This window comes from Streptomyces sp. NPDC018263, assembly GCF_055562575.1.
Genome location: NZ_JBVHFA010000007.1, coordinates 445091 through 500947 on the forward strand (window position 1 = coordinate 445091; position 55857 = coordinate 500947).

Sequence of the window (55857 nt, forward strand, 5' to 3'; positions counted from 1 at the left end):
GGTCCCCGGCGGCCCGGAAGGCGAGGCGGCCCTCGCTCAGCGCGGAGAGGTCCGGCATCGTGGGGCCGGGGGTGTCCTCGTGCATCGGGCACAGGATGGGGGAGACCACGAGCAGCGGCGTGTCGGGGTGCCCCTCGCGGACGGTGTCCAGGAATCCGTGCACGGCGGGCCCGAACGCGCGCAGCCGCATCAGGTCGGTGTTGACCAGGTTGATGCCCAGCTTCACGCTGATCACATCGGCCGGGGTGTCCCGCAGCGCACGGGCGGTGAACGGGTCGAGCAGGGCGCTGCCGCCGAGGCCCAGGTTGACCAGTTCGACCCCGCCGAGCGAGGCGGCGACGGCGGGCCAGACACCGGTCGGGCTCGCGGCGTCCGAGCCGTGGCTGATGGAGCTGCCGTGGTGCAGCCACACCGGGCGGTCCGGCGCGGGTACGGGCTCCACGGGCGCGTCGGTGCGCAGGGCGACCAGCACGGTGGTCTCGTTGTGCGGCAGCCAGATCTCGACGGTCTTGTCCTCGGCGGACAGCCCGCCGAAGCGCGCGGTGCCGACCGGGCCGGGGGTCAGCTCGGCGGACCCGGTGGCCATGTCGATGGTCAGCGTGTCGCCGCCCAGGACCGAGGTGCTGCCCGCCGGGCGTCCGTCCACCAGCAGGTCGTAGACGCCGTCCGGGCGGGGCGGGAGGCCGGGGTAGGCCCGCTTGGTGGGCACGGTGTCCAGCTCGATCGCGGTGGCACGGGTGCGGAAGACCAGCCGTACACCGGAGGGCTGGGACTCCACCATGTGCAGTTGCGGGTCGGCCGACTGGGCGCGGGCCCGCGCGGGCAGCCGGTGCGGGAGGAGGCCGCGCTCGGTGCGCTCCAGCTCCAGGGCGCCCCGGACGAGGCCGGGGGTGAGAGGGGTGGTGGTCCAGTCGGTGGTCATCGGGGGTCCGTCGGCAGTAGGGGCGGGGGAGTTCAGGAGGCGGGCCAGTTGCGCAGGAGGGCGTCGAGCGCGTCGAGGACGCGGTCCCAGGACTCCTGCGAACCGGGTGCGCTGTGGTCGAAGCCGCCCGCCGACTCCAGGCCGACGTAGCCGCTGAACACGCTGCCCAGCAGGCGTACGGCATGGGTCTGGTCGGGTTCGGCGAGGTCGTAGCCGCGCAGGATCGCGCGGGTCATCGCCGCGTGCCGGACGCCCGCGCTCGCGGCGGCCGTCTCCGGGTCCAGCCGGTACCGGGCCGCCTCGAAACGGCCGGGGTGCGCGCGGGCGTAGTCGCGGTAGGCGTTGGCGAACGCGACCAGGGCGTCCTTCCCGGCCCGGCCGGCGAGGGCCTCGGCGGCGCGGTCGGCCAGCTCCTCCAGCGCGAGCAGCGCGATCCGGGTCCGCAGGTCGTGGGAGTTGCGCAGATGCGAGTACAGGCTCGCGGTCTTCACGTCGAACCGCCGGGCCAGCGCCGACACCGTGACCTGCTCGAACCCGGCCTCGTCGGCCAGCTCGGCCCCGGCCCGGACCAGCCGCTCCGTACTCAGCCCCGCACGCACCATGAACCCGCCTTCCGTAGAACCTGACCGATTATGTATTTGCCTAAAGGTTTTAGGCAAATGGAGGTCAGGCGTAGGCATAGGCCAGGCATGGGCGGAAACGCGGACGGCCGCCGACCGGAGTGCGGCCGTCGTGGCCTGGGCACGGGTGATCGGCGCTTGTCGGGTGGGGCAGAGCGCCGGTCGAGCGGCGACTGGCATGGGGGCGAGCAGACGGTGATGGTGACCAGCCGAGCTCCGGTCGCTGCTGGTGGTGCTCACCAGCAGCGCCGGTTCGATGGAGGTGCGGCAGTGGTCGCATCTGGGAACATCCGTCTCCGCTCCGCCCGGATCGCCGCCGGGTATCCCTCGCCGCAGGAACTTGCCGACGCGTTCGGCGTCGGGGTCCGGCACGTACGCCGGTGGGAGTCCGCCACCCCACCCTGGCCGCATCCGGATCAGGCCCAGGCCCTGACCCGCGTCCTCGGGAAGGATCTGGAGGCGCTGGGGTTCACCCCGCCAGGCGGGGTGAACCCCGCCCGCCGCACGGTGCTGGCAGCCACGGCGACGGCGGGTGGTCTGGCCGCGATGCCGTCCCAGGCCGTCGCCATGCAGCCCGCCACCCCCGCCGACGACTACGAGGCCGTCACCCGCTCGCACCGGCGGCTGTACTGGTCGGTCGCCCCGGCTACCCTGCATCCGGCCGCCCCGCGCACGCCACGATGGGCTGCGCGCTGCTGCCGGAGACGCGCGGGCAGACACGGGCGCGGGTCGCGGCCGCGCTGGCGGAGACCCTGCTACTGGCGGGCGGCGTCGAGTTCTTCGACATGCGCGAGCCCGACCGCGCCGCGCATACCCTGCTCCGAGCGCTCCAGGCCGCCGACGAAGCCGACGACGTCCTTCTCGGCGCTGCCATCCTGGCGCACACCGCGTTCATCCCGGCCTGGACGGGCGAGCGGGAAGCGGCCGTTGAGCGGATGACGGCTGCCCGGACCTACGCCCGCAGGGGGCCCGGCGTCGGCCGAACTGCTGGCGTGGCTGGACGCCGTCGAGGCCGAGTGCGAGACCCGCTGCGGGCACACGCGGACCGCGCTGCACCTGATCGGGCATGCGGAGGACGTCCAAGCGCGCGGCGGCGAACACCCGAGCCCGGAGTGGCTGGACTGGTTCAGCCCCGTCCGGCTCGCGGCGTTCAAGGGCAACGTCCAGCTCAAGGCCGGGCATCTGCCGCAGGCCCGGACGAAGCTCCTCGAAGCCCTCGAAGCCCTCGAAGCCCTCGAAGCCCTCGAGGCGCTCGATCCGAGCGAGGAGAAGCAGACCACGGTCGTCCTCGGCGACTTGGCCGCCGTTGAGGCTACGGCCGGCGAGCCTGAGGCCGCGTGCGAGTACCCGGTCCGCGCCTTGGAGCAGTTGGAGCGCACCTGGTACGCGACGGGTATGGAGCGGGTGCGAGACGTGAGGCGGGCGCTCGTCCCGCAACAGCACGAACGCTGCGTCCGGGAGTTGGACGACCGGCTGTATGGCTGGTCGACGACCGTCAGCGCTCTCGCTCGTTGAAGTCGCGGATCAGCGGCGGTAGTTCGAGGAGGCTCTCCACCCGGAAGGTGGGGAGCTTCTCCGCTTCCTGGGTGTTCCACTGGATCGTCGCCCACGGGCCACGCCGTACGAGCGCGGTGTGCATGCCGGCCGCGCGGGCGGGCGCGATGTCATTGTCGACGCGGTCGCCGACGTACAGCATCTCGCCGGGCTCGGCCGGAACGACCTGGGCAACGCGGTCGAAGAACACACGGTCGGGCTTCGAGGCGCCCCAGTCGTCGCTCGTGCCGATGAGGTCGACGTTCGGCGTGAACAGTTCGCGAAGGATGCCGCCGGCGCGCACGGTCTGGTTCCCGGCGATGCCGAGCCACAGGCCGTCCGCGCGGAGGGCTGCGAGCGCGTCGCGGACGTCGGGGTAGAGGTCGTCCTCGTCGAAGTGCTCCGGCTTGCCCGCCGCCGCGCGCTTCTCGCGCTCCTTGTAGAGGTCGAAGCCGGGCTGGAACTCCTGGAAGACCTCGCGGTAGTCCCGACCCTGGGCGATGACGGCGCCGAACGTGGCGGCGAAGGTGTGGCGGGGGACGCCGAGCCAGTCGGCCCAGGTGCCGTACTCGGTGGTCTCGTCCACCAGACACTCGCCAACGTCGAAGATCACAGCGCGAATCATGGGGCGAGGCTAACTGCATCTCAGGGTGCCCAAAAAGAGGCCCCCGTGACTCCGTGACAGGTCGCGGGGGCCTGACTGACGGTTGCGGTAGGCGACGCGGGCGGACCGTAACTTGCCACGCGCTTCCACGCCTCCCTCCCCGCGACGGTCGCTTCTGACACGTTCAGGTGAGAGTTCCACTCCCGACTTGAGCATTACCTTTAGTGCCCGCTTGCATACCTTCCGTGATCAGGCCGGTTGGGCGGTCACACCCACGGAAGGAAGTCATGATCAAGACCATTGAGACGCGTCAGGGGCTCATCGGGACTGCTGCGGCGCTGGCGCTCCTGGCCGCAGGGGCGGCCGGGGTATGGCGATGGCGGACGATGCGGCCGTCAAGGCCAAGGCTCCGTATGCCCAGGCGTCCGCCCAGATCAATGCGGACGGCACGCGAGCCCAGTCCAAGGGAATCAAGTCGTCCACCAGGATTGCCACGGGCATCTACTGCGTGACGTTCGACGACGCCACCAGGATCGAGGTGAGCCGCAGCACCCCGGTCGCCACCCTCATCACGACCGGCGGCCCGCAGTACGCGATCAATCTGCGCACCAGCCCGTCGCCCGAGTGCGGCAATGCGGCAGAGACGGTGACCGTCTACACCGGCGAACGCAACCTTCAGGCCGACGCGCCGTTCATGCTGCTCGTCCCCTGACCCACCCGCCTTGAGGCCGCGAGGCGGGACCACCCGCTCGCCGGCACAACCCGGTCGCCCCGGTACACAGGTGAGGCGGCCGAGAAGAAGGAAGCCCTCATGTCTCACAGCATCACCGGGCGCGCTCGCGCCATCGCCCTGTCCCTCGCCGCCCTGGTGTGGGTCCCCGCCCTGGCCAGTACGGCAGTGGCGGCACCCGCCGAGCTGTACGCCCCCTACGCCCGCGCCGCCGCCCAGGTCGACGCCGCCGGCACCCTCACCGCCGCCAAGAACGTCTCCTCATCCCGCAGGATCGGGCAGGCGGCCTACTGCGTTGTGGTCTCCGACCCGGACATCACCCTCAAGGACGCCGTCGTGGTCGGCAACGTCAACGCCGGGGTGGGCACCTACAACCTCGACATCCGCAACTACCCCACCGCGACCTGCGGCAACGCCGCCGACACCATCACCGTCTACACCGCCTACAGCACCACCTCCAACCCCGTGGCGTTCACCGTCGCGGTCCTGTAACCCCGCGCCGTCCGATGCGTCGCCCGGACCCCCTACCGGGTGGCGCACCCTCGTGCGTTGTCCGCTGGTGGTCGGCAGGGTGCTCGGGTACGCACTGATCTTGTCCCGAACGACCTGTGGGAGCGGGTGGCCCCGCTGCTGCCGCTCCCTCCCGAACGACGCCGCCGCCATCCTGGGCGGCTTCGCGTTCCGGACCAGGTGGCCCTCGCCGGAATCATGTACGTCCTGCGGACCGGCGTCTCTTGGCGCGACATCCCGGCCGAGACCGTGGGCTGCTCCGTCACGGCCTGGCGGCGATTGCGGGACTGGACCGAGGCCGGCGTCTGCACCTGTCGACCGTGCTCGTCCCAGCTCCAAGCACCACCTGATCGTCGACCGCCACGGGACCCCGCTTGCCGTCACACTCACCGCTCTCCCGGAGGAGGGTGGGGCCGATCGGGCGTCGCTGAGCCTCTTGTCGTCGCCTCCCGCTCCGGCGTGGGAATGCCGGAGCGGGAGACGCGGCGTCCAGTAAGCGGGGCGAACCTGCGCAGCGCGGCTAGCGGGTCTCTCAGACCTCCGGTGCCGGGTACGTCGGGTACTCCACGCCCGAGACGTGCTGGACGACGCGGACCACCTGGCAGGAGTAGCCGAACTCGTTGTCGTACCAGAGGTAGAGGATCGCGTTGTCGCCGTCGACCTTCAGGGCGCCGCCGTCGACGATGGAGGCGTGGCGGGAGCCGATGAAGTCGCTGGAGACCGCGTCGGGCGCCGTGGTGAAGTCGATCTGGCGCTTGAGCGGGGAGGTCAGTGACACCTCGCGCAGGTAGTCGTGGACCTCCTCGCGGGTGGTCTCGCGGCCGAGGCGCAGGTTCAGGATGGCGATCGACACGTCCGGCACCGGCACCCGGATCGAGCTGCCGGTGATCGGCGCCTTCAGCTCCGGCAGCGCCTTCGACACGGCGGACGCGGCGCCGGTCTCGGTGATCACCATGTTGAGCGGCGCGGACCGGCCCCGGCGCTCGGCCTTGTGGTAATTGTCCAGCAGGTTCTGGTCGTTGGTGAACGAGTGGACCGTCTCGACGTGGCCGCGCAGCACCCCGTACTCGTCGTCCATGGCCTTCAGCGGCGGGACGATGGCGTTGGTGGTGCAGGAGGCGCAGGACAGGATCTGCTCGTCCGGCTTGATCGTGTCGTGGTTGACGCCGTGCACGATGTTCGGCACGTCACCCTTGCCGGGCGCGGTCAGCACGACCTTGTCGATGCCGGGCCGCAGGTGCTTCGACAGGCCCGCGCGGTCACGCCAGTTGCCGGTGTTGTCGATCAGGATGGCGTCGTGGATGCCGTACTCGGTGTAGTCCACGGACGACGGGTCGTCGGCGTAGATCACCTTGATCTCGTTGCCGTTGGCGATGATCGTGCTGGCGTCCTCGTCCACCGTGATGGTGCCCTGGAACTGGCCGTGGATCGAGTCGCGGCGCAGCAGCGAGGCCCGCTTGACCAGGTCGCCGGCGGCCTTGGCGCCACCGCCCCGGACCACGACGGCCCGCAGGCGCAGGCCGTTGCCCGAACCGGCCTTCTCGATCAGCAGGCGCGCGACCAGCCGGCCGATCCGGCCGAAGCCGTACAGCACGACGTCGCGCGGCGCCCGGCGCTCGATCTTCTCGGCGCCGGTGGCCCCGGCGACCGCGTCGGCGGTGAACTCCGCCACGCTCAGTCCCCGGTCGTCGGCCTTGTACGTCGCGGCCAGCATGCCGAGGTCGATCTGGGAGGGGCCGAGGTCGAGGGCGGCCAGCGCCTGGAGGAACGGCATCGTCTCGGTGACCGACAGCTCCGCACCCGCGATCTGCCGGGCGAAGCGGTGGGTCTTGAGGATGCTGACCACCGACTTGTTCACCAGGGAGCGGCTGTGCAGCAGGACGGTCACGTCCCGCTCGCGGTGCAGCTTCCCGATGATCGGGATCATCGACTCCGCGATCTCCTCGCGGTGCTTCCAGTTCGTGAACGAGTCGTCGTTGACAGTCACAGATCTATCTTTCGAGCTAGGCGGCGCTCATATGGTAGACACACCCTACTTTGATCACCAGAGCCGCCTGTCAGGGGGGTCGCCCGGGGCGGCGTTCCTGAATCAGGGTGGAAGAAGGCGCGACACCCTGGCACCGCGTTGCACCGCCCGTACCCCGTGACCATGGTCGGAGCGTGATCACGTCTTCCGCACCCCGGCCCGGAGCGGCCACCGCCCCCGGCCCGCCGCGCCGCCGCGCACTACCCCGGATCGTCCGCCACCGCGCACCGCACGGCGCCCTCCTCGCCCTCGCGCTGTTCGCCGCGGTCCGCGCGGCGGGCATCGCCGCCGTGATCGCCACCAACGCGCTGACCGACCGCCCGCTGGTGCACAACCTCGCCCACTCCTGGGACTCGCGCTGGTACCTCAACATCGCCGCCCACGGCTACGGCCGGCTCATCTGGATCACCCCCACCGGGGGAGTGCAGAGCGACTGGGCGTTCTTCCCGCTCTATCCGGCGCTGGTCCGGGCCGCCGACACCGTCCTCCCGCTCACCCCGGCCGCCGCGGCCCTCCTCGTCTCCTGGACCGCCGCCGGCGTCGCCGCGTACGGCGTCTACCTCATCGGCCACCATCTGTACGGCCGCGCCACCGCCACCGCCCTCGTCGCCCTGTGGGCCGCGCTGCCGCACGCGGTGGAGCTGACCATCGCCTACACCGAGTCCCTCTTCGCCGCCCTGGCCGCCTGGTCCCTGTACTGCGTGCTCAGGGACCGCTGGCTCTGGGCGGGCACTCTCGCCCTCCTGGCAGGCCTCGCCCGGCCCACCGGCTTCGCCGTGGCGGCCGCCGTCATCGCCGCCGCCGCACAGCACCTCTGGCTGCGGCGCGGACAGGGCGCCCCCGGCGTTTGGGCGGCCTGTCTGCTCGCCCCGCTCGGCTGGCTCGGCTACGTCCTCTGGGTGGGGTGGTGCACCGGCGACCTGACGGGCGGCTACTTCACCGTGCAGGGCGCCTGGGGCTCCCGTGTCGACTTCGGCGCCGGGGCCGCCCGTTTCGTCGGCGCGCTCCTCGCCCACGGCGGCCGGGTCATCTACCCCGTCGCCCTCGCGCTCGTCCTGATCAGCCTGGTGCTGTTCGCGCTGCTCTGCCTGGAACGCGCCCCGCTGGCCCTGGTGGCCTTCGCCGGCGTCCTGGTACTGCTGGTGGTCCTCGGCTCCGGCTCCTTCTCCTCCAAGCCGCGCTTCCTGCTGCCGGCCTTCCCGCTGCTCATCCCGGCCGCCCTCGCCCTCACCCGCACTTGGCGCACCCGCCCCGCCGCGGCCCTCGTGGTCGGCGGCGCCCTGGCCGTCGTCTCCGTGCTGTACGGCGCCTACGTCACGGTGCTCGTCCATTCACCCCTGTGATCCACGCCGGTGCGAACGTGCGGAAAGCGGGTAGACGGGGGCTTCGAGGAAAGGACGACCATGACGACCTACGTGATCACCGTGCCCGGCACCTTCACCGCGGACATCGAGGCCGACACCCGCGTGCGGCTCGGCCGCGCCCTGCGTCCCGCCGACCCGCACGGCACCGACCTGGGCAGCGCCGAGGACCTCGACACCGTCAACGTGAACGAGGACGGCACCTTCACCCTCCACCTCACCGTCGAGGCCGACAACAACAAGCACGCCGAGCAGGAGGCCCGCCGCCTGGCGGACGAGGCCCTGCGGACGGTCGGGCTGGACGAGAACACCGCGCCGCTCGGGCCCGCCGTGATCACCGGCATCGACTCCCAGGTGCACTGACGGACCCTGGCGGGCCGCCCCGGACGCCGAAAGCGCCCATATGGGTAAAATCCAGACAACGGCCCGCCAGGATCACCGCCCACCGGAAGTGAACGATGTTCCGCAAGCGCCCCACGGACGAAGGCGACGAGCTGCTGGCCAGACTCGGCTCGCTCACCGCCCAGGCACGTGAGCGCGCGGAACAGCAGCGCAGCCAGGTCGAGCTGGCCATCGCCCTCCAGCGCGGCATGCTCCCGCGCGACCTGCCCAGCCGCCCCGGCCTCCACCTCGCGGTGCGCTACGCCCCGGCCAACCAGGGCCTCAACGTGGGCGGCGACTGGTACGACGCCTTCGCCATGCCGGACGGCAAGATCGGCCTCACCATCGGCGACGTCCAGGGCCACAACATCGAGGCCGCCGCCTTCATGGGCCAGGTCCGGGCCGCCCTGCGCGCGCTCGCCTCCGTCACCAGCGGACCGGGCGAACTCCTCGCCCGCACCAACGACCTGCTGCTCACCCTCGGCAGCGACCTCTTCGCCACCTGCACCTTCCTCCGGCTCGACCCCGTCACGGGCGTCCTGGAGAGCGCGCGGGCCGGGCACATCCCCTTCGTCTGGGCCACCGCCGACGGCAAGTCCGGCGTCGTCCACGACATGGGCGGGCCCCCGCTCGGCATCCAGCCCGGCATGGACTACCGCGTCACCCGCCACCGGCTCTCCACCGGCGGCGTCTTCGTCCTGCTCACCGACGGCGTGGTGGAAGGGCCCTCGCTGCACGTCGAGGACGGCCTCGCCCAGGTCGTCCGCCTCGCAGGCATCGCCGCCGTCGCCGGCCTGAAGGTGCACGCGCTCGCCGCCGCCGTGATCAAGGGCGCCGACAACGTGGGCCACGACGACGACGCGGCCGTACTCGTCGTCGGCCACGACGGTCCGAACACCCCGCCACCGCCCGCGCAGCCCCGCGTCGTTAGGCCATAGGCGCCGTTCGCCTCGCCGCTCCCGCCCGAGGGGTGTGAGAGTTGCCGGGTGGCGGCATTCCCTGAAGCGCGTCGGCCGGGCGGCCATGTCGCCCTGGTCGTGGCCGTCGCGGTCTGCTACTTCGCGGCCGGGCGCCTCGGCCTGCTCTGCAAGCTCACCGTGGACGGGGCCGTCGTCACGCCCATCTGGCCGCCGACCGGTGTCGCCGTCGCCGCCCTGCTCAGCCTCGGCGTGCGGTACTGGCCCGGCGTCACGATCGGCGCGTACCTGATCGTGCTGTCGCTGGACACGCCGGTGCTGTACTCGCTCGGCTATCTCGTCGGCAACACCCTGGCCCCGGTGGTGGCGGTGCTGCTGCTGCGCCGGGCCGGGTTCCGTACCGACCTCAGGCGGCTGCGGGACGGGCTGGCGCTGGTGTTCTTCGGCGCGCTGGGCGCCATGCTGATCAGCTCGACCCTGGGTGTCGCCCTGCTCGTGGCGACCGACCGGATGCCCGCGCACACCTTCTGGACGGTGTGGCTCGCCTGGTGGGTCGGTGACGCCATGGGCGTCCTGCTGGTCACCCCGCTGCTGCTCCTGCTCGGCCACGCCCAGGGGCTGCGGCCGACGCCCCGCCGCTGGGAGGCCGCCGCGCTGGCCGTGGCCGCCGTCTGTGTCGTACCGCCCGCCGTCTACAGCCACCTCAGCCTGCTGTTCCTGGTGTATCCGCTGATCATCTGGGGGGCGCTGCGCTTCGAGCTGGTCGGCAGCATGCTCTGCGCGCTGGCCACCTCGGTGCTGGCCGCCGTCGCCGCCACCGAGGGGGCGGGTGCCTTCGGGGCACTGAGCCGTGTCGAGGTCATGGTCAAGCTGCAGGGATTCAACGGCACCATGGCGCTGACCGCGCTGCTGCTGTCCGCGGTCATCACCGAGCAGCGGCACACCCGGCGCTCCGTGGAGCGGGCGTGCGAGGAACTGGTCGAGGTGCTGGAACACCTGACCGCGGGGGAGGCCCCGCCGCCCCGCCCGGCCCCGGAGGACGCCGACCCCCTGCTCCGCCCCGGCGACGACGCCCGGCCGCCGCCCGGCCGTTAGGCCAGTGCGACCGACGCGGTGACCCGCTTGCCGCGGCCCAGCAAAGTGACCTCCAGGGCGCCGCAGAGCAGGCTCACCAGACGCAGCCCGTGCCCGCCCACCCGCTCCGGGTCCGGCGGGCGGTGCCGGGGCGGTTGGGGCGAGGAGTCCGTGACACTGATCCGCAGCGCCGCCGGGTCCGGTACCACTTCCATGTGCAGCGTGAACGGCCCCGGCGCGTGCTTGAGCGCGTTGGTCACCAGCTCGCTGGCGACGAGCTGCGCGTCCTGCACGGCACGTGCCGAGGGCGTGGGGCGGACCCGGGCGAGCAGGCCGGCGACCGCGTCCCTGGCCTCCGGGAGGGACGCGGTGCCCGCGTCCCAGCGGCGGCTGTAGCGCGGCAGGTCCGGCGTGGTCCGCGTCATGGTGTCTGCCGTGAGGGGGAGGTCCATGCGGAATCGCCCTTCTCCCGTGGTGGCCCGTCGGGGCCCCGTCGTGCGATCGCGGAGGATCGTCCCTTCTCCACCCGGCTACCCCATGCTCGGCCGATCAAGGGGCGTGAGGGAAGGAATCGCCCGGACGCATGAGAACGGCCCCGTGAAACACAGGAAACAAAGCGGCGGGCCCGGAAATCCGCGAAAGGGATTTCCGGGCCCGCCCCGGTACGGCATCGCACCGACTCAGTGTTTGAACGTGTCCTTCGCCTTCTCCTTGGCCTGACGGGCATCGCCCTTGGCGCCTTCGGCGCGGCCCTCGGCCTCCATGCGCTCGTTCCCGACGGCCTTGCCCATGGTCTCCTTGACCTTGCCCTTGAGCTGCTCCGCCTTGGCCTTGCCCTTCTGGTCACCAGCCATGGGGTATTCACATCCCAACGTTTTCGGTGCGTGGTCGACATCCGGCTATCCCCACCTCGGCGGGCCAAACCAGAAATGCCGAAATTCATGGACCGGCGTCCCTCCGGCGGGCCCGGCGACGCCGCACGAGATGCCGGACGGCCAGCGCCGCCACCAGCAATCCGGCCGCGATGAGCACGTAACGCTGATAGCGGACGATCTCGTCGTACACGGCCGTGATGTGGCTGCCCGCCAGGTACGCCAGCGAGGACCACAGGCCCACCCAGAGGGCCGCCCCGAGCGCGTTGAAGGCGAGGAAGCGGGGCCAGGGCATCCCGGTGGTGCCCGCGATGATCCCGTTGGCCTGGCGCAGACCCTCCACGAACCGGGCCACCGTGACGATCTTGCCGCCGTGCCGCCGGAAGAACCCCTCCGCCGCCTCGAAGCGCTTCGGCGTCAGCAGGATGTACTTGCCCCAGCGCTCCACGAACGCCCGGCCGCCGGTACGGCCGATCACGTAACCCACGTTGTCGCCGAGCACGGCGGCCGCGAAGGCGATGGCCGCCACGGCGACGATGTTCAGCTCGCCCGCGCCGGCATAGACCCCGGCGGCCAGCAGGATCGTCTCGCCCGGCGCCGGTACCCCGAAGTCCTCCAGGAAGACGACCGCGCCGACGGCCCAGTAGCCGTAGTGACCGAGCAGCGGTGCCAGTGGCGCCAGGGGGCCGGGGAGGGGAGGCGGCATGGCATCACCGTACGCCGCGCCGCGCCGCCGCCCCCTCGTGACCTGGGGGTCACATCATGCCGTTGTTCAGCCGCCGAGGTTGCCCTGCCGGGCGTCGGCCCACAGGTCGACCCCGCCGTCCGTGGCGTACTTGTCGATCTCGGCCAGCTCCTCGGCGCCGAACTCCAGGTTCTGAAGCGCCGCCACGTTCTGCTCGAGCTGCTCGGTGCGCGAGGCGCCGATGACCAGCGAGGTCACCCGCTCGTCGCGCAGCGCCCAGGCCAGCGCCATCTGGGCCAGGGTCTGGCCGCGCCGGGCCGCGATGTCGTTCAGGGCGCGCAGCCGGCCGCGCATGTCCTCGGTCAGCCAGGACGGGTCGAAGGACTTGCCCGCCGCCGCCCGCGAGTCCTCGGGCACGCCGTCCAGGTAGCGGCCGGTCAGCAGGCCCTGCGCCAGCGCCGTGAAGCCGATGACACCGAAGCCCTCCTCCTCGGCCACGTCCAGCAGACCCTCGGTCTCGATCCAGCGGTTGAGCATGTTGTACGACGGCTGGTGGATCAGCATCGGCGTGCCCAGCTCGCGCAGGATCGCCGCGGCCTGCCGGGTGCGCTCGGCGTCGTAGGAGGAGATGCCGACGTACAGCGCCTTGCCCTGGCGGACGGCGGTGTCGAGCGCGCCCATCGTCTCCTCCAGCGGCGTGCTCGCGTCCAGCCGGTGGGAGTAGAAGATGTCCACATAGTCCAGGCCCATACGCTTCAGCGACTGGTCCAGTGAGGCCAGCACATACTTGCGCGAGCCACCGCCCTGACCGTAGGGGCCCGGCCACATGTCCCAGCCCGCCTTGGTGGAGACCACCAGCTCGTCCCGGTACGGCGCGAGGTCCTGCTTCATCAGCCGGCCGAAGTTGATCTCCGCCGAGCCGTAGGGCGGACCGTAGTTGTTCGCCAGGTCGTGGTGGGTGATCCCCAGGTCGAAGGCGCGCAGCGCGATCTCGCGCTGGGTCTCGAAGGGCCGGTCGTCACCGAAGTTGTGCCAGTAGCCCAGCGACAGCAGGGGCAGGTCGAGCCCCGAGCGGCCGGTGCGCCGGTAGCGCATCGTGCCGTCGTAGCGAGCGGGGTCCGCGACATGGTTCATCGGGTGATCTCCGGGTGGTGCCGTAGGGGGTGCCCCCGGGAAGCGGGGCTGATACACCCTGCGCCCTCAAAAGCCCGAAGTCCAACCGCCGTACCTCATGGGATTGAGCTGCCTTGTTTCTTAATCAACACAGCCCTGACCTCGGCATTCGCCCATGTGCACGTGGCCGGTGTGACGTGTGTGGCGTTGGGCAGCAGGATGGGACACGGGGCTGATGCCCGGTGCGGCCGGAGAAAGCGCATCCGGTGACACCGACGGCGAAAGGAGCGGCAGTGAGTGATGCCCTGTCCGACGGAGAGCGGCCCTCAGGCATAAAGAGGAAGACCTCCAAGGCCGTGACGGACCTCCCCCACCAGGTCCGCGAGGAGCTGACCCAGAGACTGCGGCGCAATCGGGGCGCCTTCCGCAAGGACGACGTCCAGGTCGTCGAACCCCCTCTGCTCAAGCGAGCCGTCGGTGCCTCGGCGCTCGGCAACTGCATGGAGTGGTTCGACTTCGGGGTCTACAGCTACCTCGCCGCCACGCTCGGCAAGGTGTTCTTCCCCGGCGCCTCCCCGGGCGCCCAGGTGATCTCCTCCTTCGCCACCTTCGCCGCCGCCTTCGTGGTGCGTCCCCTCGGCGGGCTGGTCTTCGGACCGCTCGGCGACCGGCTCGGCCGGCAGAAGGTGCTGGCCACCACCATGATCATGATGGCCATCGGCACCTTCGCCATCGGTGTGATCCCCGGCTACTCCACCATCGGCATCGCGGCACCCATCCTGCTGCTGGTCGCCCGCATGGTGCAGGGCTTCTCCACCGGCGGCGAGTACGGCGGTGCGACCACCTTCGTCGCGGAGTACTCACCCGACCGGCGGCGCGGCTTCCTCTCGAGCTGGCTCGACTTCGGCACCTTCGTCGGCTACGCGCTCGGCTCCGCCCTGGTCACCGTGCTGAACCTGCTGCTGTCGGACGCCGAGATGCTCTCCTGGGGCTGGCGCATCCCGTTCCTGGTCGCCGGTCCGCTCGGCGTGATCGGCCTCTACATGCGGCTGAAGCTGGAGGAGTCCCCGGCGTTCCAGCAGCAGCTCGACGAGCACGAGAAGAGCCTCGCCCAGGAGTCGGCGGGCAGCGAGTTCAAGGACATCATCAAGAGGCACTGGGCCGCGCTGCTCATCTGCATGGGCCTGGTGCTGCTGTACAACGTCACCAACTACATGGTCACGGGGTATCTGCCGACGTACCAGACCGAGACCCTCGGCCGGTCCAGCAGTTCGGCCGACGTGCTGGTGCTCATCGGCATGGTGTGGATCGTCATCCTGATCACCTTCCTCGGCCGGCTCAGCGACCGGATCGGCAGGCGCCCGCTGTACGGCTGGGCCGCCGTCGCCATGATCATCCTGGCGGTCCCGGCCTTCCTGCTGATCAAGGCGGAGGGCACCTGGGCGCCGATCCTCGGCGTGCTGATCCTGTCCACCCTGCTGGCCTGCTTCGCCGCGCCGAGCGCCGCCACGCTGCCGGCCCTCTTCCCGACGGCCGTCCGGTACGCGGCGATGGGCATCGGCTTCAACTTCGCGGTCGCGGCCTTCGGCGGGACGACCCCGCTGGTGACCGCCGCGCTGGTGGACGCCACCGGCGACGACCTGATGCCCGCGTACTACCTGATGCTGGCCGGCGCCATCGGTCTGATCACGGTCAAGTTCCTCCCCGAGAGCGCCCAGGTCCCCCTGCGCGGCTCGCAGCCCATGGTCGGCTCGAACGAGGAACGCCGGGAACTGATCACGACGTCCAAGGAGCTGTACGCCCTGGCGAAGGACAGCCCGGCGGCGGACCGGGGCTAGCCCCCGAGACCCCGAGAAGACCCCTCGTCGCCCTCGCGGTGACGGGGGGTCTTCGTATGTCCGGTTGGCGCCTGTGCCGACGGTGCGTACTGGGGCGCGCCCGCTCCGTGACACACCGCGCACTCGCAGGTCAGGACGTCAACTGCCGCTCCTCCGCCGTGACTTAAGGGGAGGTTAATCGAGGATTAAACATCGCCGGGTGCGGCTGTCGTTTGTTCGGATACCCGTTGCTCATGGGCGATTTGAGAGGTCGTCGGGGCGGTTGGAGCCGGTGGGGCCGAGGCGTATGGTCGGGGCCTGCCGGTGGTGCTCGCCGTATCCGTGAGAGCGCTCTCAGACCTCCGGGTCCGGTGTGTGCGGCGTGCCCTTCCGGCGCTCGTCCCGTCCCCCACGGTCGAGGACGTGCCCCGTACGTCCCCCCCACAGAGAACAGGGTGTGTTCTGGTCATGGCTGGTCATCGTTTACGCCGCTGGTCCTACCGCGGACTGATCTGCGGAAGCGCCGCCGCGCTCGCCGCCGGTGTGCTGCTCAACACCACGGGCCCCGGCGCCCACCGCGCCGACGCCGCTCCGGCGGCCGCGCTGAGCTGGTCCGACGACTTCGACGGCGCCGCGGGCAGCGCGCCGGACAGCTCCCGCTGGACCCTGGAGACGGGCGGCAGCGGCAACGGCAACCACGAGCTGCAGTACTACACGAACAGCACCGACAACGCCGCCCTCGACGGCAACGGCAACCTGGTCATCACCGCCCGCAAGAACACCGACCCGAACCTGAACTGCTGGAACGGGCCCTGTCAGTTCACCTCCGCGCGGCTGAACACGGCGCGGACCTTCACGCAGAAGTACGGCCACTTCGAGGCCCGCATCAAGATCCCGCGCGGCCAGGGCATCTGGCCGGCCTTCTGGATGCTGGGCGACGACCTCGGCAGCGCGGGCTGGCCCAGCAGCGGCGAGATCGACATCATGGAGAACGTCGGCAAGGAGCCCGCCACGGTCCACGGCACCCTCCACGGCCCCGGCTACTCCGGCGCGGGCGGGATCGGCGCCGCGTACAACCTGCCCGACGGCAAGCCGTTCGCCGACGACTTCCACACCTTCGCGGTGGACTGGAGTCCGTCCGGCATCACCTGGTCCGTCGACGGCCAGAACTACCAGACCCGCACCCCGGCCGACGTGAACGGCAACAAGTGGGTCTACGACCACCCCTTCTTCGTCATCCTCAACCTCGCGGTCGGCGGTGACTGGCCCGGCAGCCCCGACGCCGGTACGTCCTTCCCGCAGACGATGACCGTGGACTACGTCCACGTCTCCGCCCAGAACTGAGGTCCCAGGGCCGGGAGTCGGCGGGTTTTCGACCCCGGCCCCCCTGACCGTCCCCGTGTTGTCCCGGCCCCGGCCGGGTGCGTCCCCCACTGCAAGGAGTTCCCCGCATGTCGCCTCGTCACCAGCGCAACCTGACCCGCCGCAAGCTGATGTTCGCCCTGGGCGGCGCGGCCGTGGCCATCCCCGCGGGCGCCGCCATCGCCCCCTTCGCCCTCGCCGACCAGCCGGGCGACAGCGGCGGCAACGGCGGCAACACGACCCGCGCGGCGTCGGGATCGCTGCCGGTGACCGTCGTCAACAACAGCGGCTCGTTCGACAACGCGTCCGTGAACGTCTACGTCGTCGGCAACGTCGACGGCAAGCAGGTCCGCCTCAAGCAGGACGGCACCCTCGCGCCCATCGCCGTCTCCGACAACGGCGCCGACGGCTTCACCGACTACGCGATACCGCTCGCGGGCAGCGGTGAGACCAAGCTGTCCCTGCCGTTCATGTCGGGCCGTATCTACGTCTCGCTCGGCGACAAGCTGAAGATGAAGGCCGTCACCGACGGCAACGGCAACGCGGCGCTCCAGTTCCCGGCCGGCTGGGTCGAGTCCGACCCCAACTTCGGTGTGCTGCACGACTGTGCCGAGTTCACGTACAACGCGTCCGGCATGTTCTGCAACACCACCATGGTCGACATGTTCAGCGTGCCGATGAGCATCCGGCTCACCGGCGAGAAGGACCAGACGACCGGCGGCATCCGGGACGGGGGCCGCGCCGCCGCGTTCGCCGCCGTCAAGGAGGTCGCGGAGTTCTCCAAGCTGGTCGTGGACGACAAGCGCATCATCGCGCCGGGGCACGGGCTGGACGCGGGACTGTTCGCCAAGGACTACTTCGCGCCGTACATCGACGAGGTGTGGTCCACCTTCACCGGCAAGGACCTGAAGATCACCACCAACGCCGGCACCTTCACCGGCCGGGTCCGCGGCGACCGCTTCACCTTCGACGGGCCGGCCTCGGTGTCCTTCGCCAAGCCCTCCACCCGTGACGTCCTCTTCTGCGACGGCAACCTCGCCGCCCCGAACGACGGCACCACCGGGCCCGTCGCCGCCGTCCTCGGCGCCGGCTTCAACCGCTCGACACTGCTCACCGACACCGCGCAGCCCAGCACCGACCCGGCCGCCTTCTACCAGGCCGAGCTGACCAACCACTACTCCAAGGCCATCCACGCGGCCACCAAGGACGGCAAGGCGTACGGCTTCGCCTTCGACGACGTCGCCGACTTCGCCTCCTTCATCCAGGACACGGCGCCCTCCGGCTTCACGCTCACGCTGACGGCGTTCTGATCGCCCCCCCGGACAGCGCTGCTCCCCGCCTCGGCTCAAGGCGGGGAGCAGTGCTGTCGGTGTCCCTGACGGTCAGCAGGGGCGGATGTGCCAGACCGGCGTCCAGGACGCGGTGCCGCTCTGCGGGGCCCGGCTGCTCCAGCGCTCGGTGCCGTTCTCGTTGTAGAACCGGGCCACGGTGCCGCTGCTCTGGTTGTTGTTGAAGTAGCCGTCCCCGATTCCGTAGAAGTCGTAGTAGCCGCAGTAGTAGTAGTCGTAGAGCTTGCCGTTGCCGTCCTGGATACACAGGTGCCCGGCGCTGCAACTGATCGCGGCGGCGTCGGAGGCGGCGAAGGTCACCGTTCCGCCGGGCATCGTCGCCTTGTCCGCCGCGAGCTGCCGCTCGCCCGGGTGGGCGGCCAGATAGCTGTCGATCCGGCCCTGCACACCGCCCGCCGCCGACGCGCTCCCGGCCAGCAACTGACTTCCCGCCAGCGCCACCGCGGCCGCCGTCACGGCCAGAACTTTGCGCACGCTCATGCTGGAATTCCCCCTGTTCACGCCCCCGGCCACCGCCACGGACGACGCCGGTCCCAAGGACTGAACCCATCGTCCCGACCGGACGAGCTGCCCTTTAAGAGCGATTCCGGTCATCAGGCGCCGGCCCGTCCCAGCCGGGGGGCGTACACGCGCCCCGCCGCCGCCCCTTCGCACTACGAACCGTTTCAGCAATTCACCCAAAGAAAATCGCTCCGCAAAGCCGAGCAAACGACTCCTGTATCGCGAGACCCTGGCGTCTCTGGCAACCGGACGCTCCACGCGACCAGTTGACTCGATTCGGACGGGACCCCACGGCCCCGCGCCGGCCGCCCGTTCAGTCGATTCGCCCCGTTGAAGCGAGCCGTCCCGGCTCCGGGAGTTCCTCCGACGTACGGTTTCGAGCGGCGGAATCGGTCGAAACCGCCCAGGAGGAACGATGACGCAAGCCGCGGGTCAGACGCCCCGCACCACCAAGGGCCTGAACGGGTACATGCTGATGGCGGCCGTGGTGTCGGCGATCAGCGGGCTGCTCTACGGCTACGACACCGGCATCATCTCCGGCGCGCTGCTCCAGATCTCCGAGGAGTTCCACATCGGGGACACCATGAAGGAGACCATCGCCGCCGGAATCCTGCTGGGCGCCGTCATCGGCTCACTGAGCTGCAGCCTGCTGTGCGAGCGGCTCGGTCGGCACCGCACCATCCTGCTGATCTGCTGCGTGTTCATCGCGGGCAGCCTGACCTGCGCGGTAGCCCCCAACGCGGTGAGCCTGGCCGTCGCCCGCGTGCTGCTCGGCTTCGCCGTCGGCGGCGCCACCCAGACCGTACCGATGTACGTGGCCGAGCTGGCGCCCAGGACGATCCGCGGCCGCCTGGTCCTCTGCTTCCAGCTCGCCATCGGCGTCGGCATCGTCATCGCCACCATCGTCGGCGCGAGTGAGGCCGTGTCCTGGCGGGTGTCCATCGGCGCGGCCGCCGCACCCGCGCTGATCATGCTGCTGGGCCAGTTGCGGCTCCCCGAGAGCCCCCGCTGGCTGATCCTGCGCAAGGGGGACACGGAAGGCGCGGAGAAGGTCCTGAAGCGGGTACGCCCCGAGGGCTACGACGTGGACGCGGAGCTGAACGAGATCAGTGCCCTGGCCCGCCGTCAGCAGCGCACCGACCGGAACCACCAGGGCTGGCGCGGCCTGCGGCAGAAGTGGGTGCGCCCGGCCCTGGTCGTCGGCTGCGGCATCGCCGTCTTCACACAGCTCTCCGGCATCGAGATGATCATCTACTACGCGCCGACCATCCTCACCGACAACGGCTTCGCCCGCTCCGCGGCCCTCCGGGTCAGCGTGGCGCTCGGTGTGGTCTACCTGGTGATGATGATCGTCGGCCTCTGGATCGTCGACAAGGTCGGCCGCCGCAGACTCACCCTGATCATGGTGCCCGGCGCGGCCGTGAGCCTGTTCGTGCTGGGCGGCTTCTACATCACCGGCCACGGCACCCGCGCCTACGTCCCCGCCATCGTCGCCTGCCTGCTGGCCTTCATGTTCTTCAACGCCGGCGGCCTCCAGCTCATGGGCTGGCTCACCGGCTCCGAGATCTACCCGCTCGCCGTGCGGGCCGCCGCCACCAGCGTCCAGTCGGCCACCCTGTGGAGCACCAACCTCCTGATCACCCTCACCCTGCTCAGCATGATCAGCGCCTTCGGGGTGGGCCAGGTGTTCTGGATCTACGCCTTCTTCAACGTCGCCGCCTGGTTCTTCGTGTGGTGGAAGATGCCGGAACTCACCGGGCACAGCCTGGAGGACATCGAACGGCACCTGAAGAACCACGAGTTCCAGCCCGAGGACTTCGCCCGCTCCTGACCGGCCCTCAGACCGACGGCCGGAAGCAGGCCGTGACCTCCTTGCCGCGCGGGCACGGGTAGGCGCCCCAACTGTCGGCCAGCGCGTCCACCAGCAGCATGCCCCGGCCGCCGGTCGCCCCGGTCGTGGGCCTGCGCTGCTCGGGCAGCTCCGGCGAGGCGTCGTGCACGGTGACATGCAGGCACTCGCTGTCCCAGGTCAGCACGAGCTGCGCGGTGGCCCGGGCGTGCACATGGGCGTTGGTGACCAGCTCCGACACGGTCAGCAGCACCGCGTCCACCGTGTCCGGTGCGCTCCGCGCCCAGTCCAGGCTCTCCAGATGGCCGCGCGTCCAGTCCCGCGCCGCCTTCACCCCACTGCTGACGGGCAGCGACCGCGCCCATCCCACGGCCCGCAGGGACGACTCGTTCAAGGAATTCTCCTCCACGCTCATGACACCCGCCTTCCCCGCGATCGCGCCCGCACCCCGCCACAACCCTTGACTTCGCGAGCACTCCAAGTGATGGGCTCCCGGTGTCCACGAAGACCGAGGGAGAGACCATGAACGACGCACCGGTAGCGCTCATCACGGGCGGCGGCAGCGGCATCGGCGCGGCCGTGGCCCGGCAACTGCTGGAGGACGGCCACCGGGTCACCGTCACCGGACGCGGCAAGGACCGGCTGCGGGAGTTCGCCGAGAGCGTGGGCGACCCCGGCGAACTGCTCACCCTCCCGGGCAGCGCCTCGTCCTACGACGACGTCCGCGACGCGGTGGACCGCACCGTCGAGCGGTACGGGCGGCTGGACACCGTCATCGCCAACGCCGGTGTCGCCACGCACGACTCCGTCGCCGAGGGCGACCCGGCGGGGTGGAGCGAGATGGTGCTGACGAACGTCCTCGGCCCGGCCCTGCTCATCCGCGCCGCCGTCGACGCCCTCAAGGAGACCCGCGGCCGGATCGTCCTCATCGGCAGCGTCGCCGGGTTCGTGCACACCCCCGGCAACCTCTACGGGGCGACCAAGTGGGCGGTCACCGGGCTCGCCGAGAACACCCGGCGCCAGGTCACCGAGTACGGCGTCGGCGTCACCCTGGTCGCGCCCGGCCGGGTGGAGACCCCGTTCTGGGACGCCTACGGCAGCCTGCCGCCGGGGCATCTGCTGACCGCCGATCAGATCGCCGACTCGGTGGTCTGGGCGATCCGGCAGCCGGCCGGGGTCGACATCAACACCGTCGTCGTACGTCCGGTCGGGCAGCCCAACTGAGCCGACGACAGCGGGCCCCGGCCGAGCGAGTTCCGCTCGGCCGGGGCCCGTTCGGTACGGAGCACACGCGTCAGCGGCGCTTCCGGCGGCTCAGCAGAGTCACCGCGACCACCGCGACCGCACCGGCGAGCAGCAGCTTGCGCTTGTCCCGCACCTGCTCGGGCGCCCGGTCCTGCCAGAGCTGCTCCGCCTGGCCGGCCTTGGCCCGGACCTGGGTCGCCGCGACGGCGGCCTTCTCCCTGACCGGGTCCGGCACCTTCTCCGCCAGCTTCTGCGCGGTCTCGGCGGTCTGCACCTTCAGCGCGGCCGCCTTCTCCTGGGCGCGGGCCTTGACGTCGGCCTTGTCGGTGAGCGCCTCCACGGTCTCCCCGAGCTCGTGGCGGGTCCGCTCGACCTGCTCCCGAAGCTCCTGCGGGCTCGCGGAGGAGGACTCCTCGAACGGCTGCTGTGTCATCGCTTGGCACTCTCCTTGATCTCGGCCACGTCGGCCTTCACACTGTCGATGGTCTGCTCCGGAGCGGGCGGGGCGGCCCGGCCGACCTCCTTCTTGCCGGTCAGGGCGAGAACCGCCGTGACCGCGCCGAGGACGCCGGTGACGATGAGGGCCGCGGCCCACACCGGAAGCGGTACGGCAAGACCGGCGATCGCCGTGGCCACCAGGGCCTGGAGTGTGAGGAAGCCGACCAGGCCGGCGCCTCCGAAGAGCCCGCCGCCCTTGCCGTAGAGCTTGCCCTTCTCCTTCATCTCCGCCTGAGCCAGTCGGAGTTCACCGCGCACCAGCTCGGTGAGCTGCTGCGAGGCGCGTTGCACCAACTCGCCGACCGGCTCCTCACGGGCCACCGCTTGTTCACGGTCGGGTTCGAACATGACCATCACCCCTCCTGCGTAACCGGAAATCCGGATGCCCCGGTTACGCCGCAAGACGCCTGTGAGGGCCCTGTTCCACAGGGCCCTCACACGGGCGGCACCGAGATGGACGGGGCAGGTGGGGCAGGTGGGGAGGGTGTTACGGCTGTGGCCAGCGGTCCGGCTCGCGGGGTGTGGGTTCGTCCGCCTCGAAGGCGGTGGCCGGGCGGCTCGGGTCGAGGATCTCGTCGCCGAACAGATCCTGGAGCCAGTTGGTCTGGTACACGGTGTCGAGGTAGCGCTCGCCCAGGTCCGGCGCGATGGCCACCGCCGTCATGTCACGGGTGTCGTGGCGGGACAGCCAGTGCGCGGCGCCGCTGACCACCGTGCCGGTGGAGCCGCCGAACAGGAAGCCACGCCGCGCCATTTGATGGCAGGCCCGGATGGTGTCCGCCTCCTCCACCCGGATCACCTCGTTGACGTAGGACTCGTCCAGCAGCGGCGGCCGCATGCTCATCCCGAGACCCGGGATCATCCGGCGGCCGGGCTCCCCGCCGAACGCGACCGAGCCCACGCTGTCCACCGCGACGATGCGCACCGGGCGGTGCCACTGCCGGAAGTAGCGGGCGCACCCCATCAGCGTCCCGGCGGTGCCCGTGCCGACGAACAGCACGTCCAGACGCGGGAACTGACGGGCGATCTGCGGTGCGGTCGTGCGGTAGTGCGCCTGCCAGTTGCCCGGGTTGGTGTACTGGCTGAGCCACACGTACCGGTCGTCGGAGGCGCACAGCGAGCGGACGTACTCGATCCGCGTGCCCAGGAACCCGCCGTTCTCGTCCAGGTCGGCCACGATGTGCACCTTGCTGCCGAGGGCCTCCATCAGCAGCCGGGTCGACAGATTGCAGCGCGAGTCCGTCACGCACAGGAACTTGTAGCCCTTGCTCGCGGCGATCATGCTGAGCGCCACGCCGAGGTTTCCGGACGAGGACTCGACGATGACGGAGTCCGGCTTGAGGATGCCCTCCCGCTCGGCGCTCTCCACCATCTCGTTCGCGGCCTTCAGCTTGATGGAGCCGGCGAAGTTGAAGCCCTCGCACTTCAGGTAGAGGGGACATCCGAAGATCGACTTGAGGTCGACGAAGAGATGGCCTTCGTTGAAGTCATGGGGAGCGGATATGACGGGCACGGTGGGCCTCCTGGTACCGGGGAAGGGCAGCGCTCTCAGCCGTACCGGCGCAGGTCGTGGAAGAAGTTGTCGATGAGGCCGAGGTTTCCCGCGGCGGCCGTCTCGTCGTAGACGTACTTGCCGACGGCGAGGTCGAGGACCCCGAGCCCGAAGGGCGAGAAGACGATGGGCCGGTCGGGCGGCGGCGCGGCCCGGCCGAGCATCACGTCGTTCAGCGTGCCGTTGAGGAAGTCCCGGTTCCCGGTGCGCTGTTCGACCAGGTGCGGGGAGGTGTCGGCCTTCAGGCAGTGCTCGACGTCGTCGACGAAGTTCGCCGATGCCAGGAGGACTTCGGGCGCCAGGTCGCGCAACGAGACGTGCAGGACCAGGGGGTTGTGGGAGAACAGCGAGGCGTCGGTGACGTGCGGCTGTCCGGCGACGGTGGCGAAGACCACCAGGTCGCTGGAGCGGATCAGGTCCGCCGCGCTGTCGTGGACGGTGACCTCCGCGCTCGTCCCGCTCTGGCGCAGGTAGTCGCAGAAGCCGGCGGCGCTGTCGGCGGCCAGGTCGTGCACCCCGACCGTCTCGAACTCCCAGCCGGTGCCCGCGAGGAAGGTGTGGATGTAGCGGGCGATCAGCCCGGTGCCGAAGAACCCGACCCGCGTCGGGCGCGGCCGGTTGCGGCTGAACCAGTCGGCGGCCAGCGCTGCGGACGCGGCCGTCCGGGTCGCGCTGATGATGGAGCTCTCCAGACAGGCGAACGGATAGCCCGTCGTGGGGTCGTTGAGGATCAGCACCGCCGAGGCGCGGGGGAGCCCCGAGCGGACGTTGTCCGGGAAGCTGGAGATCCACTTCATGCCGTCGACGCCCACGGACCCGCCGACCGAGGCCGGCAGCGCGATGATCCGCGAGCTGGGCCGGTCGGGGAACCGCAGGAAGTAGGACGGCGGGTTCACCGAGTCCCCGGCCCCGTGCAGCCGGTAGGTCGCCTCGACCAGGTCCGTGATCTCCCGCTCGCGCCCGGTGAGCGCCTTCTGCACCTGCTCACCGGAGATCACCGCGAACGTCGGCGAGGCCGGGTCGGGGTGGGCCGGCTGCGCGGCGGTGGGCAACAGGTCGGTCATCGCTCGCTCGCCTTCGAATCGGTGGCACCGGCGTCCAGGCGCCGCGGGTCGGCCATGCCGACCAGCACCTGACGGTCCCCGGTGTAGGGCTCCCTGCTGTGTGCGGTGCGCACGTTGTCGACGAGGAGCAGGTCGCCGGCCTGCCACGGCTCGCGCCGGGTGTGCTTCTCGTACGTCGCGTTGAGCAGGTCGACGACGTCCTTACCGATCGGGGTGCCGTCCCCGTAGCGGGTGTTGAACGGCAGGCCGTCCGCGCCGTAGATGTCCACCAGGTACTCGCGGACCTCGGGGGCGAGCGTCCACTCGTTGAGGAACGCGATCTGGTTGAACCAGCACGCCTCGCCCGTGACCGGGTGCCGGACCACCGCCGGGCGCCGCTGGGTGGTGCGCAGGGAGCCGTCCGGCTGCCAGGCGAAGTCGATCCCGTTGGCCCGGCAGTAGCTCTCCACCCCGGCGCGGTCGGCGGTCCCGAACGACTCCTCCAGGGACGCGCCGATCTCGTCGTTGTAGGACCGGGTCAGCAGCCAGCCCTCCCGCTCGAAGCGCGTCCGGTCCTCGGCGGGCAGCTCCCGCAGCACCTCCGCCGCGTCCGCCACCGCCGTCGCCCCGCCGTCCTCGGGCGCGGTCAGGCAGGCGAACAGCATCAGTCCGGGGGGCTCCTGGGCGTAGCTCAGCTCGTGGTGCATGCACATCGGCTGGTTGGCCGGCCAGGTCGTGGAGGCGTACAGCCCGGAACCGAAGGTCTCGCGCGGCGCGAACGACTCCCGCTCCGTCATCAGCCCGCCCGTCAGCCGGGCGAACACGGCACCGACCTGCTCCGGGTCCCGCAGCCCCAGGCCCCGCACCAGCAGCGACCCGTGCTCGGCCACCTGGCCGCGCAGCACGTCGCGGTACTGCGCCGCCCAGCCCGGCACGTCCGGCGGGGTGTCGATACGGGCCACCGGCGGTCTGCCCGGCCGCAGCTCCACGTCGAGCGGGGCTGCCAGGGAAGAGGTCGACATCTCGGATTTCCTTTCGGTCGCCCGTCAGGGGGCTGGGGGAGGAAAGTCAGGTGGAGGCCAGCGGCTCGACGGCCGTCAGCACCGCCTTCGCCGCCTCGGTGGGGCGCAGGCGCGGGAAATAGTGCCCGCCGTCGGTGAGTTCGTGCAGGTCGACGCGGTCGGCCAGCAGCAGCCAGTCCCGGTGGGCCACGGAGTACCCGGCCGTGTACGGGTCGTCGGCGGCCACCACCACCGACACCGGGGCCGACAGCCGCACCGCAGGAGGGTTCTCCAGGGCGTCGATGAAGTACCGGTGCGCGCAGAGGCAGTCGTGGCGGTAGGCGGCGCCGACCCGCTCGGCGTGCCGGGCGGTCAGCTCCGCCAGCTCGACATAACCACCTTCCTCGGCCAGCCGCGCGGCGATCTCGGCGTCACCGCGGACCGACAGCGCCTCCACGGCCGCACGCCGTTCCGCGGCGGTGCCCAGCAGTTGCGCGCCCAGGAACAGCCGCGCCACCTCCACCCCGCGCTCCTGGAGCCTGCGGGCCGTCTCCACGGCCATCGCGGCGCCGGAGGAGTGGCCCCACAGCATGACCCGGCTCGGACCACGCGCGGTGATCTCCGCCGCGACCCGCTCCGCCACCTCGGCGATCGACGCGAACGGCTCCTGCCGCCCGGCCAGGTCGTGCCCTGGAAGCTCGACCGCGAACACCGGCATCCCGCCGCCCGCCAGCGCGCTCGCCATCGGCTGGAAGTTGACCGCGTTGCCGCCCGCGTACGGGAAGCACACCAGAGGGCACTCCGGCGTACCGTCCGCCTCCGCGAGCGGCTGGAGCAGCTCCCCGTCCTTACCGGCCGCGCCGTCCAGCAGGGCGGCCAGGTCGGCGAGGACCGGGTTGCGGGTGATGTCCTTCAGGGACACCGCGCGCTCCAGCGCGATCGTCAGCTTCACCGCTGTCAGGGAGGTGCCGCCGGAGTCGAAGAAGTGGTCCGTACGGCCGACCCGCTCCTCGGGGATGCCCAGCAGTCCGGCCCACACGGCCGCGAGCCTGCGCTCGGCCGGGGTACGCGGCTCCCGGTCCCCGGCGTCGTCCGGCGCGGCCGGCGCGCTCTGCTCGGCCAGCTCGGTGAGCGCCTTGCGGTCGGTCTTGCCGTTGGGGGTCAGCGGCAGGGACGGCTGCCAGTGGAAGGCCGCGGGGACCATGTAGGCGGGCAGCCCCGCGCCCAGCGCGTCCCGCAGCTCGTCCGCGGACAGCTCACGGCCCGCGTAGAAGGCGACCAACTGCTTGCCCTGCCCCGCCCGTTCGGCCACGACCACCGCGCCGTCCCGCACCCCCGGAACCCGCAGCAGCGCGTTCTCGATCTCACCGATCTCAATGCGGAAGCCCCGGATCTTGACCTGGTTGTCCCGGCGCCCCAGGAACTCCAGCTTGCCGCCGGGGTGCCAGCGACCCCAGTCACCGCCCAGGTACAGCCGCTCGCCCGGCCGGTACGGGTCCTCCCGGTACGCCTCACGGGTGCGCTCGGGGTCGTTGACGTAACCCCGGCCCACACAGACACCGGAGAAGGCGATCAGCCCCGGCGCGCCCAGCGGCACCAGCTCCAGCCGCTCGTCCACGACCAGGACGCGGACGTTGTTCACCGCGCGGCCCAGCAGGACGCGGTCGCAGACCCCGTCGATGATCTCGTGGTTGGTGTCGTCGGAGGTCTCGGTCAGGCCGTAGGCGTTGACCAGCTTGATGTCCGGCTGCACGGCGAACCAGCGCTGCACCAGCTCCGGTTTGAGCGCCTCGCCGGTCACCGACACGAACCGCAGGTCCGGGAAGTCGCGCGGGTGCTGTTCCAGGTAGGAGACCAGCACCTCCAGGTAGGAGGGCACGAGCTGGGTGACCCCGACCCGGTTGCCGACGAGCGTGTCGGCGAACCGCTCCACGTCCAGGAGCACGTCCTGCTCCACCAGCAGCGTCCGCCCGCCCACCAGCAGCGCGGAGACGAGCTGCCACAGCGAGATGTCGAAGCACTGCGGAGCCGTCTGCGCCACCACCCCGCCCTCGCCGACACCCAGGTCGTCGATCTTGGCGAAGAGATGGTTGAGCATCCCCGCGTGCTCGCACATCGCGCCCTTCGGCTCGCCCGTGGAGCCGGAGGTGAAGTAGATGTAGGCCAGTTGACCGGGGTCCACCGTCACCCCGAGGTCGTCCTCGGCATGCCCCTCCGCGTACGCGTCCCCGACGAGCAGCCGCTCGGCGGCGGGCACCTCGGCCAGCGCCTCGTCGAGCGTGGCCGTGCTGCCCGGCTCGGTCAGCACCAGCCGGCACCCGGCCCGCGAAAGGGTCGCAGCGATGCGGCCGGGCGGGAAGTGCGGCTCGATCGGCAGATAGGCGCCGCCCGCCTTGAACACGGCCAGGGTCGCGGCCAGCCAGTCGAGATTCCGCTCGGTGACCACGGCCACCACGTCCTCACGGCCCAGCCCGCGCGCCACCAGGGCCCGCGCCAGCCGGTTGGCCCGGCGGTTCAGCTCGCCGTACGTCCACCGCTCCCGGCCGTGCACCGCCGCCACGGCGTCCGGGTGCCGGCGTACGCGCCGCTCGAAGAGTTCGTGCGCCCGCGCGTCGGGCAACTCCCGCTCCGGACCGGCCAGTTCCGCCAACTGCTCGTGCCGTTCCCCGGCCGACAGCAGGCTCTGGCGCGTGTGCTCGGCGTCCGGGTCGGCCGCCATCAGCTCCAGCGCCCGCAGGTGGTACCCGGCGATACGGCCGGCGCTCCCGGCGTCCAGGACGTCCGTGCGGTACCGCAGGACCAGGCGCCCCTCGGGCTCGGACCAGTGCACGTGCAGGACACGGTCGCCGGAGAGGGGGCTGTTCCCGGGGCCGCACGTCACCTCGAAGGCCGGTTCCGTCAGGCCCAGTTCTCGGCGCAGGTCCGCCACGGGGAAGTCCCGGTGCGCCAGCACCTCCGACTCCGCGTGGTGGGCGGCTGCGGCGAGGGCGCGCCAGGTGCCGGGAGAGACGGTGAGGCGGCAGGGGAGGGGCTCGCCCTCTTCCCCGGCGGCGTAGCCGGTCACCACGTCCTGCTCGCCGGTCAGGGCGGAGAGCACCTTGGCGTGGGCCGCCGACAGCAGCGCGCCCACCGGCACGTCCAGCCGTCGCGCCGCCTCGCCCAGGGACTCGGGCAGCGGTACCTCAAGCTCGGCCGCACCGGCGACCGGTGCCTCGGGCCAGCGCGGTACCGCGGTGAATCCGCCGGCGGTCAGCACGCCGCTCCAGAACTCCCGGTCCGCCTGCACACGCGTTCCCATCGGATGCTCCCTCAATTCACGGACGCCGTGGCGGCGCTGTCGACGGACGGTGGGGTCCTGCGGCCGGTACCGGCGGGCACCACCGCTGCCTCCGGCATCTCCACGGCGGGGTTGCCGCCCCAGCGCGCGTGCGCGGGGACCTCCTCGCCCTTCATGAGGAAGGAGTCGGGCGCCAGCCGCGCGCCGTCGCCCATCGTCACGCCGTAGTGCACATGCGAGCCGACGCCGAGCGTGCAGCCCGCGCCGAGCGTGCTGATGTCGGACTTGAACGTGCCGTCCTCCTGGGAGTGGCACTGCACCTTGCTGCCGGCGTTCAGGGTGCAGTCGTCGCCGATGACGGCGAGCGTGCGGTCCGTCATGTAGCAGCCGTCGTCGAACACCCTGCGGCCGACGCGGACACCCATCAGGCGCCAGACGAGGGCCTTGAAGGGGGTGCCGTTGTAGATGTTCAGATGCCGGTCCGGCACCTTCCACAGGCGCTCCTGCGCCCAGAAGGCCGGGTCGTAGATGGAGCACAGCATGGGGCGCAGCCGGCGGAAGCGGGTGAGGCAGCGCTCCAGCAGCACGTAGTAGAGCGTGGACAGGGCCAGCGTCAGCGCCATGTAGCTGGCGATCACCACGTGCCCGAGCACGCCGTACAGCTCCACCGTGGCCAGGCCCAGCAGGGTGAGGGCGAGGACGTGCAGCCAGCGCACGAACAGCATGAAGGCCATCGAGCGCAGGTTGTAGCGGTTCTTCCGGGCGAGGCCGCGGCGCAGCGCGTCACCGGACCTGTACTGGTCGAACCGGCTGTCGCGCTCCACCGACCTCGGGATCTCGAAGCACGGTGAACCGAGCAGCCCGACCCCCTCGCGGACCTCCCCGTCCAGCGGCACCATCACCTTGGTCGCCAGCAGGCAGTTCTCGCCGGTCCGGCCGCCGATGGGATAGGCGATGTTGTTGCCGAGGAAGTTGTGCGCCCCGATCGTCGTCCGCGACACCCGGAACGACGTGGCCGAGTAGTCCGCGTTGATCACGGACAGCCCGTCGGCCACCATCGTGCCGCTGCCCACCGTGACCAGCAGCGGGTTCTCGTGCTGCACCTCGGTGCCGAAGTTCGACCCGGTCTGCTCGACGTGCGAGAGGTCGTACCCGATACCGCGCAGGTAGTGCACGACGTACGAGCTGTCGCCGAAGAGCCAGGCGAAGAACTTGATGTTCGTCATCCGCGCGGTCGTCCGGTGCACCGCGTACCGGAACCCGTAGAGCGGGAACACCCGGTCCGGGGGGACCGCCAGGTTCAGCAGGCGCGGCAGGGTGCACAGCAGGGCGAGGCCCAGGACGACGAAGCCGACGAACAGCGCAAGGGACAGGGTCACCGCGTCGGTGACCAGCTCCCCGAGGGGGAGCGCCGCCTCGGGGTCGAGCCGTCGTCGGACCGCCGGCACCGCGTTGAACAGGATGTACATCCCGCCCACCCCGAGCGGGATGTACAGCAGGAACAACTGGAGCAGCGAGGCCAGTCCGAACCAGGCCCGGCGCCCGGTGCCGCACGGGGCGGGCGCGACCCGCAGATAGTCCACGTCGGTCGCCTGCGCGGGGGAGCCGTGCCGGTGCTCGCCGGCCGGGACCGACTGGCCGCGGTGCAACGACGACGAGTGCCCGAGCTGGGCGCCGTCGCCCATCGAGGTGTCGATGTCCAGGACGGTCTTCTCCCCGATGTACACGTCCCGGCCGATGCTGATCCGGCCGGTCTGGATGTACCCGGCGTGCGCCCGGTAGCCCAGGAAGAACGAGTCCTTGCGGATGACCGTGCCGGAGCCGATCGTCAGCAGGTCGGTGCAGACCGGTACCGAGTGGGAGAGGATCGTGACGCCCTTGCCGATCCGGGCGCCGAGCGCGCGCAGATAGAACACGTACAGCGGGTTCCCGATGAAGAGGATCATCGGATTGGCGTGGAGCAGTGCCTTGACGAGCCAGAAGCGCAGGTAGGCAAGGCCCCAGACCGGGAACTCGGCGGGTTTCCAGCGCCCGACGAGCATCCACTTGGCGATGACCGGAAACGCGCACAGGGCCACGAATCCGACACCGCCGAAGACCAGGGACCGCAGGTACACGTCCCACACGCCTGTGCCGGTGGCGACCCATTCGTAACCGGACGCTGTGGCGAAACCGGCGACCAGTGAATATCCCAGGAAGATCAGCAACTGGGCGGTGCCGCACAGGGTGTGGGAGAGCCCGCTCGCCCGCCGGACCGGCTCCGGCGGCATCACCAGGGTGGCGGGGGAGAGGGCCGCCGGGGAACCGGCCGGAGCCGGGGCGGACTCCGTGAGAGCCTCCGCCAGGGCGTGGACCGTGGGGTACCGGTAGATGTCCTTCATGGACGGGGAGGGCAGATCCTCCCGCTTCCGGACCCGTGCGCAGAATTGCGCCATGACCAGGGAATTGGCACCGAGATTCTCGAAGAAGTGCGCATCGGCCGGAACATTCTCCACACCCATGACACCGGCCAGGACATCGGCCAGCGCATCCGCCAGCCGCGTTTCGGTATCCCGCACCGCCGGGCCGCCGTCATGCCGCGCCACGAGGGTTTCGTCGTCCGTTCCTTCTATATGGACGTCCGAGGACTGTTCCACCATGTGATCTCCTGCGAGAACGTCTGGATCGCTGGCTCGGCCACGTGCTCTTCTCTGATCACGAACTGCTGAATCAGTTTCGGCCCGGCGCGGTCAGGCTGCCACTTCGAATCGATCAACCACGGGCCCGGCAGGGCCCCGGCGGGCCCGTGGTTTCTGGGCATCCGCAGGTGTTCGGCCCATCCGGGATCACCTGTTTGGCGGACCTTCCCGGCGCCGGCGCCGGTGGCGGGGCGCCCAGGGGTGTCGGATGCTGAACGGGCCGGATTCCGTCTGCGACACACCGCCCTGCCCGCGTAACAGCGCGGGCCGCCCACCGGGAGAGGCCATGGATCACAGCGCCGTCGCCAAGCACGACCTGAAGACCGAGCCGCAGTACATCGACGCGCCGATGACCGCCGCGGCCGCCTTCCTGGTGCTGACCATCAACGACGGCGAGGAGGCCATGGACAAGGCGCGGTCGGTGGTGGCGAGCATCGAGGACCTGATCAAGGACATCAAGATCCAGGTGAACACCGGAATCTTCACCTGCAATCTCGGTATCTCGCACCACGCCTGGGGCCCGCTCACCCGGAAACCGCTGCCGAAGGAACTCAAGCCCTTCCAGGAGATCCGGGGCGCCCAGCACACGGCGGTCGCCACCGAAGGTGATCTCCTGTACCACATCCGTGCCGATTCGGTCGATCTCGTCGTGGAATTCGAGAAGATCCTCCTGGAGGCATTCGGCGATTCCGTGACGGCCGTGGACGATGTCACCGGATTCCGTTACTACAACGGCCGCGACCTCCTGGAATTCGTGGACGGCACCGCCAACCCGATCGGCCTCTCCCTGCCCGCCTCCACCCTGGTCGGCGAGGAGGACCCGGCGTACGAGGGCGGCAGTTACGTCGTCATCCAGAAGTACCTGCACAACCTCAAGGGCTGGCGCGCCCAGACCACCGAGACGCAGGAACAGATCATCGGACGCACCAAGTTCGACAACATCGAACTCCCGGACGCCACCGAGGGCCAGAAGTCGCACAAGACCCTGTGCACCATCCAGGACGCCGAGGGCGAACACGACATCCTCCGCGACAACATGCCGTTCGCCACCCCCGGAAAGGGCGAGTACGGCACCTACTTCATCGGCTACTCCCGGCACCTGTGGGTCACCGAGAAGATGCTGGAGCGCATGTTCATCGGGGACCCGCCCCCGCTGCACGACCGCATCCTCGACTACTCACGGGCGGTCACCGGTGTCACCTTCTTCTGCCCCGCCCGGAAGTTCCTCGTCGACCTCGCGGACTGAAGGTCCGCTGACTGAATCGGGCGGGCCGGGACAGTCGCAGGGGTGAGGCGACTTTCTGGGAGGAAGCATGACGCTGGTGAAAGCGGGCGTGGTGGTGCTCGACTGTGCCGAGCCGGAGAAACTGGCCGCGTTCTACGAGGAGTTGCTGGACGGCGAACAGACCGTCGCCTCCGCCAACCTGGTGCAGATCCGGGGTGCGGACGGCTTCCGCATCGCCTTCCGCCGCGATGTCAACGCCACGCCCCCGAGCTGGCCCCGCCCGGAGAACTCCCTCCAGGCGCACCTCGAGTTCATGGTGGACGACCTGGACGGGGCCGAGCGGCGCATCGTCTCGCTCGGCGGCCGCCCCCTGGAGACACGGGACGCGGTGGGCCCGCACGAGGAGCGCAGCTACTCGGACCCGTCGGGCCACTCCTTCACGGTGCGGCTCACCGCGCCGACCGCCCCCAAGCAGGGCTGACCGCACACGAGGACCGGGGGTGGCGGGCATCGCATCGGCCCGCCACCCCCGGTCCTCGTGTGCTCAGTGTCTTCGTGTGCTCAGTCCCGGCCGCCCTTCTCGGACACCGGCCACACACCCGTCGACCGCTCGATGGCCTTGGCCCCCGTACGGTCCACGGCGCTGCGCACCACCGCGAAGATCGCGCCCTGCACGGCCGCCGCGAGCAGCACCTCGCCCCAGCCGCGGTCGCGGTCCAGCGCGTCGGGCGCGTCCTCCTCGTGCCGTATGGCCATCCACGCCTTGCGGAAGGCCAGCCCGGCCAGCGCACCGCCGGCCCAGCTCATCACGAAGCCGACCGGCTTGTAGGTGAGCGAGAGTTTCTTCTTCGTCCTGTTCTTCGCCATGTCACGCTTCTTCCTCGTCACGGCCTCCTCATGCAGGCAGACCTCGTGGTCCCACCCGCTCGTGCGGCGCCACGGGTCCCGGCGGGGTGCCGTCGCCGAACGGCCGGCCGCCCAGCTCCTCACGGTGGTGCGGGCTCAGCCAGCCGGAGAGGTCCGGGCCGAGCGGCACGATCCCGGTCGGGTTGATGCCGGAGTGCACCTGGTAGTAGTGCCGCTTGATGTGGTCGAAGTCGACGGTGTCCCCGAACCCCGGCGTCTGGAACAGGTCCCGCGCGTACGCCCACAGCACCGGGTTCTCCGTCAGCTTCCACAGATTGCACTTGAAGTGCCCGTGGTAGACCGGGTCGAAGCGGACCAGCGTGGTGAACAGCCGGATGTCCGCCTCGGTGATCGTGTCCCCGACCAGGTAGCGCTGTCCCGCCAGCCGCTCGGCCAGCGCCTCCAGCCGCCGGAACACCCCGGCGCACGCCTCCTCGTACTCCTCCTGGCTTGAGGCGAACCCGGCGCGGTACACCCCGTTGTTGACGTCCTCGTACACCTCCTCCATCACCTCGTCGATCTCGTCCCGCAGGTGCTCGGGGTAGAGGTCCGGGGCGCCCTCGCGGTGCAGATCCGTCCACTCGGTGGCCAGGTCCAGGGTGAGCTGCTGGTAGTCGTTGGTGACCAGCTCGCCGCTGGGCACGTCCACGATCGCGGGCACGCTCACCCCGCCGGGCGCGCCCGGCTCCCGCTTCTCGTACGCCTCGGCCAGGTACCGGATGCCGAGCACCGGGTCGCGGCCGCCGGGGTCCAGGGTGAACCGCCAGCTCCGGTCGTCCTGGACCGGATCGGTGACCGCCATGGGCAGCGCCCGCTCCAGCCCGAGCAGCCGGCGCGAGATCACCGCCCGGCTCGCCCATGGGCAGGCCCGCGAGACCACCAGCCGGTACCGGCCGGACTCCACCGGCCGGCCGTCCCGCCCGTCGGCGGTGATCCGGTCCGTGAAATGGCTCCTGGACCGCTTGAACTTCTTGTGGCCGTGGGCGCTGTTGCCGTCGCCACCCATGTCGCCTCCTCGCCGCACGGCTCGCACCGCACGCACTTCTGCCGGGCCCGTTTCGTTCCGCCTGACACGTTCCCCCTTTTCGGCATGGGACCGCCCCCGTTCCCGGAGGTGAGGGGAACGGGGGCGGTCGGTGAGGCGCGGTGAGTGCCTCCGGGTCGCTGCCGACGGCTAGCTGATGGACTTGATGGCGCCCCAGCCGCCGGTGCCGACCTCGATGCTCGGGCCGTCGATCGGGCCGTGGATGTCGGAACCGCCCTTGTAGAACTTCAGGGTGCCGTCGCCCGCGGTGGCCCACATGTCGGCGACACCGTTGCGGTCGGCGTCGGCGGCACCGGCGAGCAGCGGACGGTTGGTGACGGTGTAGCTGTGGCCGAACTCGGTGCGGTCACTGAACGTGCCGTTGGACTGGCCGAGGTAGCTGTACAGGATGCCGTCGCGGGTGTCCCGGGCGAGGAGGTCGACGCGGCCGTCCTTGTCGGCGTCGCCGGGGGCGGTCAGGGTCATGACGTTCCAGCCGCCGGAGCCGATGAGAAGGGGTGCGCCCACGGACGGTGTCGTGCCGGACGTACCCGCGTACCGGTACAGCTTGTCGTCGTAGGCCGCGAGCAGATCGGGCTTTCCATCGAGCGTGGTGTCGCCGATGCCGACGATGCGGGCGGTGGTGGGCAGCGTGCCGATCTTGATCGGCGAGGCGAGCGTGCCGTCGCCGCGGTTGGCGTAGACGCGCAGTTCACCGCCGACGACGGCGACGATGTCCTCCATGCCGTCGCCGTTCCAGTCGCCGCGGTGCGTCACCGACGCGCCGGCCCAGCCTCCGGAGCCGATCTGCACCCTCGAACCCAGAGCGCCGGTGCCGGTGCCCGGGTAGAGGAAGAGCTTCCCGGTGTTGTCGACGGCGACGAGGTCGGGCTTGTTGTCGCCGTTCAGGTCACCCGGCACCGGCGTGACGATGCCGGCGATCCAGGCGCGCACGTCGTCGACGCGTGTGGCGACGGCGCTCGTGCGCGTTTCGGTGGCGGGGGTCCCCAGGCAGCCGCCCTGCCACGACCTGCTGGCCACGCCGACCAGTTCCTGGGTCTGGCCGTTGGTGCGCAGCACCGGACCGCCGGCGTCACCCTGGCAGATCAGCGCGTCGCCTGTCGGGGTGAGGGCGATGTCCGACGAGCTGCCCCCGCTGGCGGTGAACGCGCCGGTGTGCAGGGTGTCGGGGACCCAGGTGGTCTTCGTCCGCCCGAAGCCGGCGGCCGTGACGGCCTCGTCGGCCGAGACCGGCGTGCTGGCCGGCGCGACCGGCTTCACGCCGGCGACTCCGGCGTTCAGCTTGACCAGGACGAGATCGCGGTCGGCCGCGGGCACCAGCTCGATCGCGGTGCGGACCGCGCCGGTCGACGTCTGGTTCAAGTCGGTGCGGCCGACGGTCACGGTGGTGGTGACGGCGGGCTTGCCCGCCGCGGGGTGACCGGCCGGGTCGAAGCACGAACCCGAGGTGAGGACCCAGCGCTGGGAGACGAGGACTCCGGAGCAGGCGCGGTCGGAGTCACCCACCACGATGCGGGCGGTGAAGTTCTGACTCGCGTCGGCGACCGGGCCTTCCAGCGCCTGGGCGGGGGAGCCGAGCAGGCTCAGCCCCACGGCCCCGATGAGGGCCGAGACCTGGGTGCTGCGTCTGAACTGAGACATATGCGGTTCTCCAGAGTGGTGAACAGAAAGGTGAAGAGCTGCGGGCCGTTTCCGTCCGCGACCTGGACCTCGGTCGGCTGCGCCGGGCGGAGATCGGTGACGGACCTCATGGCGTCGGCCTGGTTCTCGTACGGAATTCACGTGACCGTGGTGTCGTCCCGTTCGCGTTACTTGGCGGTCCGGATCTCCACGAGCATGTGGTCACGGCCCTTTCTTCACTCGACTCCAAGGAACCGACGTACGAGTAATCACACGCGCGGGCTTTTCGGGTGTGCCCGCACGGGGGGCATGAATGCCGTTTCGCCACGCCAATTGCGAATGATCTCCCCCGCGCCGATTAGATCTTCGGCTCCCGGCCGATGTCCATCAGGATAAATCGGGCCTACGTGTCAATGAGTATTAAACAAGGTCGTCGCCCAGCGACTATGGCGCATTTCCGTCAAGAATTCGGCAAGGTTTGATCGGTGGCCAGAAGGTTGTAGAGGATGTAATGACGGATTGAAAACGATCACATCTCGAAGGAATCACGACGTCGGCATCGGGTGGGTGGATCGAGGCCCCGAGTGCGCCCCTCGATCCCTGCAATTCCGTCTTAGCCCTTGAGGCGTGCGCGGTCGCCCATCACCACCATCGGGTGGTCGGCGGGGTCGAGGGTGCCCAGGAGGGTCTTGATACCGGCCTCCGGGACGGTCACACAGGCCGACGTGCCGTCACCGTGGTCCAGGTGCAGCCAGATGCCGCCGCCCTTCTCCACGCCCTCGGGCCGGCTCCAGTCATAGGGCGGGGTGCCCTTGAGCCGGTTGTAGTTGATGGCGATGACGTAGTCGAAGTCGTGCGCGTGCGCCTCGTCGTCCGGGTTTACCACCGATGCCGCGTACGCGTGGTCGTCGTACCAGTACGGCAGCTTCGTGCCGGGGCTGCGCAGGGTGCCGCCGGCGTCGGTGAGGGAGAAGACGCCCACGGGGGAGCGCTCGTCGTCGAGCTGATGGTCCGTCGTCCAGCCCCGGCGGCCGTTGTGTGAGGGCCAGCTCGCGGACTGCTTCCACTGGGCGCCCCGCTTCTCGTACAGCACGGTCGTGCCCTCGGCCGAGTCCCGGTCGTCGCCGTAGACGACCACCAGTTGCCGGGTGTCGTCCGGGATCTGCTGGCCCATCCGCTCCCCGACACCGGGGACGCCGGCGGGGGTCGCGGGGCGGGAGGAGCCGGACACGGCCGGGTTGCCGTTGCCCGCCGCGCCGCCCGAGCGGGCCTTGGTGCCCGTGTCCCCGCAGGCCGAGGTCGCCGCCAGCAGGACACCGCAGAGGGCCGCCGCGGATATGGCATGCCGGGCACCGCCGTGCCGTACGGAGCGGGGACAGGACGGGGTGTCAGTGGAGTTCCGCATGATCAGAATCCTGAGCCGCGAGCACCGGGCCGCGCATCCCGGACCGGCATCCGGGCTAAGCGCTACCGTTGCTCCCCATGACAGTCACCGGGACGGACATCACGGCGGACCTGATCCGCGATCTGCTGCGCGAGCAGCGCCCCGACCTGGCGGAACGCCCCCTGGAACTCGGCGCGCTCGGCTGGGACAACCAGGTGTGGCGGCTCGGCGACGACCTCGCCGTCCGTCTGCCCTGGGCCACCGAGTCGGCGGACGCGCTGCTGCGCAAGGAGCACGCCTGGCTCCCGCTCCTCGCCGACGGCCTGCCCCTCCCGGTTCCCGTCCCGCAGCACCTCGGTGAACCCTCCGCCCGTTTCCCGAGACCCTGGCTCGTCACCACGTGGGTACCGGGCGAGCCCGCCGACCGCGCCCCGGCGACCCGTCCCGACGAGGCGGCCGACGCCCTCGCCGCCTTCCTGACCGCCCTTCACCGCCCCGCCCCCGAGCAGGCACCGGCCGGCCGGGACCGAGGGGGCCTGCTGGCCGACTTCGCGGAAGCCTTCACCGGCTCGCTTGCCTGGGCCGCCGGGCTGGGCCTCGTCCCCAACCCCGACGCCGTCCGCGCGGTCTGGGAGGACGCGGCCGCCGCACCCGCCTGGACCGGCCCCCGTCTCTGGCTCCACGGCGACCTGCACCCCGCCAACGTCCTCACCAGCGACGGCACCTTCTCCGGCGTCATCGACTTCGGTGACCTCTTCGCCGGCGACCCCGCCTTCGACCTCGCCTCCGCCTGGATTCTCCTCCCGGACGGCGCCGTCGACCGCTTCCACGCCGCCTACCTCCCGTCCCCGGACCCCGCCACCCTCCGCCGCGCCCGCGGCTGGGCCATCCTCCGCGCCCTCGCCTGCCTCCGCATCGGCCACGCCGGCACGGAGGGCCGCCCCGGCGGCAAACCGACCTGGGGTCCCCCGGGCCAGGCGTCCCTGCGGCGGCTCACGGCGGCGGGCTGGGCCTGAGGCGGAAGGTGTTCCGATAGGCGCTGGGCGAGACCCCGAGCGCCTCCCGGAAGTGCAGCCGCATCGCCGTACCCGTGCCGTAGCCCGCGTCGGAGGCGACGCGGTCCACGGGGGCGTCGGTGCGTTCGAGGAGTTGTCGGGCGTGGTCGAGGCGCTGCTCGGCCAGCCAGCGCATCGGTGACGCGCCGGTCTCCAGACGGAAGCGGCGGCTGAGTGTGCGCGCGCTGACCCCGGCGCGCCGGGCGAGGTCGTCCAGGGTGAGCGGCTCGCCGATGTGCTCCAGCGCGTAGGCGCGGGCGGCCGCCGTGGGGGAGGGGTCGCGCTCCCGGGGCACGGGACGCTCGATGTACTGCGCCTGCCCGCCCTCCCGGTGCGGCGGTACGACGGTGTCGCGGGCGACCGCGTTGGCGACCTCCGCCCCGTGATCGCAGCGGATCATGTGCAGGCACAGGTCGACCCCGGCGGCCACCCCCGCCGAGGTGAGCACCCCGCCGTCGTCGGTGTACAGCACGCCGGGATCGACCTCCGCCTCCGGGTACAGGGCGGCCAGCTCGCGGCAGGACTTCCAGTGCGTGGTGGCCCGGCGCCCATCGAGATGCCCGGCGGCGGCCAGCACGAAGGCCCCCGTGCAGATCGACGCGAGCCGGGCTCCCTCGGGCACGAGCGCGAGCGCCCGCCGCACCTCGGGGTCGAGCCGCCCGCGCTCCTGCGGCCGGTAGTCCTCGACGGCGGCCGGGACGACGACGGTGTCCGCCTCCCGGAGGATCTCCGGCCCGTACGGGACCTGAATCCCGATGTCGGTGTCCGTCGCCACCACGCCCGGAACCGTCGCGCAGGTGCGCACCGAGTACAGCGGTCGCCCGTCGGCGTCGGTGGCAGTGGTGAACAGCCGGTGCACGATGCCGAGTTCCATCGGGATGAGCCCGGCTCGGACCAGCACGACCACCTCGTGCCGCTGCTCTCCGTCCATGACCGGATTCTTTCACTCGCTGTCCGGACGGCCAGTGGCGAGGGCGGTCGCGCGCGGCGAAGCATGGATGACCATGAGCGAGACAACTCAGGCCGTATCGAGCCCCGTTGCAGGTCACCGCGCCTGGTGGGTCGTGACCGTCACCGGTACCGCGATCGTCGTCGCGGGTGCCTGTTCCACCCTGCCGGGCGTCCTCCAGGGTCCATTGCGCGACGACTTCGGCTGGTCGCGCGGCTCCATCGGGCCGGCGGTGTCGGTGAACATGGTCCTCTACGGCCTTACCGCCCCCTACGCGGCAGCGCTGCTGGACCGGTTCGGCGTACGGCGCGTGGTGGCGGCCGCCCTGCTGGCGGTCGCGGCGGGGGCGGGGCTGGCGACCGCGATGACGGCCACCTGGCAGTTCACCCTGTTCTGGGGGCTCCTGGTCGGCGCGGGCACGGGGGCGCTGTCGATGACACTGGGGGCGGCGGTGACCGCTCGTTGGTTCACCCGCCACAGGGGCCTGGTCACCGGTGTGCTGTCCGCGGCGAGCGTGCTGGGCCAGATGGTGTTCCTGCCCGCCCTGTCCTGGATCATCGACCACCACCATTGGCGCGCCGCCCTGATCACCCTCACCCTCGCCGCGCTCGCGGTGATCCCTCTGGTGGTGCCCGTACTGCGCGACCATCCCGCCGACATCGGCCAACGCCCCTACGGCAGCGCGGTGTTCGCGACCAAGCCCGCGCCGGTGCCCGGTGCGGCCCGGCGCACCGTGACGGTACTGAGGGAGGCCGGACGGACCGCGCCGTTCTGGCTGCTGGCGGGCGCGTTCGCCGTCTGCGGGGCCTCCACGAACGGCATCATGTGGAGCCACTTCGCCCCGGCTGCCCACGATCACGGCATTCCGGTGACCACCGCGTCGGCGCTGCTGGCGGGAATCGGTGTGTTCAACGTGGCCGGGACGGTCGCCTCCGGCCGGCTCACCGACCGCCTGGACGCCCGCAGGCTCCTCGCCGTCTTCTTCACGCTGCGCGGACTGCTGCTGCTCACCCTCCCGCTGATCATGACCGCGACCGTACGGGCGCCCATGCTGGCCTTCGTGGTCCTCTTCGGGCTGCTGGACCTGGCCACCGTCCCTCCGGCCATCGCCCTGTGCCGCGTGGACTGGGGTGAGGACAGCGCCATCGTCTTCGGCTGGACCAACGCCGCCCATCAACTGGGCGCTGCGCTGGCCGCGTTCCTCGCCGGCGCGGCCCGCGACGCGTTCGGGACGTACGACCCGGTGTGGCTCGCCCTCGCGGGCGCCTGCGCGACGGCGGCCCTGCTGTCCCTGGCTGTCGAGCACTGAGCGCCTCGGTCGGGCAGACTGCCGCGAATGGACGACTCTCCCCCGGTGCGCCAGAACCCCGCTCCCGACCTGTACGGACGCCTGCGTGTGCAGTCCGCTGATCTGGCGCCCGCCCGCTGGCTCGCCCGGCGTTTCCTCGGGGCCGACCACTCCTGCACGGTGGCCGGTGTCGTCGTGCCGGGGTTCGATGCCTACGTCAGGATTCTGCACCCGGCGTCGCTGGAGGAGCGGCCGGTGCGGTGGCGGGACGTGGCTGAGGCTCTTGGGCGGGCGGTGGGGGCGCACGCCGGCTGGCACGAGGTGGCCGGGACGGAGCGGGACGTGCCCGGTGTGTGGGACGAGCATCCGTCGGAGGGGCCGACGCCGCCCGCTGTCGCCGAGGCGTTGATTCCCGTACTCGCCCGGCACACCCGTACCGCCGACCGGTGCTGGTTCGGGCTGTGGGAGGGGTACGGGCGGTGGGACTTCTCACGCTTCCCGACCTTCGGGACGCCGTACCGGGACGAGGTGCTCCTCGCGGGGACACTTCCGGACGCCGTGTCGCCGGTGGAGTGGGACGAGTTCGCGGAGTTGCCCGATCTGTGGTGGCCCCAGGACCGGGCCTGGTGCGTGGGTGGGGACGTGGACCTGGTCAGCACCTATGTGGGTGGCAGCGAGGCGCTGATCGGGGAGTTGCTGGCCGACGGCGAGCTGGAGACGCACCGCGTGGCGCCGGGCGACCCCGTGCACTGAAAGGGCCGCCGTCGGCCCGGACGGCTCACACGTGCGGTCGGCGGCCGTGCTCCTGGCGCGGGAAGGTCTGGTCCGCGCCCGGCAGCGTCGGCTTCGGCAGGGTGGCCACCTCCTCCTTGGCCTTCTCGAGCTGCTCCGCCGTGTCGTCCGGCAGCCGCGGCGGGCGCGGGCGGCCGGAGCGGAAGCGGAAGGCGCTGGTGAGGTCGCCGAAGGCGGAACGGCGCCAGTCGCTGATGTTGGGCTCCTCCACCCCGGTGAAGTGCTCCAGGAACCGCAGCGCCGAGGTGTGGTCGAAGGCTTCCGTGGCGACCCAACCGCCCACGGTCCAGGGCGAGATCACGATCGCCGGCACCCGGAAGCCACCCCCGATGGGCAACCCCTGGATGAACTCGTCCGGCGTCCCGGCGGGCGGCACCGGCGGCGGCACATGGTCGAACAGGCCGTCGTTCTCGTCGTAGTTGAGGATGAACGCGGTCTTGCGCCACACCTTGGGGTTGGACGCGATCGCCTCGATCTTCGAGGCCACGAAGTCCGCGCCGGCCGCGGGGAGATAGTCCGGGTGCTCCGACTGGAAGCTGGTCGGCATGATCCAGGACACCGCCGGGAGCCGGTCGTTGCGGGCATCGTCCTCGAAGGTGCCCTCGGGCTGGGGGCGTACCCCGCGCTCGTACAGCTCGGAGCCGGGGGCGGCGTTCCTGAACGCGGCGAACTGCTCCAGCATGTTGCAGCCGTAGTCGTCGTCCTGCTGGTACACCTTCCAGCTCACCCCGGCCGCCTGGAGCCGCTCGGCGTAGGTGGTCCACCGGTACGGCTGGGGCGCCGAGTTCCTGATGACCGGACCGCCCTTCGTGCCACCGGGGTCGACCGAACCGGTCATCCACATCAGCCGGTTGGGCCAGGTCGGCCCGAACACCGAGCAGAAGTAGTTGTCGCAGATGGTGAAGGTCTCGGCGAGCGCGAACTGGAACGGGATGTCCTCGCGCGTGTAATACCCCATCACATACGGGCCGTTGACGCCGTCGGCCGCGCGATGGGCGGGCAGCCACTGGTCCATCTTTCCGTTGTTCCACGCCCGGTGCTGCACGGACCAGGCGTGGCTGGTGGACGGGATGGCCTGGGCGCTGGAGGAGTGCGTGTCGAGGTGGAAGGGCAGCAGATAGCCCTTGGGGTTCACCGCGTCGGGCTGGTAGAACACGCTGCGCCCGTCGTCCAGCTTCAGGGCGTGCGGGTCGGCGAAGCCCCGGACCCCGGAGAGGGTGCCGAAGTAGTGGTCGAACGACCGGTTCTCCTGCATCAGCAGGACCACGTGCTCGATGTCGCGCAGCGAACCGCCCCTGGGCGGTTCCGCGGCGACGGCCTTCTGGACGCTCGGCGGCAACAAGGACAATGCCGCGGCGCCACCCAGCGCGCCCGCGGCCGACCCCAGGACTCTACGGCGGGTCAACTCGGCCATGGTCGTCCCTTCTTGAGCGCGGTGCGCTCCGGCGGAGTGTCGGTCCACCCGGCCGGGAAGCCGGGCCGCCGCTCACTCTCCGCCCCTCGCGGCGGGACGCGTCAGGGGAGGGCGGTGAACATGTGGCCAACGCGCGGGAACGGCTTGACCAGGCCATGACCCTCAATCCCTGTACGTTGCACGGGAGTTCCCGGACGTTCAGGGAAGCAGCGGAAGGGCCCCCACCGCCGAAGCGGTGAGGGCCCCAACGCCCCGTCGTCTACAACTCCTTGATCCGGATGTCGCGGTACGAGATCACGTCCGACGTGCTGTGCACCTGGAGCCCGATGTACCCGGTCGCGTAGCGCCGGCCGTCGGTGCCCGGGTCACCCGCGCGGGGCGGGGTGAAGATCTGGCCGCCGACGTTGTCGAACTCGTTGATGACGACACCGTTGCGCAGGATCGTGAAGTGCTGGCCCTCCGCGCGGATCTCGTAGTCGTTCCAGGTGCCCTTGGGGGTGACCCCCGCACCGCCCAGGCCCACCCGGTCGAAGCCGTAGACCGAGCCCGTCTTGTACATGTCGCCGGTCGGGCTGTCGAGGATCTGGATCTCGTGCCCGTAGTTGATGGCGACCCACTCGGGCCGGGACTCCTCCGGGTGGTTGTGGACGTTCGGGAACCGGATGAACACCCCGCCGTTGGCGTTGCCCGTGCCCGGAGCGTCGTCACGGAAGCGGAGCTTGAGCGAGAAGTCGCCGTACTTGCGCTCCGGGAACCACAGCATGCCCATGCCCGGCACGGTCGTGCTGCTGGTGATCGCGCCGTCGTCGGTCAGGCTGAACTGCCCGCCGCCGACCTGCTCCCACCGGGACAGGGACGCTTCGGTGCCGTCGAACAGGTCGCGGTAGCCCTCCGTCCGGCCGGGCTTGCCGATCTTCGACTGCCTGGCCGCCTTGGTGATCTTGTTGAACTCGCGCTGGTCGATGACGCCGTCCGCGAGGAGCCGGTCGAGCACGCCGTCGACGTGCTTGAGGAACAGCGCCTGCGACGACCAGTCCTTCTCGTCCTCGATCAGCTCGTTGATCGTGCACCGGCTGCGCGTCAGCCGGTTCGGCACGCCGGTGTCGACGGTGCCCACGATGACCGTAAGCCGCTCGTCGTACTCGGGACAGTTCGGCGCGGGGACGCCACCGCCCTGCGCGACGGTGAAGGTGACGCTCTTTGCGGCGGAGGTGTTCCCCGCCTTGTCCGTCGCCCGGTACGCCACCGTGTGGAACCCGAGCCGGTCCACGACCACGGGCGCCGAGTACGCGAGGTACGGGCCGCCGTCGAGGGAGTACTCGACACGGGCCACGCCGGACGCGGAGTCGGAGGCGTTGACCGTCACCTTGGCACTGGTGACGTAGGCGCCGTTGGAGTTCCGGGTGCCGCTGATCGTCGCCGAGGTCTCCGGCGCGGTGGTGTCCTCGGCGGGCGGCGCCACGACCTTGAACGCCACGGACTTCTCGGCCGCCGCGTTCCCCGCCTTGTCGGTCGCCCGGTAGCGCACGGTGTGCGAGCCGACCTCGTGCACCATCACCGGCGCGGTGTACGGCTGCCAGGCGCCGTCCGCCCCGAGCGCGTACTCGATGGTGTTGACGCCCGACCCGGCGTCCGAGGCGGTCACGGTCACCGTGGCCATCGTGAGGTAGTTGCCGTCGGCGTCCTTCTCGCCGCTCAGCGTCGCGGAGGTCTCCGGCGCGGTGGTGTCGTCCGTCGGCGGGGCGACCACGTCGAAGGTCACGGACTTCTCGGCGGCCACGTTGCCCGCCTGGTCGGTGGCGCGGTAGCGCAGGGTGTGCGAGCCGACCTGGTCGACGACCACCGGCGCGGTGTACGCCTGCCACGGCCCGTCGGCGCCGACCGCGTACTCGATCGACTTCACCCCGGACGCGTCGTCCGACGCGGACACCGTGACCTTGGCCGAGCCGACGTAGGCGCCGGCGCCGTTCTGCTGGCCCTCGACCTTCGCCGAGGCCGTCGGCGCCGTGGTGTCCTCGCCGCCGGGCTCGGTCACGGTGAGGATGCCCTGCATCTGGCTGTGACCCGGAATGCTGCAGAAGTAGCGGTACCGGCCGGGCGTCAGCGTCACGTCGACCGTGTGCCTGCCCCCGCTGTCGTCACCGGGGTTGGCCAGGATGTTCACCGGCACGTCGTGGTTGTACTCGGGGTCCGACACGTCGAAGGTCAGCGTGTGCGGCATGCCGATGTCGTTGCCGGTCGCGGTGCTGTTCTCGAAGACGAGGGTCGCCGCGCCGGCCACCGCCGTCGTCGGGAAGCTCGCGTACTGGTCGGTGCGGGAACTCGCCGTCCACGTCAGGACCTGGGCAGCCGCCGCGCGGTCGCCGTCCCGTCCGTACGCGGCCGTCGAGGTGAGCCCCAGCATCAGCAGCAGCGCGCCCAGCAGCGCGGTGTACAGGCGGAGAGGTCGATGTCTCACTGTGCCGCCTTCCTGGCCAGATCCTTCGCGGCGGGCGTGGCCGCGCCGCCGGTGTACGTCACGCGCCACAGCGCGGACTGGGAGTCGGAGGTGAAGAAGCCGCGGCCGTAGTCGAGGACGTAGAGCGAGCCGTCCGGCGCGAACTTCCAGTCCATCAGGTTGCGGATGCCGCCCTGCCCGACCGGGATGATCTTCTTCAGCGACTCCGCCGTGACGGGCAGACCGCCCTTGCCGACCGTCTTGGGATCGGTGAGGACCGCGTGGCGCGGGTTGTCGGCGTCGTAGAAGTCACCGACGAACCACTTGCCGTCCCAGTACTCCGGCCATGCCCCGGCGCCGGCCTTCGCCGCGGCGTAGCGGTAGACCGGGCCGTCCATGGTGGCCTGGCCGCCGCCCTTGAGCCACGGCAGGAGGTAGGTGGCCTCCTCGTTCTTGTAGCTGGGCACGCCCGCCGCGTTGCGCGGGAAGTCAGGGGCGCCTCCTTGGGGCGAGTACCAGATGGTGTTGCCGGTGACGGGAGGCAGGTTCACCAGCCCGTCGTTGTTCGGCGACTCGTTCTTCGGGGCGTCGCAGTCGTACCAGCCCAGCGGTTTCGTCGGGTCCGGCAGATTGCGGTCGCGGTAGGGCTGCTTGTTGCCCATGCAGAACGGCCAGCCGTGGTTGCCCGCCTTGGTGATCGCGGCGAACGTGTCGTACTTCGCCGGCCCCCAGGTGGTGCTGGGTGCGCCCGCGTCGGGGCCGACCCAGCCCGCGTAGAGGATGTCGGTCTTCTTGTCGACGGAGATCCGCGCCGGGTTCCGTACGCCCATCACATAGATCTCGCCGCGGGTCTTGCCACCGCCCTCGTCCTGCTCCTTGCCGGTGAACAGGTTGCCCTCGGGCAGGGTGTACGTGCCGTCCGGCTCCGGGTGGATGCGCAGGATCTTGCCGTTGAGGTTGTGGGTGTTGCCCGCGGTGCGGCGGGCGTCGGCGAAGGACAGGCCCTTGTAGCTGGGCTGCGGGTTGTTGCCCGAGTAACCGTCGCTGAACCCGGACGAGTTGTTGTCACCGGTGGCGATGTACAGGTTGCCCTTGGAGTCCCAGGCCATCCCGCCGCCCGCGTGACAGCAACTGTGCACCTGTACCGCCCACTTGAGCAGAACCTTCTCCGAGGCCAGGTCGAGCTTGTTCGTGGCGCGGTCCAACGTGAAGCGGGAGACGCGGCGTTCGGCCACCTGCTTGTCGCGGTCGAGGCCGGAGTGCGGGGTGTAGTGCAGGTACACCCAGCCGTTGGACTCGAAGCCGGGGTCCAGCTCGATGCCGAGCAACCCCTCCTCGACCTTGGTCAGTTCGTCGCCGCCGCCCTTGTTGCCGAAGACGGTGAGGGCGCCCGCGAGCGTGACCTGCTTCGTGGCGGGGTCGTAGACATGGATCTGGCCGGTGCCCTTGCCGATGTCGGGGTTGTTCCAGTCGGTGACGACCGGAGCCTCGTTCGTGCCGCCGCCCCGGCCGATGTACAGCACCCTTCCGTCGGGCGCCACGACCAGGCCGTGCGGCTCGCCGATCTGGTCCTGCCGGCCGGGCTGGTTCGGCTGAGTGACGCGCACCGCCGAGTAGTTGGCGTCGATCGTCGCCTTGCAGTCGGCGCGCGAGAGCCGGGTGGTCCACAGCAGCGCGCCCCGCAGATGGTCGCGGAAGTCGGTCTCCGCGAACGACTCCACCGTGCCGCCCATGCCGGTGTAGAAGGACCGGCCGCCGGAATAGTCCCGGCACCAGGAGACCGGGTGGTCCACGCCGTTGGCGCCGGTGCCCGGCTGGTAGCTGCTCTCCCGGACCTTGGCGACGGTGTGCACCTTGCCGGTCGGGTTGCTCGCCCAGTTGAACCACTTGTCGGGCCGCTTCCACTCCAGCGGCAGATCCTTCGTGGCCGGATGGCTCCGGTCGGGAATCTCCACGGTGGCCCGCTGCACGGCGGCCGGACTCGTCTTCGCGGGACGGGCACCGATCAGACCGGTGAACCAGTCGGAGTACGGCTCCGTCCGCGCCGCGTCATGGATGCCGAGGAAGCCGCCGCCGGCCTGGAGATACGCCTCCAGACCCGCCTCCTGCCCGGGATCGAGGACGTCGCCGCCGCCGGTCAGGAAGACGACGGCGTTGAAGGTGCCCAGCCGCTTCTCGTCGGTGAAGACCGAGGCGTCGTCCGTCGCCACGGTCTTGAAGCGCTGGTCCTCGGGGCCGGTCAGACCGATGGACTCTACCGCCTCGATCCCCGCGTCGACGGTCGGTGACTCCTCGGTGGCCGAGGCGTGGAAGACGAGCACCTTGACGTTTCTGCCGCCCGGCGGTGACGGCAGCGCCGACGCCCTCGGCTCCGGATACGGACTGGCCGTGGCGGCGGTGCCGCCGCTCAGCAGGGATGCCGCCAGGGCTCCGGCGGCCACGGCCGCCGCCGCTGCCCGCCGGGATCTCGACCGGTGATGTGGTGCGCTCTGCATGGGTCACCCACCCTCCGTGGTCTCAGCAACAGCGCCAGAAGCTAGACGCCTTTTGACGGCCCGCCAATAGCTATGGACGGAATCTCACCAACTTTGTCCTGGGTGTGGATAAACGGGTGGTGCGGCTCTACCGTGGCCGTCCCCAGGGGGCTCTCGCTCCCCGACCGTCTCCTCACAGCACTTCTCACAGCACGGGAGAGACCGGTATGGCTCTGGACAGAAGGACTTTCGGGCGACGGCTGCTGGCCGGCGGTGTGGTCGCCGCCACCGGCACGGCAACGTTGTCGGCGGCCTCCAGCCCCTCGGCGGCGCAGCCCTCCCCGCCCACCGCTCCGGCCGGCGGCCAGGTGCGGCACATGAAGCTCTACGCCGAGAAACTGCCGGGCGGACAGCTCGGCTACGGCCTGGAGAAGGGGAAGGCGACCGTGCCGGGCCCGCTCATCGAGCTGGTCGAGGGCGACACCCTGCACATCGAGTTCGAGAACCTCACCGACGCCGACGCCAGCCTCCATGTGCACGGTGTCGACTACGACATCGCCAACGACGGCACCCGGATGACGGGCAGCCACGTCGAGCCCGGCGGCACCCGCACCTACACCTGGCGCACCCACGCCCCCGGCCGCCGCAAGGACGGCACCTGGCAGGCGGGCAGCGCCGGTTACTGGCACTACCACGACCACGTCGTGGGCACCGACCACGGAACCGGCGGCATCCGCAAGGGCCTGTACGGCCCGGTCGTCGTACGCCGGAAGGGCGACCTCCTGCCGGACAAGCAGTTCACGATCGTCTTCAACGACATGACGATCAACAACAGGACGGCCGGGGAGACCCCGGACTTCGAGGCCACGGTGGGTGATCGCGTCGAGATCATCATGATCACGCACGGCGAGTACTACCACACCTTCCACATGCACGGTCATCGTTGGGCCGACAACCGCACCGGCCTGCTGACCGGTCCGGACGACCCCAGCCGGATCGTCGACAACAAGATCACCGGCCCCGCCGACTCCTTCGGCTTCCAGGTCGTCGCCGGTGAACACGTCGGCGCGGGCGCCTGGATGTACCACTGCCATGTCCAGAGCCACTCCGACATGGGGATGGCCGGCCTGTTCCTGGTGGCGAAACCGGACGGCACCGTACCCGGCCACACGGGGCACCACAGTGCGGCGCAGCACGCCCACTGACGCCCCGGCCTTTGTCCTGTGAGTGGAGAAAGTGAGCACGAATTCCCGCGCTACTTCTTCCCAGTCCCGGCAGCCGCTGCTACGTTCCCCCCGAAAGAACGCGACGGACGGCCGGTACCGAGGCGGGGAGGGACTCGTGAGACGCATGACGGCACGACCCGCCAACGCCCACCAGGCCCGGCTGCTCCGCATGCTGCGCGACGAGGGTCCCCACTCCCGCGCGCAGCTCGGGGACCAGATCGAACTGTCCCGGTCCAAGCTGGCCGTGGAGGTGGACCGGCTCCTGCAGACCGGGCTCATCGTGGCCGACGGACTCGCCGCCTCGCGCGGCGGGCGCCGCTCCCACAATCTGCGGCTCGCCCCGAACCTGCGCTTCCTCGGCATCGACATCGGCGCCACCTCGGTCGACGTCGCCGTCACCAACGCCGAACTCGAAGTGCTGGGCCACCTCAACCAGCCCATGGACGTACGCGAGGGCCCGGTCGCGGTCTTCGAGCACGTCCTCGCCATGGCGGCCAAGCTCCGCTCCTCCGGGCTCGTGGAGGGGTTCGACGGCGCCGGCATCGGCGTACCGGGCCCCGTCCGCTTCCCGGAGGGGGTGCCGGTCGCCCCGCCGATCATGCCGGGCTGGGACGGCTTCCCCGTGCGGGAGGCGCTCAGCCAGGAACTCGGCTGCCCCGTCATGGTCGACAACGACGTGAACCTGATGGCCATGGGGGAGCAGCACGCGGGCGTCGCCCGTTCGGCCGCCGACTTCCTCTGCGTCAAGATCGGCACCGGCATCGGCTGCGGCATCGTCGTCGGCGGTGAGGTGTACCGGGGGGCCACGGGCAGCGCGGGCGACATCGGCCACATCCAGGCCGTACCCGAGGGCCGCGCCTGCGCGTGCGGCAACCGGGGCTGTCTGGAGGCCCACTTCAGCGGGGCGGCGCTCGCCCGCGACGCGCTGGAGGTGGCGGGGCAGGGGCTCTCGGCCGAACTCGCCTCCCGTCTGGAGACGCACGGCACCCTGAGCGCCGTCGACATCGCGGCCGCGGCCGCCGCCGGAGACACCGTCTCGCTCGACCTCATCCGGGAGGGCGGGACCCGCACCGGCCAGGTCATCGCGGGCCTGGTGAGCTTCTTCAACCCCTCTCTCGTGGTGATCGGCGGCGGGGTGACCGGCCTCGGCCACACCCTGCTCGCCGCGATCCGCACCCAGGTCTACCGCCAGTCGCTGCCGCTGGCGACCGGCAACCTGCCCATCGTCCTCGGGGAGCTGGGCCAGAACGCCGGCGTCATCGGCGGCGCCCGCCTCATCAGCGACCACCTGTTCTCCCCCGCGTGATCACGCCGTCCGGCACCCCGCCGGACGGCCCGCAGGAAACAGCGCCACCGCACCGCACCGCTCTGCCCCGGTCCGTCCGACCCGACCGGCGTACCGCCCTGAAACAGGCCCGCACGCCCGCCGAGGGGAATCCACATGGCACCAGAACCATCCCTGCTCAGCATGACCGGCATCACCAAGGCGTTCCCCGGCGTCCGGGCACTCGACGGTGTCGACCTCGACGTGCAGGAGGGCGAGGTGCACTGCCTGCTCGGCCAGAACGGCGCGGGCAAGTCCACCCTCATCAAGGTTCTCGCGGGCGCCCACCAGCCCGACACCGGCACCATCCACTGGCGCGGCGAACCCGTCGTCCTCCGCTCGCCCATGGCCGCGATGCGCCTCGGCATCGCCACCATCTACCAGGAACTCGACCTGGTGGAGCACGTGTCGGTGGCCGAGAACATCCACCTGGGCCACGAGCCCACCAGGGCGGGATTCGTCGTACGCCGCCGGACCGCACGCGCCTCGACGGCCGCGCTGCTGCGCCGACTCGGGCACTCCGAGATCGAACCGGGGCACCTGGTGGGGGAGTTGTCCGCAGCACAGCAGCAGATCGTCTCCATGGCACGGGCGTTGTCCCACGACGTACGGCTCATCGTGATGGACGAGCCGTCCGCCGCGCTCGACCCCGACGAGGTCGACAACCTCTTCCGCGTGGTCACCTCACTCACCGCCGAGGGCGTCGCCGTCGTCTACATCTCCCACCGGCTGGACGAGATCCGCCGCATCGGCGACCGCGTGACCGTCCTCAAGGACGGCCGCGCGGTGGCCCGGGGACTGCCAGCGAAGACCACCCCGACCCGCGAGGTCGTCACGCTGATGACGGGCCGCGACGTCGAGTACGTCTTCCCGCCGCGCCCGGCCGAACCCCCGCCCCAGGAACCGGCGTTGGAGGTGCGGGGGCTCACCCGGGGCGGTGAGTTCGACCCGCTCGACCTCGTGGTGCGGCCGGGTGAGATCGTCGGCATCGCCGGGCTCGTCGGCTCCGGCCGCTCCGAGATCCTGGAGACGGTCTACGGCGCCCGCAGGCCCGACGCGGGGGACGTCCTGGTCGGCGGCCGGCCGATCCGGACCGGCAGCGTACGGGCCGCCGTGCGCGCCGGGATCGGGCTGGCCCCCGAGGAACGCAAGGCGCAGGCCCTGCTCATGCTGGAGTCCGTCACCCGCAACGTCTCGGTGTCCACCCTCTCCCGGTTCTCGCGCGGTGGCTGGATCGACCGGCGTGCCGAGCTGGCCGCCGCGCGTGCCGCCACCCGCGAGCTGTCGCTGCGCCCGGACAACCCGGCCGTCCCCGTCCGCACCCTCTCCGGCGGCAACCAGCAGAAGGCCGTCCTCGCCCGCTGGCTGTTGCGCGGCTGCCGGGTGCTGCTGCTGGACGAGCCCACCCGCGGTGTCGACGTCGGCGCCCGCGCCGAGCTGTACGCCGTGGTCCGCAGGCTCGCCGACGAGGGCCTCGCCGTACTGCTGGTCTCCAGCGAGGTGCCCGAGGTGCTCGGCCTCGCCGACCGCGTCCTGGTGCTCCGGGAGGGCCGTGTCGTGCACGAGGCACCCGCCCGCGAACTGGACGAGCACCGCGTGCTCGACCTCGTCATGGAAGGAAGCCCGGCGTCATGACGCAGCCCGTCTCCCCGCCCCGGTACGACAGCGGCAAGGCACCCGCGACCGCGCGGCCCCAAGCCTGGCGCACGCTCGCGGCCCGCGCCGACGTCCGCACCCTCTCCCTGCTCGGCGTCCTCGCCGCCCTGATCGTGATCGGCGGGCTCACCAAGCCGGACGAGTTCCTCGACACCCGCAACCTCCAACTCGTCCTCACCCAGGCGTCCGTGATCGGTGTCGTCACCGTCGGCATGACCTTCGTCATCACCTCCGGCGGCATCGACCTGTCCGTCGGCGCCATCGTCGCCCTGGCCTCGGTGTGGGCGACCACGGTGGCGACCCAGGAGTACGGGTTCGCGGGCATCCTCTTCACGGCGGTCGCCGTCGGCGTGGGCTGCGGCCTGGTCAACGGCCTCCTCGTCGCCTACGGCGGCATGGTCCCCTTCATCGCCACGCTGGCCATGCTCGCCTCGGCCCGCGGACTCGCCCTCCAGATCACCGACGGACGCACCCAGATCGTCACCGTCGACTCCGTCTTGGGCCTCGGCGAGCGCGACGCCTACGTGCTCGGCATCCCGCCGCTGGTCCTGGTCTTCGCCGTCGTCACCGTCATCGGCTGGCTCGTGCTGAACCGCACCACCTTCGGCCGCCGCACCGTCGCCGTCGGCGGCAACGCGGAGGCGGCCCGCCTGGCCGGCATCGACGTACGCCGCCAGCGCCTCTACCTCTACCTGCTCTCCGGACTGTGCTGCGGCATCGCCGCCTTCCTGCTGATCATCCTGGCCGGATCGGGCCAGAACACCAACGGCAACCTCTACGAACTCGACGCCATCGCCGCCGCCATCATCGGCGGCACCCTGCTCAGCGGCGGCCGGGGCACCATCACCGGCTCCGTGCTGGGCGTGCTGATCTTCACCACGATCACCGACATCTTCGCCCTGAACAACCTGCAGAGCGACGTCCAGCAGATCGCCAAGGGCGCGATCATCGTCGCCGCCGTGCTGGTCCAGCGCCGTACCGCGAGCACGACCTGAGGAAAGGGTTCACCGCCATGCGACCGACCGCACCGACATCCCTGACCAGCCGCAGAGGACTGCTCTTCGGCACCGCCGCCGTCGGCGCCGGGGCCTTCCTCGCCGGGTGCACGAGCAACGAGCCGAAGGACGAGAAGACCGCCGCCGAGGACCGGCCCGCCGACGACAAGCCCGGCAAGCACGTCACCATCGGCTTCGCGGGCCCGCAGGCCGATCACGGCTGGCTCAACGCCATCAACGACAACGCCGAACGGCGCGCCCGCACCTACTCCGACGTCACCCTGGAGATCGCCGAGGGCTCCAACGACACCGCCGCGCAGATCGGGCAGATCGAGACCCTCATCAACAAGAAGGTCGACGTCCTGGTCGTGCTGCCCGCGGACGGCAAGGCCCTCACCCAGGTCGGCCTCAAGGCCATGCGGGCCGGCATCCCGGTCGTCAACCTCGACCGCGTCTTCAACACCCCCCAGGCGTACCGCTGCTGGATCGGCGGCGACAACTACGGCATGGGCCTCAACGCCGGGCACTACATCGGCGAGAAGCTCAAGGACACCCCGGACGCCCGGGTCGTGGAGCTGGCCGGGCTGGACAACCTGGAGCTGACCAGGCAGCGCACCAAGGGCTTCGACGACGCCCTGAAGAACTACCCCAACATCCGCAAGGTGGCCCGCCAGGCGGCCGACTTCACCGTGGAGTCCGGCCAGGCCAAGATGGCCCAACTCCTCCAGGCCCAGCGCAAGTTCGACGCCCTGTGGAACCACGACGACGACCAGGGCGTGGGCGCGCTGCGCGCCGTGGAGCAGGCGGGCCGGGACGGCTTCCTCATGGTCGGCGGCGCCGGCGCGCTCTCCGCGTTCCAGGCCATCAAGCGCGACGATGGCGTACTGAAGGCGACCGTCCTCTACCCGCCCACCATGTCCGCCTCCGCCATCGACCTCGCCCGCGCCCTCGGCCAGGGCAAGGGCGTCGGCGGCATGGCCGAGTACGAGATCCCGGCCTCCGTCACGCTCTACTCCGCCGTCGTCGACAAGGACAACGTCGACCGGTACATGCCCACCGGCTTCCGGTGACCGGCCCCCGCCCCACCCGCACGGCGCCACCGCGTACGAGGACGAGGAGAGGACCCACCGCATGGCAGAGCCGCAGAGTTCAGCAGGGGACGGCACCCGGCCCGGTCCGCAGGGCAAGCCGCCGTTGCGCATCGGGATGGTCGGCTACGCCTTCATGGGCGCCGCCCACTCCCAGGGCTGGCGTACGGCGGGCCGCGTCTTCGACCTGCCCCGCGAACCGGTCCTGTCCGTGCTGTGCGGCCGGGATGCCGACGCCGTCCGCGCCGCCGCCGAACGCCATGGCTGGGCGGCCACCGAGACCGACTGGCGTGCGCTGATCGCCCGCGACGACGTCGACCTGGTCGACATCTGCACCCCCGGCGACAGTCACGCCGAGATCGCCCTCGCCGCGCTCGCGGCCGGCAAGCACGTGCTGTGCGAGAAGCCGCTGGCCAACACCGTCGTGGAGGCGGAGGCCATGGCGGAGGCGGCGGAAACGGCGTACGCACGCGGCCAGTTGGCCATGGTCGGCTTCAACTACCGCCGGGTTCCCGCCATCGCCCTGGCCCGGCGGATGATCACCGAGGGACGGCTCGGCACTCTCCGCCACGTCCGGGTGAGCTACCTCCAGGACTGGCTGGTGGACCCGGAGTTCCCGCTGACCTGGCGGCTGCGCAAGGAGGCGGCCGGGTCAGGGGCGCTCGGGGACCTGGGGGCCCATGTCATCGACGTCGCCCAGTACCTGGCGGGGGAGAAGCTCGCCGGGGTGTCCGCGCTCACGGAGACCTTCGTACGCCAACGGCCGTTGCCGGAGGGCGGGTCGGGGCCGGTCACGGTGGACGACGCCGCCGTGTTCACGGGCCGGTTCGCCTCCGGCGCGCTGGCCTCCTTCGAGGCGACGCGGTACGCCACCGGACGCAAGAACGCCCTGCGGATCGAGCTGAACGGTGAACGGGGCTCGCTCGCCTTCGACTTGGAGCGGCTCAACGAGCTGTCCTTCCACGACGGCACCGAGCCCGGCGCGCACGCGGGCTTCCGCCGCATCCTGGTGACCGAGCCCGACCACCCCTACCTGGACGCCTGGTGGCCGCCGGGCCACGGCCTCGGCTACGAACACACCTTCGTCCACCAGGCCCGCGACCTCGTGCACGCCATCGCGGAGGGCCGCAAACCTGTCCCGTCGTTCGCCGACGGCCTCGAAGTCCAGCGGGTGCTCGCAGCCGTGGAGGAGAGCGCGGCGAAGAACTCCGTCTACACCCCGATCACGTTCTGACGTCCGAGGAGGTCCGGCCATGCCGCGTACGTTCACCCTGTTCACCGGCCAGTGGGCCGACCTGCCGCTGGAGGAGGTCTGCCGCCTCGCCCGTGACTTCGGCTACGACGGACTCGAACTCGCCTGCTGGGGCGACCACTTCGAGGTCGACAAGGCGCTGGCGGACCCGTCGTATCTCGCCTCGCGCCATCAGCTCCTCGACAAGTACGGCCTGAAGTGCTGGGC

The 55857-nt window shown here is 70.9% G+C and carries 49 protein-coding genes and 3 pseudogenes (2 of these 52 only partly in view); 27 read left to right on the plus strand and 25 right to left on the minus strand.

All coding sequences use genetic code 11. The features are described from left to right. Positions 1 to 922, minus strand: the 5' portion of a protein-coding gene (locus ACZ3HQ_RS22545) for a GDSL-type esterase/lipase family protein (protein ID WP_467513434.1). 257 nt of this gene lie to the left of the window's left edge; only the first 922 of its 1179 coding nucleotides appear in the window; its start codon is at positions 920 to 922; its stop codon lies off the left edge, out of view. 32 nt (positions 923 to 954) lie between these two features. After that, entirely contained in the window at positions 955 to 1524 is a 570-nt protein-coding gene (locus tag ACZ3HQ_RS22550) for a TetR/AcrR family transcriptional regulator (RefSeq protein ID WP_376120014.1), read from the minus strand. Positions 1525 to 1740: 216 nt separating this feature from the next. Here ACZ3HQ_RS22550 and ACZ3HQ_RS22555 point away from each other — a divergent pair. Continuing rightward, a pseudogene (locus ACZ3HQ_RS22555) lies at positions 1741 to 3057 on the plus strand (helix-turn-helix domain-containing protein). Here the strand turns inward: ACZ3HQ_RS22555 and ACZ3HQ_RS22560 are convergent. Continuing rightward, positions 3038 to 3700 carry an HAD family hydrolase gene (locus tag ACZ3HQ_RS22560; RefSeq protein WP_467513436.1) on the minus strand — a complete coding sequence of 221 codons (663 nt, stop codon included), beginning with the start codon at positions 3698 to 3700 and terminating at the stop codon, positions 3038 to 3040. The pseudogene ACZ3HQ_RS22555 and the gene ACZ3HQ_RS22560 sit on opposite strands and share 20 nt — an antisense overlap. A 349-nt stretch (positions 3701 to 4049) precedes the next feature. On the opposite strand from ACZ3HQ_RS22560, the gene ACZ3HQ_RS22565 reads away from it, so the two are divergent. The 3 genes and pseudogenes from ACZ3HQ_RS22565 to ACZ3HQ_RS22575 form a co-directional block, all read left to right on the plus strand. Beyond that, positions 4050 to 4391, plus strand: a complete 342-nt coding sequence (locus ACZ3HQ_RS22565) for a hypothetical protein (protein ID WP_467513438.1) — start codon at positions 4050 to 4052, stop codon at positions 4389 to 4391. A gap of 99 nt (positions 4392 to 4490) precedes the next feature. Continuing rightward, positions 4491 to 4901 (plus strand): hypothetical protein, encoded by a 411-nt coding sequence (locus tag ACZ3HQ_RS22570; RefSeq protein WP_467513439.1) that lies wholly within the window; start codon positions 4491 to 4493, stop codon positions 4899 to 4901. A 126-nt stretch (positions 4902 to 5027) separates the two neighbouring features. Continuing rightward, a pseudogene (locus tag ACZ3HQ_RS22575) lies at positions 5028 to 5168 on the plus strand (transposase); the annotation flags it as partial. Positions 5169 to 5451: 283 nt separating this feature from the next. Here the strand turns inward: ACZ3HQ_RS22575 and ACZ3HQ_RS22580 are convergent. Beyond that, entirely contained in the window at positions 5452 to 6906 is a 1455-nt protein-coding gene (locus ACZ3HQ_RS22580) for a glyceraldehyde-3-phosphate dehydrogenase (protein ID WP_467513441.1), read from the minus strand. Between the two features lie 173 nt (positions 6907 to 7079). Here ACZ3HQ_RS22580 and ACZ3HQ_RS22585 point away from each other — a divergent pair, with 173 nt between their 5' ends. From ACZ3HQ_RS22585 to ACZ3HQ_RS22600, 4 genes are all read left to right on the plus strand, one after another. Next, positions 7080 to 8288 (plus strand): hypothetical protein, encoded by a 1209-nt coding sequence (locus ACZ3HQ_RS22585; RefSeq protein WP_467513443.1) that lies wholly within the window; start codon positions 7080 to 7082, stop codon positions 8286 to 8288. 60 nt (positions 8289 to 8348) lie between these two features. Then, the gene (locus ACZ3HQ_RS22590; protein ID WP_467513444.1) at positions 8349 to 8669 is read left to right on the plus strand and encodes a hypothetical protein; all 321 of its coding nucleotides are present in this window, start codon (positions 8349 to 8351) and stop codon (positions 8667 to 8669) included. A 95-nt stretch (positions 8670 to 8764) separates the two neighbouring features. Then, positions 8765 to 9625, plus strand: coding sequence for a PP2C family protein-serine/threonine phosphatase (locus ACZ3HQ_RS22595; protein ID WP_467513446.1), 861 nt, complete (start codon positions 8765 to 8767; stop codon positions 9623 to 9625). A 48-nt stretch (positions 9626 to 9673) separates the two neighbouring features. Then, positions 9674 to 10699 carry an MASE1 domain-containing protein gene (locus ACZ3HQ_RS22600; protein ID WP_467513447.1) on the plus strand — a complete coding sequence of 342 codons (1026 nt, stop codon included), beginning with the start codon at positions 9674 to 9676 and terminating at the stop codon, positions 10697 to 10699. Here ACZ3HQ_RS22600 and ACZ3HQ_RS22605 read toward each other — a convergent pair. The 4 genes from ACZ3HQ_RS22605 to mgrA form a co-directional block, all read right to left on the minus strand. Then, positions 10696 to 11130, minus strand: coding sequence for an ATP-binding protein (locus ACZ3HQ_RS22605; protein WP_467513449.1), 435 nt, complete (start codon positions 11128 to 11130; stop codon positions 10696 to 10698). The genes ACZ3HQ_RS22600 and ACZ3HQ_RS22605 overlap by 4 nt on opposite strands. 228 nt (positions 11131 to 11358) lie before the next feature. Continuing rightward, on the minus strand, positions 11359 to 11532 hold the full coding sequence (locus ACZ3HQ_RS22610) for a CsbD family protein (RefSeq protein ID WP_086695494.1): 174 nt from the start codon (positions 11530 to 11532) through the stop codon (positions 11359 to 11361). 85 nt (positions 11533 to 11617) lie between these two features. Beyond that, positions 11618 to 12256 (minus strand): DedA family protein, encoded by a 639-nt coding sequence (locus ACZ3HQ_RS22615; protein ID WP_467513451.1) that lies wholly within the window; start codon positions 12254 to 12256, stop codon positions 11618 to 11620. 66 nt (positions 12257 to 12322) lie between these two features. Then, positions 12323 to 13369 (minus strand): L-glyceraldehyde 3-phosphate reductase, encoded by a 1047-nt coding sequence (mgrA, locus tag ACZ3HQ_RS22620; RefSeq protein WP_467513453.1) that lies wholly within the window; start codon positions 13367 to 13369, stop codon positions 12323 to 12325. A gap of 311 nt (positions 13370 to 13680) precedes the next feature. Between mgrA and ACZ3HQ_RS22625 the strand changes: the two genes are divergently transcribed. From ACZ3HQ_RS22625 to ACZ3HQ_RS22635, 3 genes and pseudogenes are all read left to right on the plus strand, one after another. Continuing rightward, complete coding sequence (locus ACZ3HQ_RS22625) at positions 13681 to 15186, plus strand: MFS transporter (RefSeq protein ID WP_467513560.1); 1506 nt, start codon at positions 13681 to 13683, stop codon at positions 15184 to 15186. A gap of 447 nt (positions 15187 to 15633) precedes the next feature. Then, positions 15634 to 16506 (plus strand): annotated as a pseudogene (locus ACZ3HQ_RS22630) (glycoside hydrolase family 16 protein); the annotation flags it as partial. A gap of 110 nt (positions 16507 to 16616) precedes the next feature. Next, positions 16617 to 17837: a beta-1,3-glucanase family protein gene (locus tag ACZ3HQ_RS22635; protein ID WP_467513455.1), complete on the plus strand. Its 1221-nt coding sequence runs from the start codon at positions 16617 to 16619 to the stop codon at positions 17835 to 17837. Positions 17838 to 17909: 72 nt separating this feature from the next. Here ACZ3HQ_RS22635 and ACZ3HQ_RS22640 read toward each other — a convergent pair whose 3' ends face one another. Beyond that, positions 17910 to 18356: a hypothetical protein gene (locus ACZ3HQ_RS22640; protein WP_467513457.1), complete on the minus strand. Its 447-nt coding sequence runs from the start codon at positions 18354 to 18356 to the stop codon at positions 17910 to 17912. Positions 18357 to 18792: 436 nt separating this feature from the next. Between ACZ3HQ_RS22640 and ACZ3HQ_RS22645 the strand changes: the two genes are divergently transcribed. After that, entirely contained in the window at positions 18793 to 20208 is a 1416-nt protein-coding gene (locus ACZ3HQ_RS22645) for a sugar porter family MFS transporter (protein WP_467513458.1), read from the plus strand. 7 nt (positions 20209 to 20215) lie between these two features. Here the strand turns inward: ACZ3HQ_RS22645 and ACZ3HQ_RS22650 are convergent, their stop codons facing one another. Beyond that, the gene (locus ACZ3HQ_RS22650; protein ID WP_467513460.1) at positions 20216 to 20620 is read right to left on the minus strand and encodes an ATP-binding protein; all 405 of its coding nucleotides are present in this window, start codon (positions 20618 to 20620) and stop codon (positions 20216 to 20218) included. A 128-nt stretch (positions 20621 to 20748) separates the two neighbouring features. Between ACZ3HQ_RS22650 and ACZ3HQ_RS22655 the strand changes: the two genes are divergently transcribed. Beyond that, complete coding sequence (locus tag ACZ3HQ_RS22655) at positions 20749 to 21450, plus strand: SDR family oxidoreductase (RefSeq protein ID WP_467513462.1); 702 nt, start codon at positions 20749 to 20751, stop codon at positions 21448 to 21450. Positions 21451 to 21520: 70 nt separating this feature from the next. Here the strand turns inward: ACZ3HQ_RS22655 and ACZ3HQ_RS22660 are convergent, their stop codons facing one another. From ACZ3HQ_RS22660 to ACZ3HQ_RS22690, 7 genes are all read right to left on the minus strand, one after another. Further along, positions 21521 to 21904: a DUF3618 domain-containing protein gene (locus tag ACZ3HQ_RS22660; protein ID WP_467513464.1), complete on the minus strand. Its 384-nt coding sequence runs from the start codon at positions 21902 to 21904 to the stop codon at positions 21521 to 21523. Beyond that, positions 21901 to 22317: a phage holin family protein gene (locus ACZ3HQ_RS22665; RefSeq protein WP_467513466.1), complete on the minus strand. Its 417-nt coding sequence runs from the start codon at positions 22315 to 22317 to the stop codon at positions 21901 to 21903. The genes ACZ3HQ_RS22660 and ACZ3HQ_RS22665 overlap by 4 nt, the downstream gene beginning before the upstream one ends. 139 nt (positions 22318 to 22456) lie before the next feature. Then, complete coding sequence (gene sbnA / locus ACZ3HQ_RS22670; RefSeq protein WP_467513468.1) at positions 22457 to 23482, minus strand: 2,3-diaminopropionate biosynthesis protein SbnA; 1026 nt, start codon at positions 23480 to 23482, stop codon at positions 22457 to 22459. A 35-nt stretch (positions 23483 to 23517) separates the two neighbouring features. Further along, positions 23518 to 24585, minus strand: a complete 1068-nt coding sequence (gene sbnB / locus ACZ3HQ_RS22675) for a 2,3-diaminopropionate biosynthesis protein SbnB (RefSeq protein ID WP_467513470.1) — start codon at positions 24583 to 24585, stop codon at positions 23518 to 23520. Further along, the gene (locus tag ACZ3HQ_RS22680; protein WP_467513472.1) at positions 24582 to 25586 is read right to left on the minus strand and encodes a TauD/TfdA family dioxygenase; all 1005 of its coding nucleotides are present in this window, start codon (positions 25584 to 25586) and stop codon (positions 24582 to 24584) included. Before ACZ3HQ_RS22680 ends, sbnB begins: the two co-directional genes overlap by 4 nt. A 46-nt stretch (positions 25587 to 25632) precedes the next feature. Next, complete coding sequence (locus ACZ3HQ_RS22685; RefSeq protein ID WP_467513474.1) at positions 25633 to 28863, minus strand: non-ribosomal peptide synthetase; 3231 nt, start codon at positions 28861 to 28863, stop codon at positions 25633 to 25635. Between the two features lie 11 nt (positions 28864 to 28874). Further along, positions 28875 to 31343 (minus strand): Pls/PosA family non-ribosomal peptide synthetase, encoded by a 2469-nt coding sequence (locus ACZ3HQ_RS22690; protein WP_467513562.1) that lies wholly within the window; start codon positions 31341 to 31343, stop codon positions 28875 to 28877. Here ACZ3HQ_RS22690 and ACZ3HQ_RS22695 point away from each other — a divergent pair. The 3 genes from ACZ3HQ_RS22695 to ACZ3HQ_RS22705 all read left to right on the plus strand — a co-directional run bounded on the left by ACZ3HQ_RS22695 (position 31269) and on the right by ACZ3HQ_RS22705 (position 33226). Then, positions 31269 to 31550: a hypothetical protein gene (locus ACZ3HQ_RS22695; protein WP_467513568.1), complete on the plus strand. Its 282-nt coding sequence runs from the start codon at positions 31269 to 31271 to the stop codon at positions 31548 to 31550. The two genes, ACZ3HQ_RS22690 and ACZ3HQ_RS22695, sit on opposite strands and share 75 nt — an antisense overlap. 256 nt (positions 31551 to 31806) lie before the next feature. Further along, a complete protein-coding gene (locus ACZ3HQ_RS22700; RefSeq protein ID WP_467513476.1) occupies positions 31807 to 32766 on the plus strand; it encodes a Dyp-type peroxidase in 960 nt (319 codons plus the stop codon). Positions 32767 to 32833: 67 nt separating this feature from the next. Next, positions 32834 to 33226, plus strand: coding sequence for a VOC family protein (locus ACZ3HQ_RS22705; protein WP_467513477.1), 393 nt, complete (start codon positions 32834 to 32836; stop codon positions 33224 to 33226). Positions 33227 to 33306: 80 nt separating this feature from the next. On the opposite strand, the gene ACZ3HQ_RS22710 is transcribed toward ACZ3HQ_RS22705, so the two are convergent. From ACZ3HQ_RS22710 to ACZ3HQ_RS22725, 4 genes are all read right to left on the minus strand, one after another. Then, entirely contained in the window at positions 33307 to 33612 is a 306-nt protein-coding gene (locus ACZ3HQ_RS22710; RefSeq protein WP_467513479.1) for a DUF4235 domain-containing protein, read from the minus strand. Positions 33613 to 33640: 28 nt separating this feature from the next. Then, positions 33641 to 34657, minus strand: a complete 1017-nt coding sequence (locus tag ACZ3HQ_RS22715) for a glutathione S-transferase family protein (protein ID WP_467513481.1) — start codon at positions 34655 to 34657, stop codon at positions 33641 to 33643. A gap of 168 nt (positions 34658 to 34825) precedes the next feature. Further along, entirely contained in the window at positions 34826 to 36337 is a 1512-nt protein-coding gene (locus ACZ3HQ_RS22720) for an FG-GAP-like repeat-containing protein (protein WP_467513483.1), read from the minus strand. A gap of 592 nt (positions 36338 to 36929) precedes the next feature. Then, positions 36930 to 37721: a hypothetical protein gene (locus ACZ3HQ_RS22725; protein WP_467513485.1), complete on the minus strand. Its 792-nt coding sequence runs from the start codon at positions 37719 to 37721 to the stop codon at positions 36930 to 36932. A 77-nt stretch (positions 37722 to 37798) separates the two neighbouring features. On the opposite strand from ACZ3HQ_RS22725, the gene ACZ3HQ_RS22730 reads away from it, so the two are divergent. Further along, a complete protein-coding gene (locus ACZ3HQ_RS22730; protein ID WP_467513487.1) occupies positions 37799 to 38716 on the plus strand; it encodes an aminoglycoside phosphotransferase family protein in 918 nt (305 codons plus the stop codon). Here the strand turns inward: ACZ3HQ_RS22730 and ACZ3HQ_RS22735 are convergent. After that, entirely contained in the window at positions 38694 to 39686 is a 993-nt protein-coding gene (locus tag ACZ3HQ_RS22735; RefSeq protein WP_467513489.1) for a GlxA family transcriptional regulator, read from the minus strand. The genes ACZ3HQ_RS22730 and ACZ3HQ_RS22735 overlap by 23 nt on opposite strands. 67 nt (positions 39687 to 39753) lie before the next feature. Here ACZ3HQ_RS22735 and ACZ3HQ_RS22740 point away from each other — a divergent pair, with 67 nt between their 5' ends. Continuing rightward, on the plus strand, positions 39754 to 41013 hold the full coding sequence (locus ACZ3HQ_RS22740; protein WP_467513491.1) for an MFS transporter: 1260 nt from the start codon (positions 39754 to 39756) through the stop codon (positions 41011 to 41013). Positions 41014 to 41040: 27 nt separating this feature from the next. Next, a complete protein-coding gene (locus ACZ3HQ_RS22745; protein WP_467513493.1) occupies positions 41041 to 41745 on the plus strand; it encodes a hypothetical protein in 705 nt (234 codons plus the stop codon). A gap of 25 nt (positions 41746 to 41770) precedes the next feature. On the opposite strand, the gene ACZ3HQ_RS22750 is transcribed toward ACZ3HQ_RS22745, so the two are convergent. From ACZ3HQ_RS22750 to ACZ3HQ_RS22760, 3 genes are all read right to left on the minus strand, one after another. After that, positions 41771 to 43198: an alkaline phosphatase family protein gene (locus ACZ3HQ_RS22750; RefSeq protein ID WP_467513495.1), complete on the minus strand. Its 1428-nt coding sequence runs from the start codon at positions 43196 to 43198 to the stop codon at positions 41771 to 41773. 259 nt (positions 43199 to 43457) lie between these two features. After that, complete coding sequence (locus ACZ3HQ_RS22755) at positions 43458 to 45602, minus strand: OmpL47-type beta-barrel domain-containing protein (protein WP_467513564.1); 2145 nt, start codon at positions 45600 to 45602, stop codon at positions 43458 to 43460. A gap of 50 nt (positions 45603 to 45652) precedes the next feature. Then, the gene (locus ACZ3HQ_RS22760) at positions 45653 to 47956 is read right to left on the minus strand and encodes a ThuA domain-containing protein (protein WP_467513497.1); all 2304 of its coding nucleotides are present in this window, start codon (positions 47954 to 47956) and stop codon (positions 45653 to 45655) included. A 1-nt stretch (position 47957) separates the two neighbouring features. On the opposite strand from ACZ3HQ_RS22760, the gene ACZ3HQ_RS22765 reads away from it, so the two are divergent. From ACZ3HQ_RS22765 to ACZ3HQ_RS22800, 8 genes are all read left to right on the plus strand, one after another. Then, positions 47958 to 48113 carry a hypothetical protein gene (locus ACZ3HQ_RS22765; protein ID WP_467513499.1) on the plus strand — a complete coding sequence of 52 codons (156 nt, stop codon included), beginning with the start codon at positions 47958 to 47960 and terminating at the stop codon, positions 48111 to 48113. Between the two features lie 229 nt (positions 48114 to 48342). Next, on the plus strand, positions 48343 to 49314 hold the full coding sequence (locus ACZ3HQ_RS22770; protein ID WP_467513566.1) for a multicopper oxidase domain-containing protein: 972 nt from the start codon (positions 48343 to 48345) through the stop codon (positions 49312 to 49314). A gap of 145 nt (positions 49315 to 49459) precedes the next feature. Then, entirely contained in the window at positions 49460 to 50641 is a 1182-nt protein-coding gene (locus ACZ3HQ_RS22775; RefSeq protein ID WP_467513501.1) for an ROK family transcriptional regulator, read from the plus strand. Positions 50642 to 50776: 135 nt separating this feature from the next. Then, a complete protein-coding gene (locus tag ACZ3HQ_RS22780; protein WP_467513503.1) occupies positions 50777 to 52294 on the plus strand; it encodes a sugar ABC transporter ATP-binding protein in 1518 nt (505 codons plus the stop codon). Beyond that, a complete protein-coding gene (locus ACZ3HQ_RS22785; protein WP_467513505.1) occupies positions 52291 to 53310 on the plus strand; it encodes an ABC transporter permease in 1020 nt (339 codons plus the stop codon). The genes ACZ3HQ_RS22780 and ACZ3HQ_RS22785 overlap by 4 nt, the downstream gene beginning before the upstream one ends. 17 nt (positions 53311 to 53327) lie before the next feature. After that, a complete protein-coding gene (locus ACZ3HQ_RS22790; RefSeq protein WP_467513507.1) occupies positions 53328 to 54380 on the plus strand; it encodes a substrate-binding domain-containing protein in 1053 nt (350 codons plus the stop codon). A gap of 61 nt (positions 54381 to 54441) precedes the next feature. Beyond that, positions 54442 to 55632 carry a Gfo/Idh/MocA family protein gene (locus tag ACZ3HQ_RS22795; RefSeq protein ID WP_467513509.1) on the plus strand — a complete coding sequence of 397 codons (1191 nt, stop codon included), beginning with the start codon at positions 54442 to 54444 and terminating at the stop codon, positions 55630 to 55632. A gap of 19 nt (positions 55633 to 55651) precedes the next feature. After that, on the plus strand, positions 55652 to 55857 hold the 5' portion of the coding sequence (locus tag ACZ3HQ_RS22800; protein WP_467513511.1) for a sugar phosphate isomerase/epimerase family protein. Its footprint extends 793 nt past the window's final position; 206 of the gene's 999 nt are visible here — the first part of the coding sequence; the start codon lies at positions 55652 to 55654; its stop codon lies beyond the right edge, outside the window.

What these genes read in the sequence shown, in the direction of transcription:
- ACZ3HQ_RS22720 (WP_467513483.1), bottom strand. Translation starts at nt 36,337, where the DNA reads ATGTCTCAGTTCAGACGCAGCACCCAGGTCTCGGCCCTCATCGGGGCC.
- ACZ3HQ_RS22640 (WP_467513457.1), bottom strand. Translation starts at nt 18,356, where the DNA reads ATGAGCGTGCGCAAAGTTCTGGCCGTGACGGCGGCCGCGGTGGCGCTG.
- ACZ3HQ_RS22780 (WP_467513503.1), top strand. Translation starts at nt 50,777, where the DNA reads ATGGCACCAGAACCATCCCTGCTCAGCATGACCGGCATCACCAAGGCG.
- ACZ3HQ_RS22795 (WP_467513509.1), top strand. Translation starts at nt 54,442, where the DNA reads ATGGCAGAGCCGCAGAGTTCAGCAGGGGACGGCACCCGGCCCGGTCCG.
- ACZ3HQ_RS22635 (WP_467513455.1), top strand. Translation starts at nt 16,617, where the DNA reads ATGTCGCCTCGTCACCAGCGCAACCTGACCCGCCGCAAGCTGATGTTC.
- ACZ3HQ_RS22590 (WP_467513444.1), top strand. Translation starts at nt 8,349, where the DNA reads ATGACGACCTACGTGATCACCGTGCCCGGCACCTTCACCGCGGACATC.
- ACZ3HQ_RS22610 (WP_086695494.1), bottom strand. Translation starts at nt 11,532, where the DNA reads ATGGCTGGTGACCAGAAGGGCAAGGCCAAGGCGGAGCAGCTCAAGGGC.
- ACZ3HQ_RS22730 (WP_467513487.1), top strand. Translation starts at nt 37,799, where the DNA reads ATGACAGTCACCGGGACGGACATCACGGCGGACCTGATCCGCGATCTG.
- mgrA (WP_467513453.1), bottom strand. Translation starts at nt 13,369, where the DNA reads ATGAACCATGTCGCGGACCCCGCTCGCTACGACGGCACGATGCGCTAC.
- ACZ3HQ_RS22775 (WP_467513501.1), top strand. Translation starts at nt 49,460, where the DNA reads ATGACGGCACGACCCGCCAACGCCCACCAGGCCCGGCTGCTCCGCATG.
- ACZ3HQ_RS22565 (WP_467513438.1), top strand. Translation starts at nt 4,050, where the DNA reads ATGGCGATGGCGGACGATGCGGCCGTCAAGGCCAAGGCTCCGTATGCC.
- ACZ3HQ_RS22705 (WP_467513477.1), top strand. Translation starts at nt 32,834, where the DNA reads ATGACGCTGGTGAAAGCGGGCGTGGTGGTGCTCGACTGTGCCGAGCCG.
- ACZ3HQ_RS22550 (WP_376120014.1), bottom strand. Translation starts at nt 1,524, where the DNA reads ATGGTGCGTGCGGGGCTGAGTACGGAGCGGCTGGTCCGGGCCGGGGCC.
- ACZ3HQ_RS22735 (WP_467513489.1), bottom strand. Translation starts at nt 39,686, where the DNA reads ATGGACGGAGAGCAGCGGCACGAGGTGGTCGTGCTGGTCCGAGCCGGG.
- ACZ3HQ_RS22725 (WP_467513485.1), bottom strand. Translation starts at nt 37,721, where the DNA reads ATGCGGAACTCCACTGACACCCCGTCCTGTCCCCGCTCCGTACGGCAC.
- ACZ3HQ_RS22690 (WP_467513562.1), bottom strand. Translation starts at nt 31,343, where the DNA reads ATGGGTGTGGAGAATGTTCCGGCCGATGCGCACTTCTTCGAGAATCTC.
- ACZ3HQ_RS22755 (WP_467513564.1), bottom strand. Translation starts at nt 45,602, where the DNA reads ATGCTGGGGCTCACCTCGACGGCCGCGTACGGACGGGACGGCGACCGC.
- ACZ3HQ_RS22615 (WP_467513451.1), bottom strand. Translation starts at nt 12,256, where the DNA reads ATGCCGCCTCCCCTCCCCGGCCCCCTGGCGCCACTGGCACCGCTGCTC.
- ACZ3HQ_RS22570 (WP_467513439.1), top strand. Translation starts at nt 4,491, where the DNA reads ATGTCTCACAGCATCACCGGGCGCGCTCGCGCCATCGCCCTGTCCCTC.
- ACZ3HQ_RS22685 (WP_467513474.1), bottom strand. Translation starts at nt 28,863, where the DNA reads ATGGGAACGCGTGTGCAGGCGGACCGGGAGTTCTGGAGCGGCGTGCTG.
- ACZ3HQ_RS22715 (WP_467513481.1), bottom strand. Translation starts at nt 34,657, where the DNA reads ATGGGTGGCGACGGCAACAGCGCCCACGGCCACAAGAAGTTCAAGCGG.
- ACZ3HQ_RS22785 (WP_467513505.1), top strand. Translation starts at nt 52,291, where the DNA reads ATGACGCAGCCCGTCTCCCCGCCCCGGTACGACAGCGGCAAGGCACCC.
- ACZ3HQ_RS22560 (WP_467513436.1), bottom strand. Translation starts at nt 3,700, where the DNA reads ATGATTCGCGCTGTGATCTTCGACGTTGGCGAGTGTCTGGTGGACGAG.
- ACZ3HQ_RS22595 (WP_467513446.1), top strand. Translation starts at nt 8,765, where the DNA reads ATGTTCCGCAAGCGCCCCACGGACGAAGGCGACGAGCTGCTGGCCAGA.
- ACZ3HQ_RS22645 (WP_467513458.1), top strand. Translation starts at nt 18,793, where the DNA reads ATGACGCAAGCCGCGGGTCAGACGCCCCGCACCACCAAGGGCCTGAAC.
- ACZ3HQ_RS22745 (WP_467513493.1), top strand. Translation starts at nt 41,041, where the DNA reads ATGGACGACTCTCCCCCGGTGCGCCAGAACCCCGCTCCCGACCTGTAC.
- sbnB (WP_467513470.1), bottom strand. Translation starts at nt 24,585, where the DNA reads ATGACCGACCTGTTGCCCACCGCCGCGCAGCCGGCCCACCCCGACCCG.
- ACZ3HQ_RS22790 (WP_467513507.1), top strand. Translation starts at nt 53,328, where the DNA reads ATGCGACCGACCGCACCGACATCCCTGACCAGCCGCAGAGGACTGCTC.
- ACZ3HQ_RS22750 (WP_467513495.1), bottom strand. Translation starts at nt 43,198, where the DNA reads ATGGCCGAGTTGACCCGCCGTAGAGTCCTGGGGTCGGCCGCGGGCGCG.
- ACZ3HQ_RS22700 (WP_467513476.1), top strand. Translation starts at nt 31,807, where the DNA reads ATGGATCACAGCGCCGTCGCCAAGCACGACCTGAAGACCGAGCCGCAG.
- ACZ3HQ_RS22660 (WP_467513464.1), bottom strand. Translation starts at nt 21,904, where the DNA reads ATGACACAGCAGCCGTTCGAGGAGTCCTCCTCCGCGAGCCCGCAGGAG.
- ACZ3HQ_RS22665 (WP_467513466.1), bottom strand. Translation starts at nt 22,317, where the DNA reads ATGTTCGAACCCGACCGTGAACAAGCGGTGGCCCGTGAGGAGCCGGTC.
- ACZ3HQ_RS22605 (WP_467513449.1), bottom strand. Translation starts at nt 11,130, where the DNA reads ATGGACCTCCCCCTCACGGCAGACACCATGACGCGGACCACGCCGGAC.
- ACZ3HQ_RS22680 (WP_467513472.1), bottom strand. Translation starts at nt 25,586, where the DNA reads ATGTCGACCTCTTCCCTGGCAGCCCCGCTCGACGTGGAGCTGCGGCCG.
- ACZ3HQ_RS22740 (WP_467513491.1), top strand. Translation starts at nt 39,754, where the DNA reads ATGACCATGAGCGAGACAACTCAGGCCGTATCGAGCCCCGTTGCAGGT.
- ACZ3HQ_RS22710 (WP_467513479.1), bottom strand. Translation starts at nt 33,612, where the DNA reads ATGGCGAAGAACAGGACGAAGAAGAAACTCTCGCTCACCTACAAGCCG.
- ACZ3HQ_RS22655 (WP_467513462.1), top strand. Translation starts at nt 20,749, where the DNA reads ATGAACGACGCACCGGTAGCGCTCATCACGGGCGGCGGCAGCGGCATC.